Origin of the sequence: Mycobacterium sp. M23085 (genome assembly GCF_045343915.1) — a bacterium.
Lineage (GTDB): Bacteria > Actinomycetota > Actinomycetes > Mycobacteriales > Mycobacteriaceae > Mycobacterium.
In genome coordinates this window covers 634,386-690,337 of the sequence record NZ_CP174280.1, presented here as the reverse complement: position 1 = coordinate 690,337, position 55,952 = coordinate 634,386, and the positions used below count along the sequence as shown (strand labels likewise).

Annotated in this window: 57 protein-coding genes, 1 tRNA gene and 1 pseudogene (2 of these 59 cut by a window edge); 38 read left to right on the top strand and 21 right to left on the bottom strand. The window is 66.4% G+C overall.

Features of this window, described 5'->3' with window-relative positions:
- Positions 1-56, top strand: partial view of a Trm112 family protein gene (locus tag ACIUM1_RS02910; RefSeq protein WP_406815799.1) — the final stretch only. It extends 160 nt beyond the left edge of the window; only the last 56 of its 216 coding nucleotides appear in the window; its start codon lies beyond the left edge, outside the window; it ends in the stop codon at positions 54-56.
- Here ACIUM1_RS02910 and ACIUM1_RS02905 read toward each other — a convergent pair.
- The 4 genes from ACIUM1_RS02905 to ACIUM1_RS02890 all read right to left on the bottom strand — a co-directional run bounded on the left by ACIUM1_RS02905 (position 22) and on the right by ACIUM1_RS02890 (position 3,745).
- On the bottom strand, positions 22-642 hold the full coding sequence (locus ACIUM1_RS02905) for a TetR family transcriptional regulator (RefSeq protein WP_406815798.1): 621 nt from the start codon (positions 640-642) through the stop codon (positions 22-24). The genes ACIUM1_RS02910 and ACIUM1_RS02905 overlap by 35 nt on opposite strands.
- Positions 643-808: 166 nt before the next feature.
- The gene (locus ACIUM1_RS02900; protein ID WP_406815797.1) at positions 809-1,627 is read right to left on the bottom strand and encodes an ABC transporter permease; all 819 of its coding nucleotides are present in this window, start codon (positions 1,625-1,627) and stop codon (positions 809-811) included.
- Positions 1,561-2,325 carry an ABC transporter ATP-binding protein gene (locus ACIUM1_RS02895; protein WP_406815796.1) on the bottom strand — a complete coding sequence of 255 codons (765 nt, stop codon included), beginning with the start codon at positions 2,323-2,325 and terminating at the stop codon, positions 1,561-1,563. The genes ACIUM1_RS02900 and ACIUM1_RS02895 overlap by 67 nt, the downstream gene beginning before the upstream one ends.
- 139 nt (positions 2,326-2,464) lie before the next feature.
- The gene (locus ACIUM1_RS02890; RefSeq protein WP_406815795.1) at positions 2,465-3,745 is read right to left on the bottom strand and encodes an ammonium transporter; all 1,281 of its coding nucleotides are present in this window, start codon (positions 3,743-3,745) and stop codon (positions 2,465-2,467) included.
- Positions 3,746-3,853: 108 nt separating this feature from the next.
- Between ACIUM1_RS02890 and ACIUM1_RS02885 the strand changes: the two genes are divergently transcribed.
- From ACIUM1_RS02885 to xerD, 14 genes are all read left to right on the top strand, one after another.
- Complete coding sequence (locus ACIUM1_RS02885; RefSeq protein WP_406815794.1) at positions 3,854-4,498, top strand: DNA-3-methyladenine glycosylase; 645 nt, start codon at positions 3,854-3,856, stop codon at positions 4,496-4,498.
- Between the two features lie 32 nt (positions 4,499-4,530).
- The gene (gene tyrS / locus ACIUM1_RS02880) at positions 4,531-5,802 is read left to right on the top strand and encodes a tyrosine--tRNA ligase (RefSeq protein ID WP_406815793.1); all 1,272 of its coding nucleotides are present in this window, start codon (positions 4,531-4,533) and stop codon (positions 5,800-5,802) included.
- A 99-nt stretch (positions 5,803-5,901) separates the two neighbouring features.
- A complete protein-coding gene (locus ACIUM1_RS02875; protein WP_406815792.1) occupies positions 5,902-6,264 on the top strand; it encodes a DUF732 domain-containing protein in 363 nt (120 codons plus the stop codon).
- 28 nt (positions 6,265-6,292) lie between these two features.
- Complete coding sequence (locus ACIUM1_RS02870; protein WP_406815791.1) at positions 6,293-7,093, top strand: tetratricopeptide repeat protein; 801 nt, start codon at positions 6,293-6,295, stop codon at positions 7,091-7,093.
- Positions 7,093-8,118 carry an HAD-IIA family hydrolase gene (locus ACIUM1_RS02865; protein ID WP_406815790.1) on the top strand — a complete coding sequence of 342 codons (1,026 nt, stop codon included), beginning with the start codon at positions 7,093-7,095 and terminating at the stop codon, positions 8,116-8,118. Before ACIUM1_RS02870 ends, ACIUM1_RS02865 begins: the two co-directional genes overlap by 1 nt.
- A gap of 23 nt (positions 8,119-8,141) precedes the next feature.
- Positions 8,142-8,327 (top strand): hypothetical protein, encoded by a 186-nt coding sequence (locus tag ACIUM1_RS02860; RefSeq protein ID WP_406815789.1) that lies wholly within the window; start codon positions 8,142-8,144, stop codon positions 8,325-8,327.
- 8 nt (positions 8,328-8,335) lie between these two features.
- Entirely contained in the window at positions 8,336-9,145 is an 810-nt protein-coding gene (locus ACIUM1_RS02855) for a TlyA family RNA methyltransferase (protein WP_406815788.1), read from the top strand.
- Between the two features lie 26 nt (positions 9,146-9,171).
- Complete coding sequence (locus ACIUM1_RS02850; RefSeq protein ID WP_406817502.1) at positions 9,172-10,071, top strand: NAD kinase; 900 nt, start codon at positions 9,172-9,174, stop codon at positions 10,069-10,071.
- 24 nt (positions 10,072-10,095) lie between these two features.
- On the top strand, positions 10,096-11,847 hold the full coding sequence (gene recN, locus ACIUM1_RS02845) for a DNA repair protein RecN (protein WP_406815787.1): 1,752 nt from the start codon (positions 10,096-10,098) through the stop codon (positions 11,845-11,847).
- A gap of 113 nt (positions 11,848-11,960) precedes the next feature.
- Positions 11,961-13,142 (top strand): putative cytokinetic ring protein SteA, encoded by a 1,182-nt coding sequence (gene steA, locus ACIUM1_RS02840; protein ID WP_406815786.1) that lies wholly within the window; start codon positions 11,961-11,963, stop codon positions 13,140-13,142.
- A gap of 23 nt (positions 13,143-13,165) precedes the next feature.
- Entirely contained in the window at positions 13,166-14,110 is a 945-nt protein-coding gene (locus tag ACIUM1_RS02835) for a copper transporter (RefSeq protein WP_406815785.1), read from the top strand.
- 142 nt (positions 14,111-14,252) lie between these two features.
- Complete coding sequence (locus ACIUM1_RS02830; RefSeq protein WP_406815784.1) at positions 14,253-15,995, top strand: CTP synthase; 1,743 nt, start codon at positions 14,253-14,255, stop codon at positions 15,993-15,995.
- Positions 15,988-16,611: an NUDIX domain-containing protein gene (locus ACIUM1_RS02825; protein WP_406815783.1), complete on the top strand. Its 624-nt coding sequence runs from the start codon at positions 15,988-15,990 to the stop codon at positions 16,609-16,611. The genes ACIUM1_RS02830 and ACIUM1_RS02825 overlap by 8 nt, the downstream gene beginning before the upstream one ends.
- Positions 16,608-17,546 (top strand): site-specific tyrosine recombinase XerD, encoded by a 939-nt coding sequence (gene xerD, locus ACIUM1_RS02820; RefSeq protein ID WP_406815781.1) that lies wholly within the window; start codon positions 16,608-16,610, stop codon positions 17,544-17,546. Before ACIUM1_RS02825 ends, xerD begins: the two co-directional genes overlap by 4 nt.
- 5 nt (positions 17,547-17,551) lie before the next feature.
- Here xerD and ACIUM1_RS02815 read toward each other — a convergent pair whose 3' ends face one another.
- Entirely contained in the window at positions 17,552-18,304 is a 753-nt protein-coding gene (locus ACIUM1_RS02815; protein ID WP_406815780.1) for an O-methyltransferase, read from the bottom strand.
- A gap of 278 nt (positions 18,305-18,582) precedes the next feature.
- Between ACIUM1_RS02815 and ACIUM1_RS02810 the strand changes: the two genes are divergently transcribed.
- From ACIUM1_RS02810 to ACIUM1_RS02780, 7 genes are all read left to right on the top strand, one after another.
- The gene (locus ACIUM1_RS02810; RefSeq protein ID WP_406815779.1) at positions 18,583-19,446 is read left to right on the top strand and encodes a ParA family protein; all 864 of its coding nucleotides are present in this window, start codon (positions 18,583-18,585) and stop codon (positions 19,444-19,446) included.
- Positions 19,443-20,258 carry a segregation/condensation protein A gene (locus ACIUM1_RS02805; RefSeq protein WP_406815778.1) on the top strand — a complete coding sequence of 272 codons (816 nt, stop codon included), beginning with the start codon at positions 19,443-19,445 and terminating at the stop codon, positions 20,256-20,258. Before ACIUM1_RS02810 ends, ACIUM1_RS02805 begins: the two co-directional genes overlap by 4 nt.
- Position 20,259: 1 nt before the next feature.
- On the top strand, positions 20,260-20,955 hold the full coding sequence (scpB, locus tag ACIUM1_RS02800) for an SMC-Scp complex subunit ScpB (RefSeq protein WP_406815777.1): 696 nt from the start codon (positions 20,260-20,262) through the stop codon (positions 20,953-20,955).
- Complete coding sequence (locus tag ACIUM1_RS02795; protein WP_406815776.1) at positions 20,955-21,698, top strand: pseudouridine synthase; 744 nt, start codon at positions 20,955-20,957, stop codon at positions 21,696-21,698. Before scpB ends, ACIUM1_RS02795 begins: the two co-directional genes overlap by 1 nt.
- Positions 21,695-22,381, top strand: a complete 687-nt coding sequence (gene cmk / locus ACIUM1_RS02790; protein ID WP_406815775.1) for a (d)CMP kinase — start codon at positions 21,695-21,697, stop codon at positions 22,379-22,381. Before ACIUM1_RS02795 ends, cmk begins: the two co-directional genes overlap by 4 nt.
- Complete coding sequence (gene der / locus ACIUM1_RS02785) at positions 22,378-23,778, top strand: ribosome biogenesis GTPase Der (RefSeq protein WP_406815774.1); 1,401 nt, start codon at positions 22,378-22,380, stop codon at positions 23,776-23,778. The genes cmk and der overlap by 4 nt, the downstream gene beginning before the upstream one ends.
- A gap of 183 nt (positions 23,779-23,961) precedes the next feature.
- Positions 23,962-24,035: transfer RNA gene (locus ACIUM1_RS02780), tRNA-Pro, on the top strand.
- A gap of 123 nt (positions 24,036-24,158) precedes the next feature.
- Here ACIUM1_RS02780 and ACIUM1_RS02775 read toward each other — a convergent pair.
- Entirely contained in the window at positions 24,159-24,710 is a 552-nt protein-coding gene (locus ACIUM1_RS02775; RefSeq protein WP_406815773.1) for a TetR/AcrR family transcriptional regulator, read from the bottom strand.
- A 99-nt stretch (positions 24,711-24,809) separates the two neighbouring features.
- Between ACIUM1_RS02775 and ACIUM1_RS02770 the strand changes: the two genes are divergently transcribed.
- Positions 24,810-25,730 carry an oxidoreductase gene (locus ACIUM1_RS02770; RefSeq protein ID WP_406815772.1) on the top strand — a complete coding sequence of 307 codons (921 nt, stop codon included), beginning with the start codon at positions 24,810-24,812 and terminating at the stop codon, positions 25,728-25,730.
- A gap of 185 nt (positions 25,731-25,915) precedes the next feature.
- Here ACIUM1_RS02770 and ACIUM1_RS02765 read toward each other — a convergent pair.
- Positions 25,916-26,110 (bottom strand): annotated as a pseudogene (locus ACIUM1_RS02765) (cytochrome P450); the annotation flags it as partial.
- 244 nt (positions 26,111-26,354) lie between these two features.
- Between ACIUM1_RS02765 and ACIUM1_RS02760 the strand changes: the two are divergent.
- A complete protein-coding gene (locus tag ACIUM1_RS02760) occupies positions 26,355-27,569 on the top strand; it encodes a cytochrome P450 (RefSeq protein ID WP_406815771.1) in 1,215 nt (404 codons plus the stop codon).
- Between the two features lie 488 nt (positions 27,570-28,057).
- Here ACIUM1_RS02760 and ACIUM1_RS02755 read toward each other — a convergent pair whose 3' ends face one another.
- From ACIUM1_RS02755 to ACIUM1_RS02740, 4 genes are all read right to left on the bottom strand, one after another.
- Positions 28,058-29,395, bottom strand: a complete 1,338-nt coding sequence (locus ACIUM1_RS02755; RefSeq protein ID WP_406815770.1) for a low temperature requirement protein A — start codon at positions 29,393-29,395, stop codon at positions 28,058-28,060.
- A gap of 46 nt (positions 29,396-29,441) precedes the next feature.
- The gene (locus ACIUM1_RS02750) at positions 29,442-30,335 is read right to left on the bottom strand and encodes a S1C family serine protease (RefSeq protein ID WP_406815768.1); all 894 of its coding nucleotides are present in this window, start codon (positions 30,333-30,335) and stop codon (positions 29,442-29,444) included.
- Positions 30,336-30,819: 484 nt separating this feature from the next.
- Positions 30,820-31,377, bottom strand: coding sequence for a type 1 glutamine amidotransferase domain-containing protein (locus tag ACIUM1_RS02745; RefSeq protein WP_406815767.1), 558 nt, complete (start codon positions 31,375-31,377; stop codon positions 30,820-30,822).
- 150 nt (positions 31,378-31,527) lie between these two features.
- On the bottom strand, positions 31,528-31,920 hold the full coding sequence (locus ACIUM1_RS02740; protein WP_406815766.1) for a DUF2267 domain-containing protein: 393 nt from the start codon (positions 31,918-31,920) through the stop codon (positions 31,528-31,530).
- A gap of 251 nt (positions 31,921-32,171) precedes the next feature.
- Here ACIUM1_RS02740 and ACIUM1_RS02735 point away from each other — a divergent pair, with 251 nt between their 5' ends.
- The 5 genes from ACIUM1_RS02735 to ACIUM1_RS02715 all read left to right on the top strand — a co-directional run bounded on the left by ACIUM1_RS02735 (position 32,172) and on the right by ACIUM1_RS02715 (position 35,215).
- A complete protein-coding gene (locus ACIUM1_RS02735; protein ID WP_406815765.1) occupies positions 32,172-32,897 on the top strand; it encodes a type 1 glutamine amidotransferase domain-containing protein in 726 nt (241 codons plus the stop codon).
- Positions 32,898-32,914: 17 nt separating this feature from the next.
- Entirely contained in the window at positions 32,915-33,526 is a 612-nt protein-coding gene (locus tag ACIUM1_RS02730; protein WP_406815764.1) for a hypothetical protein, read from the top strand.
- Positions 33,527-33,797: 271 nt separating this feature from the next.
- Entirely contained in the window at positions 33,798-34,055 is a 258-nt protein-coding gene (locus tag ACIUM1_RS02725; RefSeq protein ID WP_406815763.1) for a hypothetical protein, read from the top strand.
- A gap of 245 nt (positions 34,056-34,300) precedes the next feature.
- Entirely contained in the window at positions 34,301-34,597 is a 297-nt protein-coding gene (locus ACIUM1_RS02720; protein WP_406815762.1) for a putative quinol monooxygenase, read from the top strand.
- Positions 34,598-34,693: 96 nt separating this feature from the next.
- Positions 34,694-35,215 carry a hypothetical protein gene (locus ACIUM1_RS02715; protein ID WP_406815761.1) on the top strand — a complete coding sequence of 174 codons (522 nt, stop codon included), beginning with the start codon at positions 34,694-34,696 and terminating at the stop codon, positions 35,213-35,215.
- Between the two features lie 55 nt (positions 35,216-35,270).
- Here the strand turns inward: ACIUM1_RS02715 and ACIUM1_RS02710 are convergent, their stop codons facing one another.
- Complete coding sequence (locus tag ACIUM1_RS02710; RefSeq protein WP_406815760.1) at positions 35,271-35,612, bottom strand: putative quinol monooxygenase; 342 nt, start codon at positions 35,610-35,612, stop codon at positions 35,271-35,273.
- Between the two features lie 101 nt (positions 35,613-35,713).
- Positions 35,714-36,280, bottom strand: a complete 567-nt coding sequence (locus ACIUM1_RS02705) for a DJ-1/PfpI family protein (protein ID WP_406815759.1) — start codon at positions 36,278-36,280, stop codon at positions 35,714-35,716.
- A 354-nt stretch (positions 36,281-36,634) separates the two neighbouring features.
- Between ACIUM1_RS02705 and ACIUM1_RS02700 the strand changes: the two genes are divergently transcribed.
- The 4 genes from ACIUM1_RS02700 to ACIUM1_RS02685 all read left to right on the top strand — a co-directional run bounded on the left by ACIUM1_RS02700 (position 36,635) and on the right by ACIUM1_RS02685 (position 40,705).
- A complete protein-coding gene (locus ACIUM1_RS02700) occupies positions 36,635-37,207 on the top strand; it encodes an HdeD family acid-resistance protein (RefSeq protein WP_406817501.1) in 573 nt (190 codons plus the stop codon).
- Positions 37,208-37,307: 100 nt separating this feature from the next.
- Complete coding sequence (locus ACIUM1_RS02695; RefSeq protein ID WP_406815758.1) at positions 37,308-38,354, top strand: YncE family protein; 1,047 nt, start codon at positions 37,308-37,310, stop codon at positions 38,352-38,354.
- A 378-nt stretch (positions 38,355-38,732) separates the two neighbouring features.
- The gene (locus ACIUM1_RS02690; protein ID WP_406815757.1) at positions 38,733-38,999 is read left to right on the top strand and encodes a UBP-type zinc finger domain-containing protein; all 267 of its coding nucleotides are present in this window, start codon (positions 38,733-38,735) and stop codon (positions 38,997-38,999) included.
- Between the two features lie 95 nt (positions 39,000-39,094).
- Complete coding sequence (locus ACIUM1_RS02685; protein ID WP_406815756.1) at positions 39,095-40,705, top strand: FAD-dependent oxidoreductase; 1,611 nt, start codon at positions 39,095-39,097, stop codon at positions 40,703-40,705.
- A 197-nt stretch (positions 40,706-40,902) separates the two neighbouring features.
- On the opposite strand, the gene ACIUM1_RS02680 is transcribed toward ACIUM1_RS02685, so the two are convergent.
- Positions 40,903-42,336, bottom strand: a complete 1,434-nt coding sequence (locus ACIUM1_RS02680; protein ID WP_406815755.1) for an NAD-dependent succinate-semialdehyde dehydrogenase — start codon at positions 42,334-42,336, stop codon at positions 40,903-40,905.
- Positions 42,337-42,716: 380 nt separating this feature from the next.
- Between ACIUM1_RS02680 and ACIUM1_RS02675 the strand changes: the two genes are divergently transcribed.
- The gene (locus tag ACIUM1_RS02675; RefSeq protein WP_406817500.1) at positions 42,717-43,061 is read left to right on the top strand and encodes a hypothetical protein; all 345 of its coding nucleotides are present in this window, start codon (positions 42,717-42,719) and stop codon (positions 43,059-43,061) included.
- Between the two features lie 5 nt (positions 43,062-43,066).
- Here ACIUM1_RS02675 and ACIUM1_RS02670 read toward each other — a convergent pair whose 3' ends face one another.
- Positions 43,067-43,738: a DUF2510 domain-containing protein gene (locus ACIUM1_RS02670; RefSeq protein ID WP_406815754.1), complete on the bottom strand. Its 672-nt coding sequence runs from the start codon at positions 43,736-43,738 to the stop codon at positions 43,067-43,069.
- Between the two features lie 67 nt (positions 43,739-43,805).
- Positions 43,806-43,940, bottom strand: coding sequence for a hypothetical protein (locus ACIUM1_RS02665; protein ID WP_406815753.1), 135 nt, complete (start codon positions 43,938-43,940; stop codon positions 43,806-43,808).
- Between the two features lie 233 nt (positions 43,941-44,173).
- Between ACIUM1_RS02665 and ACIUM1_RS02660 the strand changes: the two genes are divergently transcribed.
- Positions 44,174-44,473: a hypothetical protein gene (locus ACIUM1_RS02660; protein ID WP_406815752.1), complete on the top strand. Its 300-nt coding sequence runs from the start codon at positions 44,174-44,176 to the stop codon at positions 44,471-44,473.
- Positions 44,474-44,567: 94 nt separating this feature from the next.
- Here the strand turns inward: ACIUM1_RS02660 and ACIUM1_RS02655 are convergent, their stop codons facing one another.
- From ACIUM1_RS02655 to ACIUM1_RS02645, 3 genes are all read right to left on the bottom strand, one after another.
- Positions 44,568-45,002, bottom strand: a complete 435-nt coding sequence (locus tag ACIUM1_RS02655) for a DUF4383 domain-containing protein (protein ID WP_406815751.1) — start codon at positions 45,000-45,002, stop codon at positions 44,568-44,570.
- A 77-nt stretch (positions 45,003-45,079) separates the two neighbouring features.
- Positions 45,080-45,658, bottom strand: coding sequence for a cyclic nucleotide-binding domain-containing protein (locus ACIUM1_RS02650; protein WP_406815750.1), 579 nt, complete (start codon positions 45,656-45,658; stop codon positions 45,080-45,082).
- Positions 45,659-45,734: 76 nt separating this feature from the next.
- Positions 45,735-47,291 (bottom strand): succinic semialdehyde dehydrogenase, encoded by a 1,557-nt coding sequence (locus ACIUM1_RS02645; protein WP_406815749.1) that lies wholly within the window; start codon positions 47,289-47,291, stop codon positions 45,735-45,737.
- Positions 47,292-47,467: 176 nt separating this feature from the next.
- Between ACIUM1_RS02645 and ACIUM1_RS02640 the strand changes: the two genes are divergently transcribed.
- Entirely contained in the window at positions 47,468-47,815 is a 348-nt protein-coding gene (locus ACIUM1_RS02640) for a hypothetical protein (RefSeq protein WP_406815748.1), read from the top strand.
- A gap of 74 nt (positions 47,816-47,889) precedes the next feature.
- Here the strand turns inward: ACIUM1_RS02640 and ACIUM1_RS02635 are convergent, their stop codons facing one another.
- Positions 47,890-48,693, bottom strand: coding sequence for a transglutaminase family protein (locus ACIUM1_RS02635; RefSeq protein ID WP_406815747.1), 804 nt, complete (start codon positions 48,691-48,693; stop codon positions 47,890-47,892).
- A gap of 112 nt (positions 48,694-48,805) precedes the next feature.
- The gene (locus ACIUM1_RS02630; protein ID WP_406815746.1) at positions 48,806-49,600 is read right to left on the bottom strand and encodes a GAP family protein; all 795 of its coding nucleotides are present in this window, start codon (positions 49,598-49,600) and stop codon (positions 48,806-48,808) included.
- Positions 49,601-50,788: 1,188 nt separating this feature from the next.
- On the opposite strand from ACIUM1_RS02630, the gene ACIUM1_RS02625 reads away from it, so the two are divergent.
- Positions 50,789-51,013: an MbtH family protein gene (locus tag ACIUM1_RS02625; protein WP_406815745.1), complete on the top strand. Its 225-nt coding sequence runs from the start codon at positions 50,789-50,791 to the stop codon at positions 51,011-51,013.
- A gap of 39 nt (positions 51,014-51,052) precedes the next feature.
- Positions 51,053-55,952, top strand: partial view of a non-ribosomal peptide synthase/polyketide synthase gene (locus ACIUM1_RS02620; RefSeq protein ID WP_406815744.1) — the start only. 26,348 nt of this gene lie beyond the right edge of the window; only the first 4,900 of its 31,248 coding nucleotides appear in the window; it begins with the start codon at positions 51,053-51,055; its stop codon lies off the right edge, out of view.

The following is a 55,952-nucleotide window of genomic DNA, read 5'->3' as shown; positions in this document are numbered from 1 at the left end:
GCGACGACGAGCATGCCCGGCTCATGGCGCAAGGCCGTCCGGCAGATCCCCGGTGAGGTAGCGCTGCAGGTTCGGCGCGATGGCAGCGACGATCTGTTCGGGCGGTAGCGACGCGAACGGCTCCAGCTGCAGGATGTAGCGCGCCATCACCACGCCGACCAGTTGCGACGCCACGAGCTGGATGCGGATGGTTCCACTTCCCGGTGGATTGTCCACGCGCGGGCCGACTTCCACCGTGATCACGTCTTCGATGAAGGTCCGGAACAGGTTGATCTCTTCGCCGGCCAGGACGGACCGCAGCGCGGCGATGAACGCCGCTCCGATCTCGGAATCCCATAGCGGCAACAACATTGACGGGATCCGATGGCCGAGTTCGGCAACCGGTATCTCGCGCAACGGCCCGATGATGTCCATCGGGTCGATCGGTATGTGCACGGCCGCGGCGAACAGCTTCTCCTTGGTGCCGAAATAATGATGCACCAATGCCGAATCCACCCCCGCCGCCGCGGCCACCGCGCGGATCGAGGTGTTGCGAATCCCTCTGCTGGCGAACATTTCTCGCGCACAGGCCAGGATGCGGTCGCGGGTGTCGGAGACTCCGGCCGGCCTTCCCCGCCGACGGCCGGCGCTGGTGGCCGTCACCAGAACCCTCCGTCGCGACTCGCCACTGGGGCGTCTCCGTGGCTGCCCGCCACTAGGAACTTTCCGTGGCGACCCGCTGCGCCCGGCAGCGCCGCGCTTGCGATCGCCACTAGGGCGTCTCGGTGGCGACCCGCTGCGCCCGGCTGCGCCGCGCTTGCGATCGCCACTAGGGCGTCCGGCGCCGCAGCGTGGCCGCGGCCAGGCACAGCGCGGCCAGGGCGAAGCCCAGCACCACGATGATGTCGCGCACCGCGATGAACGTCAGTTCCCGGTGCGCACCCACCTGTTGCAAGGCCTCCAGCGCGTAGCTGGCCGGCAACACGTTGCTGATCCATTGCAGCCAGTGTGGCATCAGCGCCCGCGGCACGATGATGCCGGCCAGCAGCAGCTGCGGCACCATCACCAGTGGGATGAACTGCACGGCCTGAAACTCGGTGCGGGCGAACGCACTACACAACAGGCCCAAGCCCACGCCGAGCACGGCATTGACGATCGCGATGACGAACACCCATGCCGGGCTACCGGCGGTGTCGAAGCCCAGCAGCCAGAACGAGACGAGGCAGGCCAGAATCGCCTGCGCCGCAGCGGCGATGGAGAAGGCGGTGCCGTAGGCGATCAGCAGATCCAGGCGGCGCAGCGGCGTGGTCAGAATGCGCTCCAGCGTCCCGGAGGCCCGTTCGCGCTGCATGGTGATCGCCGTGATGATGAACATCACGAACAGCGGGAACAGGCCCAGCAGGATGAGGCAGGCGTTGTTGAACGGGGTCGGCCCGCCGGGACGGTGCGGCGCGTTCTGAAACATGAAGTACATCAGGCTGATCACCAGGACCGGCACCAACAGGATCATGGCGACGCTGCGGCGGTCGGCGACCAGCTGGCGCAGGATTCGTGCCGTGGTCGCGGTGTAGCCGCGCAGGCTCAGCCCGCCTCGGGCATGGTGCTGCGCTTGATGATGGACAGAAACGCGTCCTCCAGTGACGTGCATCCGGTGTCCTCTCTCAGTTGGGACGGGGTGGTGTGGGCGACCAGCCGGCCGTCGCGCATCAGCAGCAGGTCGCCGCAGTGGTCGGCTTCGTCCATCACATGGCTGGAAACCAGCAGCGTGGTACCGGTGCGGGCCAGCTCGGTGAACTGCTCCCAGAGGTCCGCGCGCAGCACCGGGTCCAGGCCCACGGTCGGTTCGTCGAGCACCAGCAGGTCGGGTTCGCAGACCAGCGCGCAGGCCAGCGACACGCGAGTGCGCTGCCCGCCGGAGAGGTTGCCGCACAAGGCGGTTCGGTGATCGGTCAGCCCGACCCGGTCGATGGCGGCGTCGGCGGCCTGGGCGTCGAACCCGTACAGCGCCGCGAAATAGCGGACGTTGTCCACCACCCGCAGATCGTGGTAGATGGTCGGGTCCTGCGGCAGGTAGCCGACGCGGTGGCGCAGGTCGGCGCTGCCGGCCTCTTTGCCGAGCACGGTGACGGTGCCCTTGGCGATGAGCTGGGTACCGACGATGCAGCGGATCAGCGTGGTCTTGCCGCAGCCGGACGGCCCGAGCAGACCGGTGATGCTGCCCTGCGCGATGCGCATCGAGAAGTCGTGCAGGGCTGGGCGTTTGCCGCGGATGACGCGCAGGTGATCGATGCGCACCGCCGGCTCCGCCGACCCGGAAATTAATTCATCACGGGATGAACTCATCATGCGATGAATAATCGTCGCGTCGCGTGGGGTTGTCAAGACCTCTCGAGCATCTGACGCGGCTCGACGACCAGAGTTGCTGGCGCGCCGACACCGGCGCACCGTGGAGTCGCCGCCAGATCAGGGCACGGCGCCGGGGGGTCTACGGCTTGAAGCGTTCGCCGACAGGCGGCCGGCGCTGCGGCAGGTGTCCGTGCACGCCTTCGGCGTAAGCGGTTTCGGCGTGCTGCGTGAGGTCGACACCGGTGGTCTCGTCTTCGGTGCTGACCCGGAAGCCCATCAGCCGGTCGATGACCTTGCCCAGCACGAACGTCATGGCGAACGCGTAGAGCGCCACGACGACGATCGCCAGCGCCTGCTTGCCCAGCTGGCCGAAGCCGCCCCCGTAGAACAGGCCCCGCGGGCCGGCGGTCATGACCGCCGTGGCGAACAAACCGATCAACGACACCCCGACCACGCCGCCGACGAAGTGCACGCCGACCACGTCGAGCGAATCGTCATAGTCGAAGCGCAATTTGGCGCCCACGGCGAACGCGCACACGATGCCCGCCGCCAGGCCGACGACCGTCGCGCCCAGCGTGTTGACCGTCCCGCAGGACGGGGTGATGGCCACCAGGCCGGCGACCACGCCCGATGCCGCACCGAACGTGGTGGGCCGGCCGTCGCGGATCTGTTCGACCGAGAGCCAACCGAGCATGCCCAGGCACCCGGCGACCAGGGTGTTGAGGAAAATGGCGGCGGCGGTGCCGTTGGCGGCCAAGGCGGAACCGGCGTTGAACCCGAACCAGCCGAACCACAGCAGCCCGAGACCGACGAACAGCAATGGCAGATTGTGCGGCCGCATCGCGTCCTTCTTGAAGCCGATGCGCGGCCCGAGCACCAGCACCAGCGCCAGCGCTGACGACCCCGAGACGATCTCGACGACCAGCCCGCCCGCGTAGTCGAGCACACCCAGCTTGGCCAGCCAGCCGCCGGGCCCCCAAACCCAATGCGCAACAACCGAATACACGGCGACGGTCCACACCGGGACGAAGACCACCCAGGCGGCGAACTTGGCCCGGTCGGCGATTCCGCCGCTGACCAGGGCGGCCGTGATGATCGCGAAGGTCAACTGGAACGTGGCGAACAGCAGTTCGGGCACCGTGCCGTGGGTGGTGTCGGGGGTGATGCCGAGCATCCCGAAATGCCGGAGATTGCCGGCGAGGCCGCTCACTCCATCCTCCGAGAACGCGATGGTGTAGCCGACCAGCAGCCAGGCCACCGTCACCAGCGGTATGGAGATGAAGCTCATCATGATCATGTTGAGCACACCGGTGGTGCGGACCATGCCGCCGTAGAAGATCGCCAGCCCGGGGGTCATCAGCAAGACCAGTGCGGTGCTGGCCAGCAGCCACGCGGTGGCGGCGGGATCGATCGCATGCATGAGGTGGGCTCCTTCTCGCGGCCCGGGGGTCACGGGACACCGGGATACTGCCACGTTCGGCCTGCCGGTAGGTTCGTTGGGTTCAGAAAAGAGGATTCAGGATCTGATGTGGCCGAGGCCCGACGACGATTTCGCGAAGACACGGCTGCGGCCCGGCTGTTGATCGACCCCGTCGAGGCCGCGCGCCGGTTGTTGGGCGCCACCCTCACCGCGCGGGGTGTGAGCGGGATAGTCGTCGAGGTCGAGGCCTACGGGGGCGTCCCCGACGGTCCATGGCCCGACGCCGCAGCGCACTCGTACAAGGGTCTGCGTGCCCGCAACTTCGTGATGTTCGGGCCCCCCGGGCGGCTGTACACCTACCGCAGCCACGGCATCCACGTGTGCGCCAACGTCTCCTGCGGACCCGACGGCACCGCGGCCGCGGTGCTGCTGCGCGCCGCGGCCATCGAGGACGGCGTCGACGTCGCCCGCGCCCGCCGCGGCGAGTTGGTACACACCGCCGCTCTGGCGCGCGGTCCGGGCAACCTGTGCGCCGCCATGGGAATCACCATGGAAGACAACGGGATTGACCTCTTCGCGGGTGACGGTCCGGTGACCCTCGAACTGCACGAGCCGCTCACCGCGACGGCCGGCCCGCGGGTCGGCGTCAGCCAGGCCGCCGATCGGCCGTGGCGGTTGTGGCTGCCCGGTCGCCCGGAGGTCTCGGCATATCGCCGCAGCCCCCGCGCGGCGGCGCCGGGCGCCAGCGACTAGCCGAACCGTCTCGGGTGAAAGGATCCTGGATCATGGGCGACATGATCATCGACGAGCTGGGCTGGCGCGGACTGATCGCGCAGTCCACCGACCTCGATGCGCTGACCGCCGAAGCGCAGCGTGGGCCGATGACGGTGTACGCCGGCTTCGACCCCACCGCGCCCAGCCTGCACGCGGGACACCTGGTGCCGCTGTTGGCGTTGCGCCGGTTCCAGCGCGCCGGCCATCGCCCGATCGTGCTCGCCGGCGGGGCCACCGGCATGATCGGCGATCCGCGTGACATCGGCGAGCGCACCCTCAACGAGGCGGACACCGTCGCCGAGTGGACCGAGCGGATCGGCGGTCAGCTGGAACGCTTCGTCGACTTCGACGATTCACCCACCGGGGCCGTCGTCGTCAACAACCTGGACTGGACCAGCCCCATGTCGGCGATCGAGTTCCTGCGCGACGTCGGCAAGCACTTCTCGGTCAACGTCATGCTGGACCGCGACACCGTCCGGCGGCGTCTCGAGGGCGACGGCATCTCCTACACCGAGTTCAGCTACATGCTGCTGCAGGCCAACGACTACGTCGAGTTGCACCGGCGCTACGGGTGCAGCCTGCAGATCGGCGGCTCGGACCAGTGGGGCAACATCATCGCCGGAGTCCGGTTGGTGCGCCAGCAGCTCGGCGCCTCGGTGCACGCGCTGACGGTGCCGCTGGTAACAGCCGCCGACGGCACCAAGTTCGGCAAGTCCACCGGGGGTGGCAGCCTGTGGCTGGATCCGGCGTTGACCACGCCGTACGCCTGGTACCAGTACTTCTTCAACACCGCCGACGCCGACGTGATCCGGTACCTGCGCTGGTTCACCTTCTTGCCCGCCGACGAGCTCGCCGAGCTGGAACAGGCGACGGTCGAGCGGCCCCAGCAGCGCGCCGCCCAGCGGCGGCTGGCGCGCGAACTGACCGTGCTGGTGCATGGCGAGGCGGCCACCGAAGCCGTCGAGCACGCCAGCCGGGCGCTGTTCGGGCAGGGCGAACTGGACCGCCTGGACGAGGCCACGCTGGCGGCGGCGCTGCGCGAGACCTCGGTCGCCGAGCTCAAACCCGGTGGCCCCGACGGGATCGTCGACCTGCTGGTGGCCAGCGGCCTGTCCGAGAGCAAGAAGGCCGCGCGGCGCACCATCGGCGAAGGCGGCGTCTCGGTCAACAACGTCCGCATCGACAGCGAGGAATGGGCGCCGCAGCCGACCGACTTCCTGCACGGCAAGTGGCTGGTGCTGCGCCGCGGCAAACGCACCGTCGCCGGGGTCGAGAAGGTCTAGCCGGATCCGGTCCGCAACCGCGGGTGTGAAACGCGCGTGTGCGCAGATCTTTATCTCACCGTGTCATTGACGTGACCCTCGGCGACCAAGGTTGTCACGGTGATTTTCGCGACGTGTGTGCGGTTGACCGTCCTGCGGATCCTGGGGGTGATCATCGGCCTGGTGGCGCTGGCGGCGGCCCTGTCGGCGCCCATCCGCGCCGACATGCTGGGCAACGCCTTCCTGTCGGCGCTGACGAATGCCGGGATCAGCTACAGCCAACCGACCAGCACCATGGCGATGGGACAGTCGGTGTGCCCGATGCTGTTCGAGCCCGGCGGGTCCTTCGACGAGGTGACGTCCAAGATGGCCGAGGGCAACGGGCTGTCCTATGAGATGGCGGGCAGGTTCACCATCGTCGCGATCGCGACCTACTGTCCGGCGGTGATCGCGCCGCTGCTGGGCAACCGGCTGCAAAGCTAGCCCCCGGCCTGCCCGTATCCTCGGCTGCGTGGTCGACGACAGGCAAGGGCACCGTGGCGAACGGCGAGGGCGGCCGGCAGCCAATGGCTGGTCGGGTCCGGGCCGTGCGCGGCCGGCCCAGCCCCAGGGCGGCGGGCGCCGCGAGGCCCAGGCCGATCGCGCGCCGCAGGACGGACCGCCGATACCGGCCGGCGTGGAAGCCAGGCAACTGGCGCCCGAGATCCGCCGCGAACTGAGCACCCTGGACCGCGCCACCGCCGACGCGGTGGCGCGCCACCTGGTGGCCGCCGGCGAACTGCTCGACGAGGACCCCGAGGCCGCCCTGCGGCACGCCCGGGCGGCGCGCGCCCGGTCCAGCCGGATCGCCATCATCCGGGAAGCGGTCGGCATCGCCGCATACCACTGCGGTGACTGGTCGCAGGCGCTCGCGGAGTTACGCGCGGCCCGCAGGATGGGCAGCAAGTCCTCGCTGCTCGCCCTGATCGCCGATTGCGAACGCGGACTTGGCCGCCCGGAGCGGGCGATCGATCTCGCGCGCAGCCCGGAGGCGGCAGAGCTCAGCGGTGACGACGCCGACGAGTTGCGCATCGTCGCGGCCGGGGCACGCGCGGACCTGGGCCAGCTGGAACAGGCGCTGACCGTGTTGTCCACCCCGCAACTGGATCCCGCCCGCACCGGCTCGACGGCGGCGCGGTTGTTCTACGCCTACGCGGACACACTGTTGGCGCTGGGCCGCGGGGACGAGGCGCTGCAGTGGTTCCTGCACTCCGCGGCCGCCGACGTCGACGGCGTCACCGACGCCGAAGACCGGGTCAGTGAACTCGGCTGATGTCGGAGCCGAATCACGCCAAAACCCTTGCGCGGCAATATGATTGCCTGCTCATCGATCTGGACGGCACGATGTTTCGCGGCCGCCGGCCCACCGAGGGTGCGGTAGAGGCGCTGGCGCAGGTGCGCAGCCGCGCGTACTTCGTCACCAATAACGCCTCGCGCAGCGCCGACGAGGTCGCCGCGCACCTGACCGATTTGGGCTTCACCGCCGTCGCCGACGACGTCGCCACCAGCGCGCAAAGCGCGGCGCGGCTGCTGGCCGACCAGCTGCCGCCGGACTCACCGGTGCTGATCGTGGGGACCGAGGCGCTGGCCAACGAGATCACCGCCGTCGGACTGCGGGCGGTGCGCAGCTACGACGACGACCCGGCCGCCGTCGTGCAGGGTCTGTCCCAGACCATCGGGTGGCCGGAGCTGGCCGAGGCGGCGCTGGCCATCCGGGCCGGAGCGCTGTGGGTGGCCTCCAACGTCGACGTGACTCTGCCCACGGAGCGCGGCCTGCTGCCCGGCAACGGATCCTTCGTGGCCGCGCTGCGGGCGGCCACCGACGGCGAACCCCAGGTCGCGGGCAAGCCGGCGCCCGCACTGCTGCGAGATGCCGTGGCCCGCGGCGACTTTCACGCCCCCCTGGTGATCGGGGACCGGCTCGACACCGACATCGAGGGCGCCAACGCCGCCGAGCTGCCCAGCCTGATGGTGCTCACCGGGGTCAACTCCGCACGGGACGCGGTGTACGCCAAGCCCGCCCAGCGCCCCACCTACATCGGCCACGACCTGCGCTCGCTGCACGTCGACGGCGAGCGGCTCGCGGTCAGGCCGCAGCCGGGCTGGCGGGTCGACGTCGCGGACTCGACGGTCACCGTCAGCGCCGACGGATCGGACGACGGGGACGGCCTGTCGATCGTTCGCGCGGTCGCCGCCGCGGTCTACGCGCGTTCCGACTCCGGCGACGTGCGCATCGAAGCCGCCGACGACCGGGCGCGCGCCGCGCTGCGACGCTGGTCTTTGGTGCACACCGACTGACGGGTGACTAGCGTAGTAACGCGATGACTATCGATCCCGATCAGATTCGCGCGGAAATCGACGCCCTGCTGGCCCGGCTGCCCCAGCCCGGGAATGACGAAGACCCCGAGAAGGTGCCGTCGCTCGACGAACTCGAAGAGATAGCACGCCGCCTGTCCGAGGCGCACGACGTGCTGCTGGCGGCGCTGGAGTCGGCGGAGAAGGGCTGAGTGCGCGGATGTCTCGACGCGCCCGCGTTGACGCCGAGCTGGTCCGGCGCGGCCTGGCCCGATCCCGTCAGCAGGCCGCGGAGTTGATCGGCGCGGGGAAGGTGAGCATCGACGGGATGCCGGCGCGCAAGCCGGGCACCGCCGTCGCCGTCACCGCGGCCCTGACCGTCGCCGAGGACGGCGAGCGCGGCTGGGTGTCGCGCGGCGCGCACAAGCTGATCGGGGCGCTGGACGCCTTCCAGATCTCGGTCGGGGGCCGGCGCTGCCTGGATGCCGGCGCGTCCACGGGCGGCTTCACCGAGGTGCTGTTGGATCGCGGTGCCGCCGAAGTGGTCGCCGTCGACGTGGGATACGGCCAGCTGGCGTGGTCGCTGCGCAGCGACTCGCGGGTGGTGGTCGTCGAGCGGACCAATGTCCGCGACCTGACGCCCGACGCGATCGGCGGACGCGCCGACCTGGTGGTGGCCGACCTGTCGTTCATCTCGCTGTCCACGGTGTTACCGGCGCTGGCTGGATGTGCCGCACCCGACGCGGATATCGTTCCCATGGTGAAGCCGCAGTTTGAGGTGGGCAAGGGCTTGGTCGGTGCCGGGGGAGTGGTGCAGGACCCCGGCCTGCGCGCCGGCGCCGTGCTGGCGGTAGCGGGTCGCGCGGCCGAGTTGGGCTGGCACACCGTCGACGTCACCGCCAGCCCGCTGCCGGGGCCGTCGGGCAACGTCGAGTACTTTCTGCGGCTGCGCGCCCAGACCGACCGTTCGCTGGCCGGCGACCAGCTGGTAACGGCGGTGCGCCGCGCGGTGGAAAGCGGGCCACAGTGAACGGACACGCTCCCCGCACCGTTTTGATGGTGGTTCACACCGGCCGTGAGGAGGCCACCGAGACCGCGGGACGCGTGCAAAAAGTGCTGGGCGACAACGGAATCGGGCTGCGTGTGCTGTCCGCCGAGGCGGTCGACAAGGGACCGCTGCGCCTAGGCCCCGACGACATGCGCGCGCTGGGCATCGAAATCGAGGTGGTCAACGCCGACCCGCAGGCTGCGGAGGGTTGCGAACTGGTGCTGGCGCTGGGCGGCGACGGCACCTTCCTGCGGGCCGCCGAACTGGCCCGCAACGCCAACATTCCGGTGCTGGGCGTCAACCTGGGCCGCATCGGCTTTCTGGCCGAGGCCGAGGCCGAGGCTATCGACCATGTCTTGGATCATGTTGTCGCACAAGATTATCGGGTGGAGAACCGGTTGACCCTCGACGTGATGGTGCGGCATGGCGGCGACGTCTCCGTACACGGCTGGGCACTGAACGAGGTGAGCCTGGAAAAGGGTCCCCGGCTGGGCGTGCTGGGGGTGGTGCTCGAAATCGACGGGCGCCCGGTGTCGGCATTCGGCTGCGACGGGGTGCTGGTGTCGACGCCAACTGGATCCACCGCCTACGCGTTCTCTGCCGGCGGACCGGTGTTGTGGCCGGACCTGGAGGCAATCCTGGTGGTGCCCAACAACGCTCACGCGCTGTTCAGCCGCCCGATGGTCACCAGCCCGGACGCCACCATCGCGATCGAGATCGAGGCCGACGGCCATGACGCCCTGGTGTTCTGCGACGGTCGCCGCGAGATGTTGGTCCCGGCGGGCAGCCGGCTGGAGGTAAAGCGTTGCGACACACCGGTGAAATGGGCTCGGCTGGACAGCGCCCCGTTCACCGACCGGCTGGTGCGCAAATTCCGGTTGCCGGTAACCGGGTGGCGCGGGAACTGAGGGCCCGGCACAGGTGCTGACTGAATGCTGACCGAAATCCGCATCGAGTCACTCGGTGCCATCAGCGCCGCGGTCGGGGAGTTCGGCCGCGGCCTGACCGTGCTGACCGGCGAGACCGGTACCGGCAAGACCATGGTGGTGACCGGGTTGCACCTGCTTGGCGGTGCCCGCGCGGATGCAACCCGGGTGCGGTCCGGCGCCGACCGCGCGATCGTCGAGGGCCGTTTCACCACAACCGATCTCGACGAGGCCGTGATCGCGAAGCTGGACCAGATGCTGGACGCCTCGGGCGCCGAACGCGACGAGGACGGCAGCGTGATCGCGCTGCGCTCGGTCAGCCGTGACGGGCCGTCGCGCGCCTATCTCGGCGGCCGCAGCGTGCCGGCCAAGTCACTGGGCGACTTCACCGCCGGTCTGCTGACCCTGCACGGGCAGAACGACCAGCTGCGTCTCATGCGCCCCGAGGAGCAATGCGGCGCGCTGGACCGTTTCGCAAAGGCCGGCCCCGCCCTGGAGCGCTACTGCAAACTGCGCGACGCCTGGCTGTCGGCGCGTCGCGACCTGCTGGACCGCCGCAACCGGATGCGCGAACTCGCGCTGGAGGCCGACCGGCTCAACTTCGCCCTCAACGAGATCGACGCCGTAGACCCGCAACCCGGCGAGGACGACGCCCTGGTCGCCGAGATCCTGCGCCTCTCCGAACTGGACACGCTGCGCGAAGCCGCGGCCGCGGCGCGCGCGGCCCTGTCCTCGGATGAGGCGGACGGGACCGGATTCAGCGCCACCGAAAGCCTGGGAAAGGCAAGGGCCGCACTGGAATCAACCGACGACGCCACATTGCAGGCATTGGCAGGGCAGCTAGGCGAGGTGCTGACCGTGGTCGTCGACGCGGCCGGTGAGTTGGGCGGCTTCCTCGAGGAGCTGCCGGTCGACGCCAGCGCGCTGGAAGCCAAACTGGCCCGGCAGGCCGAGCTGCGCACGCTGACCCGCAAGTACGCCGCGGACATCGACGGTGTGCTCGCGTGGGCCCGGGAGTCGCGCGAGCGGCTGGCCCAACTCGACGTGTCCGAGGAAGGGCTGGCCGCGCTGGCGGCCAGGGTCGACGAGCTGGCGCGTGAACTGGCCCAGGCCGCAGTCGATCTCAGCACCATCCGGCGCAAGGCCGCCAAGCGGCTGGCCAAGGAGGTCACCGCCGAGCTGTCCGGGCTGGCGATGGCCGACGCCCAATTCAGCATCGACGTCACCCTCGACGCCGCGCCGAGCGCCGACGACGCCGCCGCGCTGATGATGCCCTCGGGCGAGTTGGCCCGGGCCGGCGCCGACGGCGTCGATCAGGTGGAGTTCGGCTTCGCCGCGCATCGCGGCATGGACCAGCTGCCGCTGGCCAAGAGCGCCTCCGGTGGCGAGCTGTCCCGGGTGATGCTGGCGCTGGAAGTGGTGCTGGCGGCATCCGCGACGGGCACCACCATGGTGTTCGACGAGGTCGACGCGGGGGTGGGTGGCCGGGCGGCGGTGCAGATCGGGCGGCGGCTGGCGCGGTTGGCGCGCACACACCAGGTCATCGTGGTCACCCACCTGCCGCAGGTCGCGGCCTACGCCGACGTGCACCTGGTGGTGCATGGCGCCGGGCCCAAGGGGACCAGCGTGGTGCGGAGGGTCGCCGACGACGAGCGGGTGGCCGAGCTGGCGCGGATGCTGGCCGGGCTGGGTGAATCCGACAGTGGCCGCGCGCACGCGCGTGAGCTGCTGGATGCGGCGCAGAAGGATGAGATCTGACCGTCGGCAACACTTAATACAGCTGTGACTGATGAGACTCTAGATAACTTCTGAGGCTGATGTTACGGCGCGCCTCCCGTCCTCGCCGTGGCTTCGCGGACAGAATCGCCCCCATGAAGATGTCAGGCCTGCTCTCCCGTAACCCCGCCCGGCCGGGCCTCGTCGGCACCGCCCGCGTTGACCGGAACATCGACCGCCTGCTGCGCCGGGTCTGCCCCGGCGACATCGTGGTGCTCGACGTCCTGGATCTGGACCGCATCACGGCGGACGCGCTGGTGGAGGCCGACATCGCCGCGGTGGTCAACGCCTCCCCGTCGGTGTCGGGCCGCTACCCGAACATGGGCCCGGAGGTGCTGGTCAACAACGGGGTGACCCTGATCGACGAGGCCGGACCCGACATCTTCAAAAAGGTCAAGGACGGCGCCAAGATCCGCCTGCACGAGGGTGGGGTGTACGCCGGTGACCGCAGGCTGGTCCGCGGGACCGAGCGCACCGACCACGACATCGCCGACCTGATGCGCGAGGCCAAGAGCGGGCTGTCGGCGCATCTGGAGGCGTTCGCGGGCAACACGATCGAGTTCATTAAGAGCGAGAGCCCGCTGCTGATCGACGGCATCGGCATCCCCGACGTCGACGTCGACCTGCGCCGCCGGCACGTGGTGATCGTGGCCGACGAGCCCGACGCCGCCGAGGATCTACGCTCGCTCAAGCCGTTCATCAAGGAGTACCAGCCGGCGCTGATCGGTGTCGGCAGCGGCGCGGACGTGTTGCGCAAAGCGGGCTACCGCCCCCAAATCATCGTCGGTGACCCCGACCAGATCAGTACCGACGCGCTCAAGTGCGGTGCTCAGGTGGTGTTGCCCGCCGACGCCGACGGGCACGCGCCCGGGCTGGAACGGATCCAGGACCTCGGCGTCGGGGCGATGACGTTCCCGGCCGCGGGCTCCGCGATCGATCTGGCCCTGCTGCTCGCCGATCACCACGGCGCCGCGCTGCTGGTGACGGCCGGCCACACCGCCAACATCGAGACGTTCTTCGACCGCACCCGCGCGCACAGCAACCCGTCCACCTTTCTGACCCGGCTGCGGGTGGGGGAAAAGGTGGTGGACGCCAAGGCCGTGGCCACCCTGTACCGCAACCACATCTCCGCGGGAGCCATCGCACTGCTGGCGATGACCATGCTGATCGCCGTCATCGTCGCGCTGTGGGTGTCGCGCACCGACGCCGCGGTGCTGCATTGGGTCACCGACTACTGGAACCACTTCTGCCTGACGGTGCAGAAGTGGGTCACCTAGTTATCGCCGGGACGGTGCGTTAAATGATCTCGTTGCGTCAACATGCCTTGTCGCTGGCCGCTGTCTTCTTGGCGCTGGCCGTGGGAGTCGTGCTGGGCTCCGGCTTCTTGTCGGACACCTTGTTGTCCAGCCTGCGTGACGAGAAGCGCGACCTGAACACCCAGATCAGTGGGCTCAACGACCAGAAGAATGTGCTGAACGAAAAGCTCAGCGCGGCAAACAATTTCGACACCCAACTGGTCGGACGGATAGTGCACGACGCGCTGAGCGGTAAGTCGGTGGTGGTGTTCCGCACCCCGGACGCCAAGGACGATGACGTGGCCGCGGTGTCGAAGTTCATCGGCCAGGCCGGTGGGGCGGTCACCGGGACGGTGTCGCTGACGCAGGAGTTCGTCGAGGCCAACTCGGCGGAGAAGCTGCAGACGGTGGTCAACTCGTCGGTGCTGCCCGCGGGCCAGCAGCTGAGCACCAAGCTCGTCGACCAGGGTTCGCAGGCGGGCGACCTGATGGGCATCGCCCTGCTCGTTAACCCCAGCCCGGCGGTGCCGGCGGTGGATGACGTCCAGCGCAACACCGTGCTGGCCGCGCTGCGCGACACCGGCTTCATCACCTATCAGGCAATCGATCACATGGGCGCGGCCAACGCCGCCCTGGTCGTCACGGGCGGCTCGCTGCCCCAGGACGCCGGCAACAAGGGCGTCAGCGTCGCCCGGTTCGCGGCCGCGCTGGCTCCGCACGGTTCGGGCACCCTGCTCGCCGGGCGGGACGGTTCGGCGACCGGTGCTGCCGCGGTGGCCGTGACCCGCGCCGACGCCGCGATGAACTCGGCGATCAGCACGGTCGATGACGTCGATGTCGCACCGGGCCGCATCACCGCGGTGCTGGGCCTGCACGACCTGCTGGGCGGTGGTCACGCCGGGCAGTACGGCACCGGGCACGGGGCGACGTCCATCACGGTGCCTCAATAGCCTCAACAAAGGTGGCGTAGCGGGCGTGTTAGCCGCGGCACAGCGCGGTGGATGTTAGGGTGGGTTTCCGTGGGTCGGCAGGCCCATCTAGTTATTCGCTAGAACAATTTTGACGCCCTGCCCGTCTTCACGGAGGTCGCCTGTGCGAAAGCACCCGCAATCCGCCACCAAGCACCTCTTCGTCAGCGGGGGCGTCGCTTCCTCGTTGGGCAAGGGGTTGACCGCCAGCAGCCTTGGTCAGCTACTGACGGCCCGCGGGTTGTACGTGACGATGCAAAAGCTCGATCCGTACCTCAACGTCGATCCGGGCACCATGAACCCGTTCCAGCACGGCGAGGTCTTCGTCACCGAGGACGGCGCCGAAACCGACCTCGACGTCGGCCATTACGAACGGTTCCTGGACCGCGATCTGTCCGGTTCGGCCAATGTCACTACGGGGCAGGTGTATTCGACCGTCATCGCCAAGGAGCGGCGGGGCGAATACCTCGGCGACACCGTCCAGGTGATTCCGCACATCACCGACGAGATCAAAGGGCGCATCATGTCGATGGCCCAGCCCGACGCCCAGGGCAACCGGCCCGACGTGGTCATCACCGAGATCGGCGGCACCGTCGGCGACATCGAGTCGCAGCCCTTCCTGGAGGCGGCGCGTCAGGTGCGCCACGATCTGGGCCGCGAAAACGTCTTCTTCCTGCACGTCTCGCTGGTGCCCTACCTGGCCCCCTCGGGCGAACTCAAGACCAAACCCACCCAGCACTCGGTGGCGGCGCTGCGCAGCATCGGTATCACCCCCGACGCGCTGATCCTGCGCTGCGACCGCGACGTCCCCGAAGCGCTGAAGAACAAGATCGCGCTGATGTGTGACGTCGACATCGACGGCGTCATCTCCACCCCGGACGCGCCGTCGATCTATGACATCCCGAAGGTGTTGCACCGCGAGGAACTCGACGCCTACGTGGTGCGCCGGCTCAACCTGCCGTTCCGCGACGTCGACTGGACCGAATGGGACGACCTGCTGCGCCGGGTGCACGAGCCGCACGAGATCGTGCGAATCGCGTTGGTGGGCAAGTACGTTGAGCTTTCCGACGCCTATCTGTCGGTCACCGAGGCGCTGCGGGCCGGCGGGTTCAAGCACCACGCCAAGGTGGAGCTGGTCTGGGTGCCCTCCGACGACTGCGAGAGCGGAGCCGGTGCCGCGGCGGCGCTGGGCGACGTGCACGGCGTGCTGATCCCCGGCGGGTTCGGCATCCGCGGCATCGAGGGCAAGATCGGCGCCATTCGCCACGCCCGCACCCGGGGGTTGCCGGTGCTCGGTCTGTGCCTGGGCCTGCAATGCATCGTGATCGAGGCGGCCCGCGCCGCCGGCCTGGCCGAGGCCAATTCGGCGGAGTTCGACCCGGACACACTCGACCCCGTCATCTCCACGATGGCCGACCAGGTGGATATCGTCGCCGGCGCGGCCGACCTGGGCGGCACCATGCGGCTGGGCGCCTACCCCGCCGTGCTTGAACCGGAATCGATTGTGGCCCAAGCCTATGGCGCCACCGAGGTGTCCGAGCGTCACCGGCATCGCTACGAGGTCAACAACGCCTACCGCGACAAGATCGCAGAGAGCGGCTTGCGGTTCTCCGGGACGTCCCCGGACGGCCACCTGGTGGAGTTTGTCGAGTATCCACCGGACGTGCACCCGTTCATCGTCGGAACTCAGGCTCACCCGGAGCTGAAGAGCCGGCCCACCCGGCCGCACCCGCTGTTCGTCGCATTCGTCGGCGCGGCCATCGACTACAAGGCGGGCGAGCTGCTGCCCGTCGAGATACCCGAGCACTCGTCGAACGGCAATCAGGTCAAAGAGCGGTCGCTACCTGAACCCGCAGCCCGTGGCTGAGCACGTCTTCGAGACTACGTCGTCCGAGACCTTATACACCGGAAAGATTTTCGCGCTGCGGCGCGACCAGGTTCAGATGCCGGGCGGCAACGAAGTCACCAGGGAGGTCGTCGAGCACTTCGGCGCCGTCGCCGTGGTGGCGATGGACGACGACGACAACATCCTCATGGTCTATCAGTATCGGCACCCGCTCGGTCGCCGGCTGTGGGAGCTGCCCGCCGGGCTGCTCGACGTCCACGGCGAGGCGCCGCATCTGACCGCGGCCAGGGAGCTGCGGGAAGAGGCCGGCCTGCAAGCCGATGACTGGCGGGTGCTGGTAGACCTGGATTCCACGCCCGGCTTCAGCGACGAATCGGTGCGCGTCTATCTGGCAACCGAATTGAGCCAAGTGGATCGGCCCGAGGCGCATGACGAAGAAGCCGACATGAAGCTGCAGTGGTTTTCCCTGGAGGATGCCGCGCAGCGGGCACTCGGCGGTGAGATCGTCAATGCCATTGCCGTCGCTGGGATTATGGCCGCACACGTGGTCACCAGAGAGTTCATGCACACGCGCCCGGTGGGCAGTCCGTGGAAAGACAAGCCGACCGCATTCGCGGCCCGGAAGGCCTCGCGGTGAAAGCTGCCCTGGAGTCACAGCTACAGGGCTACCTCGACCACCTGACAATCGAGCGCGGCGTGGCCGCCAACACGCTGAGCTCGTACCGCCGGGACCTGCGCCGGTACACGAAACACTTGTCGGACCGCGGAATTCACGATTTGGCCAAGGTGGCCGAGAACGACGTCAGCGAGTTTCTGGTGGCGCTGCGCCGCGGGGACCCCGACACCGGGGCCGCCGCGCTGTCGGCGGTGTCGGCGGCGCGGGCGCTGATCGCGGTGCGTGGCCTGCATCGGTTCGCCGCCGCCGAAGGCCTGGCCGAACTCGACGTGGCGCGCGCTGTCCGGCCGCCGACGCCGGGCCGCCGGCTGCCCAAAAGCCTGACCATCGACCAGGTCCTGGCGCTGCTGGAGGGCGCGGGCGGCGAGAGCCCGGCCGACGGCCCGTTGACCCTGCGCAACCGGGCGCTGCTGGAACTGCTGTACTCCACCGGCGCGCGGATCTCCGAGGCCGTCGGCCTGGACGTCGACGACGTCGACACGCACGCCCGGTCGGTGTTGTTGCGTGGCAAGGGCGGCAAGCAGCGGCTGGTGCCGATCGGCCGTCCGGCCGTCGCCGCGCTGGATTCCTATCTGGTGCGAGGCCGCTCGGAGCTGGCCCGGCGCGGGCGCGGAACGCCGGGCATCTTCCTCAATGTGCGCGGCGGCCGGTTGTCGCGGCAGAGCGCGTGGCAGGTCCTGCAGGACGCGGCCGAGCGCGCCGGGATCACCTCGGGAGTGTCGCCGCACATGCTGCGGCATTCCTTCGCCACCCACCTGCTGGAGGGCGGCGCCGACGTGCGCGTCGTGCAGGAGCTGCTGGGTCACGCCTCGGTGACGACGACGCAGATCTACACCATGGTCACCGTGCACGCGCTGCGCGAGGTGTGGGCCGAAGCCCACCCCCGGGCGCAGTAGCTTTATCAGCCCCGGTATTCCGACTCCAGCACCAGATCCGGTACCAGTGTTTGGTATTCCAGGTGCGTCTTGTGCTCGACGGTGTTCCACAGCTCGCCCTGGTGCCGGCGCATGTACTCGCGGTACTTCGGTGCGCCCGGCACCCGGACGTTGTCGGCGACCACGATCGAGCCCGTATGCAGCCAGCCGCGCTCCAGGATGCTCGCCAGGTCGTTCAGGTAGGCGTCCTTATCGTGGTCGAGAAACACGAAATCGAGTGTGCCGTCGCGAAATCCATGCTCGTTGGCCAGCGCGTCGAGGGTGCGGCCGCCATCGCCGATGGTGCCGACCACGCAGGTGACCCGGTCGGCGACACCGGCGTGCGCCCAGATCCGCCGGGCGTTGGCGGCGTTGGCCTCGGCGAGTTCGACGGAGTACACCCTCGCGTTCGGGGCGGCCCTGGCGATCCGCAGCGCGCCGTATCCGACGTAGGTGCCCAGCTCGAGGGCCAGCGCCGGCTCGGCGCGGCGCACCGCGGCGTCGAGCAGCAGTCCCTTCTCGTCGCCGACGTTGATCAGCATCGACTTGTCGTAGGCGAATTTGTCGATGGCGGCCAGCACGTCGTCGATGTCGCCGGCCTGCGCGTTGTGCAGGACGTATTCGACAGCGGCGGCTTCGCGTCCATCACCCATCTGGCCCGTGATGGTGATGTTGCGATTCCCGGTAGCCATCCGCCAGACCGACCAACGCAGCAGAGGTATCCGTCGCTTGAGATTCATAGCCGCCACGATAGGCGGGTGGCGATTTCGGTCGGACCCGCCGCGGGGCGGCGGCGGGTGATTGCCGGAGGCGATTGCGTCGGTGCAAGCGCGTTTTCGGAGCCGGATCCGCCCCGGAAATTGGTGCTGCTGTGACTGAAGTGAATAGGCTGTCGGAATGTGCGTTTCACCACCGAGGTTTGTCCATATTGGCTGGTTAATTGCCTGCGGGTCGCCCGGTTTCGTGCGCCGAACCCGTTAGACTTTCCGTCGATGTTCACCTCCCGAACACCCCCGCCATGACCGAGCAGCCGGACAACGGCGTCGAGCTCGGTCTGACCGGGCGGCCGCCGCGGGCGATCCCGGAGCCACAGCCGCGCACCTCGCACGGCCCGGCCAAAGTCGTCGCCATGTGCAACCAGAAGGGCGGCGTCGGCAAGACCACGTCCACGATCAACCTGGGTGCGGCGCTCGCTGAATACGGCCGCCGGGTGCTGCTGGTGGACATGGACCCGCAGGGCGCGCTGTCCGCGGGCCTGGGCGTCCCGCACTACGAGCTGGACAAGACCATCCACAACGTGCTGGTCGAGCCGCGGGTGTCGATCGACGACGTGCTGCTGCAGACCCGGGTCAAGCACATGGATCTGGTGCCCAGCAACATCGACCTGTCGGCCGCCGAGATTCAGCTGGTCAACGAGGTGGGCCGGGAACAGACGCTGGGCCGCGCCCTGCACCCGGTGCTGGACCGCTACGACTACGTGCTGATCGACTGCCAGCCTTCGCTGGGGCTGCTCACCGTCAACGGCCTGGCTTGCGCCGACGGCGTGGTGATCCCCACCGAGTGCGAGTACTTCTCGCTGCGCGGGCTGGCGTTGCTGACCGACACCGTCGACAAGGTGCGCGACCGGCTCAACCCGAAGCTCGAGATCAGCGGGATCCTGCTCACCCGGTACGACCCCCGCACGGTCAACTCGCGCGAGGTGATGGCCCGTGTGGTGGGGCGCTTCGGTGACCTGGTGTTCGACACCGTGATCACCCGGACCGTCCGGTTTCCGGAGACCAGCGTCGCCGGCGAACCCATCACCACCTGGGCCCCGAGATCGACCGGGGCCATCGCCTATCGCGCGCTGGCCCGCGAGTTCATCGACCGATTCGGCGCGTGAACCCGACCGAAACCGGTGAGGCGACACAGCAGAACGGCTTCCAGGTTCGCCTGACCAATTTCGAGGGTCCGTTCGACCTGCTGCTGCAGCTGATCTTCGCCCATCGCCTCGACGTGACCGAGGTGGCGCTGCACCAGGTCACCGACGACTTCATCGCCTATACCCGCGAAATCGGTCCGCAGCTGGAGCTGGAGGAGACCACGGCGTTCCTGGTGGTCGCCGCGACCCTGCTGGATTTGAAGGCGGCGCGGCTGCTGCCCGCCGGACGGGTCGACGACGACGAAGATCTGGCGCTGCTGGAGGTGCGCGACCTGCTGTTCGCCCGGCTGCTGCAGTACCGCGCGTTCAAGCACGTCGCCGAGATGTTCGCCGAACTCGAGGCCACGGCGTTGCGCAGTTATCCGCGCTCGGTGTCGCTGGAGGAGCGGTTCACCGAACTGCTGCCCGAGGTGATGATCGGCGTGGACGCCGAACGCTTCGCCCAGATCGCCGCGATCGCGTTCAGCCCGCGACCCGTCCCGACGGTGTCCGTCGGGCACCTGCACCAGGTCCAGGTCTCGGTTCCCGAGCAGGCCAAGAAGCTGCTGGCCATTCTGGAAGCGCGGGGCAGCGGCGCGTGGGCCACCTTCTCCGAGCTGGTCGCCGATTGCGAGGCATCGATGGAGGTGGTCGGGCGGTTCCTGGCGCTGCTCGAACTGTATCGGTCCCGGGCGGTAGCATTCGACCAGTCAGAGCCGCTTGGCGTGCTCCAAATCTCATGGACCGGGGAACGTCCGGCCAGTGAAGCCTTGGTAGAAGTGCGGGACGAATAGGTTGAGTGAAGAACTGCCCGAGATCGACCTGGATTCAGGCATTCCGGACATCGCCGAGGTCGCGCCCATGGAGTCCGAGGAACTCGGCTCGGTGCTGGAGGCGCTGCTGCTGGTGGTGGACACCCCGGTCACCGCGGAGGCGCTGGCGTCGGCCACCCAGCAGCCGGTGTACCGGATCGCCACCAAATTGCAGGAGATATCCGAGCAACTGACCGAACGCGACAGCGGCATCGACCTCCGGCAAAACAGCGAGGGCTGGCGGATGTACACCCGCGCCCGGTTCGCGCCCTATGTCGAGAAGCTGCTGCTGGACGGCGCGCGGTCCAAGCTCACCCGGGCCGCGTTGGAGACACTGGCCGTGGTCGCCTACCGCCAGCCCGTGACCCGCGCGCGGGTGAGCGCGGTGCGCGGTGTCAACGTCGACGCCGTGATGCGCACGCTGCTGGCGCGCGGCCTGATCACCGAGGCCGGAGTCGACGAGGACACCGGCGCGACGACGTTCGCCACCACCGACCTGTTCCTGGAGCGCCTGGGGCTGACCTCGCTGGCCGACCTGCCGGATATCGCGCCGCTGCTTCCCGACGTCGACACGATCGAGGATCTCAGCGAATCCCTGGACAGCGAGCCGCGGTTCATCAAACTCTCCGGCGGTCAGCCGTCCGACCAGGCGCTGACGTTCGACGTGGACCAGGATTGATGGACGACGCTCAGGGGATCCGGCTGCAAAAAGTGTTGTCCCAGGCCGGAATTGCGTCGCGGCGGGCCGCCGAGAAGTTGATCATCGACGGCCGCGTCGAGGTGGACGGGCAGGTGGTGACCGAGCTGGGCACCCGCGTGGACCCGGACTCCTCGGTGATCCGCGTGGACGGCGCCCGGGTGGTGCTCGACGACTCGCAGGTCTACCTGGCGCTGAACAAGCCGCGCGGTGTGCACTCGACCATGTCCGACGACCACGGCCGCCCGTGCATCGGAGATCTGGTGGAGCGCAAGGTGCGCGGCAACAAGAACCTGTTTCACGTCGGGCGGTTGGACGCCGACACCGAAGGGCTGATCCTGCTGACCAACGACGGCGAGCTCGCCCACCGCCTGATGCATCCCTCCCACGAGGTGCCCAAGACCTACCTGGCGACGGTCACCGGTTCGGTGCCCCGGGGGCTCGGCAAGAAGCTGCGCGCCGGCATCGAATTGGACGACGGGGTGGCCAAACTCGACGAGTTCGCGGTGGTGGACGCCATTCCCGGCAAGACGCTGGTGCGGGTGACGTTGCACGAGGGGCGCAATCGCATCGTGCGCCGGCTGCTGGCGACCGCGGGATTCCCGGTGGAGTCGCTGGTGCGCACCGACATCGGGCCCGTGTCGCTGGGCAAGCAGCGCCCGGGTACCTTCCGGGCGCTGGCGCAGCACGAGATCGGCCAGCTGTACAAAGCGGTGGGCCTGTGAGCTCTGGCATCGTCATTGCCATCGACGGCCCGGCCGGCACCGGAAAATCGTCGGTGTCAAAGGGATTGGCGAAAGCACTGGGCGCCCGCTACCTGGACACCGGCGGGATGTACCGGATGGTGACGCTGGCGGTATTGCGAGCCGACATCGACCCCGCGGATGGCGAAGCCGTCGCGCACACGGCGGAAGCGGTGCGGATGTCGGTGGACTACCACCCCGATGGCGACCGTTATTTCCTTGACGGAGAGGATGTTTCGGCCGAGATCCGCGGCGACCGGGTCACCGCCGCGGTGTCGGCAGTGTCCGCGATTCCCGCCGTGCGCACCCGGCTGGTGGACCTGCAGCGCGAAATGGCCGAGGGCCCGGGCAGTATCGTCGTCGAGGGCCGCGACATCGGCACCGTCGTGCTGCCCGACGCGCCGGTGAAGATCTTCCTGACGGCCTCCGCCGAGACCCGGGCGCGGCGGCGCAACGATCAGAACGTGGCGGCCGGGCTGGCCGACGATTACGAGGCGGTGCTGGCGGACGTCCGCCGCCGCGACCATCTGGATTCCACCCGGGCGGTGTCTCCGCTGCGGGCGGCCCCGGACGCAGTGGTGGTCGACACCAGCGAGATGACCGAGGCCCAGGTGATTTCGCACCTGCGGGACCTGGTCGACCAGCGAAGCGGAGCGGTGCGGTGAGTCAAGACGGCACATGGAGCGACGAAAGCGACTGGGATTCAGTCGAATTCGGTCTGGACGAAGCGGAGGAGGCAGGCCCGGCGCCGGTGGTGGCGGTGGTCGGCCGGCCCAACGTCGGCAAGTCGACGCTGGTGAACCGGATCCTGGGCCGGCGGGAAGCGGTAGTGCAGGACGTCCCGGGCGTCACCCGGGACCGGGTGTCGTACGACGCGCTGTGGACCGGCCGCCGGTTCGTCGTGCAGGACACCGGGGGGTGGGAGCCCGACGCCAAGGGGCTGCAGCAGCTGGTGGCCGAGCAGGCCTCGGTCGCCATGCGCACCGCCGATGCGGTGATCCTGGTGGTCGACGCCGTCGTCGGCGCCACCTCGGCCGACGAGGCCGCCGCCCGGATCCTGCTGCGGTCCGGCAAGCCGGTGTTCTTGGCGGCCAACAAGGTTGACAGCGACAAGGTCGAGGCGGACGCCGCGATGCTGTGGTCGCTGGGGCTCGGGGAGCCGTACGCGATCAGCGCGATACACGGTCGGGGAGTGGCGGATCTGCTCGACGCGGTGCTGGCCGCGCTGCCCGAGGTGTCCGAGGTGGCGCCCACGTCCGGTGGCCCGCGGCGCGTCGCGCTGGTCGGCAAGCCCAACGTCGGAAAGAGCTCGCTGCTGAACAAGCTCGCCGGCGATCAGCGGTCGGTGGTGCACGACGTCGCCGGGACGACGGTGGACCCGGTGGATTCGCTGATCGAGCTGGGCGACAGGGTGTGGCGGTTCGTCGACACCGCGGGTCTGCGGCGCAAGGTCGGCCAGGCCAGCGGGCACGAGTTCTACGCCTCGGTGCGCACGCATTCGGCCATCGACGCGGCCGAGGTGGTGATCGTGCTGATCGATGGGTCGGAGCCGCTCACCGAACAGGACCAGCGGGTGCTGTCGATGGTCATCGAGTCCGGCCGCGCCCTGGTGCTGGCCTTCAACAAGTGGGACTTGGTGGACGAAGACCGCCGCGAACTGCTGGAGCGCGAAATCGACCGGGAACTGGTGCAGCTGCGGTGGGCGCCGCGCGTCAACATCTCCGCGAAAACCGGGCGGGCGCTGCAGAAGCTGGTGCCCGCCCTGGACACCGCGCTGGCGTCGTGGGATGCGCGGATCCCGACCGGCCCGCTGAATTCGTGGCTCAAGGAGGTGGTGGCGGCCACGCCGCCCCCGGTGCGTGGGGGCAAGCAGCCGCGCATCCTGTTCGCCACCCAGGCCACCGCGCGGCCCCCGACGTTCGTGCTGTTCACCACCGGTTTTCTGGAGGCCGGGTATCGGCGCTTCCTGGAGCGCCGGCTGCGCGAGGCCTTCGGGTTCGAGGGGTCGCCGATCCGGATCAACGTGCGGGTGCGCGAAAAGCGGGGAGCCCGGCGGCGCTGAGCTGAGCGCGGCCTCTCCTGGCACGTTGACTCTGCATCCACGGCGGGAATCGGCGACTTTTGCCACCCTCAGCACACACTCAACGCCGTCAGTGCACACTCGACGCGCTCCGCGAGGCCGTGCCAAGGCGGTGGCGCGTTTACGGTAGGCTTTCGACCTGCTGCCGGTGCATGCACCGGCGCGCGGGCTGTGGCGCAGTTTGGTAGCGCACTTGACTGGGGGTCAAGTGGTCGCAGGTTCAAATCCTGTCAGCCCGACAGCAGTCAGAGGCGGTTTGCCGCTAGAGGACCAATACCTAGCACCTCGCCACGAAGGGCGGTCGACGGCGCCGCCCGCGCAACCTCTATGTCGCGTGGGAGGTGAGGTGAAGCTCGCCAGCTTCAATCGCCATTGAACGATGCGCCCAGAAAGCGCTCTACCAGTGCGTGCTGGGCAGCGCTGTCTCTGACAGGCCAGCACAATAGAGCTAGGAAGACCCGGATGAGCCATTGCGCCGCGAGAGGGTCTTGATTGTCCTCTCCGAGCATCTCGGCGGCAAAGCTGGCGATCACGGGCGAGGTGGTCACCCAATCAACGTCAGGCGCTATCTGGAAGGATGACATCGACTCGACCACGGGATCTGACTGGATGCGTTGTAGCGCCGAAAGCGTTGCTTTGACAACGCGATCCGAACCGCTAAGTCCGTCGATGGCGTCACGTACAGAATGCAGGATCCGGGTGGCCTGGATCGCTACGACGGCGTCGCGAATGGCTGCCTTGCCGCCAGCGCGCCGATAAATAGTCGCGGGCGAGCAATGGATCCTCGCGGCCAGCGCTTCGATAGTGAAAGCGTCATAACCGACCTCGGCGATGAGGTCGGCGGCCGCGGCGTAGATCTTGTCCGCGGCGGCGCTATTCCGGTCTGCCCCGACCAGCCAATCAATCTTCGGCATGGGTCAATGCTGCCTGCAAATGCGACCAGATGGAACGCTTCCCTCACGGTGAGATGGCGCCGGAGGCAATTATCACCGAAAGTGCCTGTTGAAAGATCGATGCTGAGGAGAGCGACTCGCTCCGGCTCGCGACTCGATTATCAACTTCGCCGCACGTCATTGACCTCACTGAATACTGGGCTCGGCTACGACACTGCACGCGCGCTCGCCCAGCATGGCGCCTCGGTAGTTCTTGCAGTACGCGATGTCGACAAGGGAGAGGTCGCCCGCAAGCGCATTCTCGAAGTGGCGCCGGATGCCGACGTGAGCGTCCAAGCCCTCGATCTGAGCTCGTTGCAAGCGGTGCGCTCCGCTGCCCAGGCCCTAAAGAACGAGCACGCCCGCACCGACTTGCTCATCAATAATGCCGCGGTGGCGTTCCCGCCCAAGACGACGACACCTGACGGGTTCGAGTTGCAGTTCGCCACCGACCACCTCGGCCACTTTGCGCTGACGGGACTGCTGCTCGAGAACATGCTCGGCGTCGACGGGGCTCGCGTGGTGGTGGTGGCAAGTTTGGACCACAAGCTCGGCGGTGCCATCCATTTCGACGATCTCCAGTGGGAGCGCCGGTACAGCAGTGCGCTGGCCTACGCTCAGTCGAAGCTGGCGAACCTGATGTTCTGCTACGCATTTCATCGTCGGCTGGTCAAGTCGGGCGCGCCGCTGATGACGGTGACTGCGCATCCCGGCTATACAAAGTCCGACCTCTTCCGCAACATGGCCAAACCGGTCCAGGCGATGATGAAGTTCTCGGACCGTTTCATCGGCCAGGATCCCGCGAAGGGCGCACTGCCACAGCTGTACGCCGCGACGATGCCTGATGTGCAGGGCGGCCAGTACTGGGGACCGGACGGATTCCTGGAGATGGCGGGCTACCCCACGCTCGTCCATTCCAGTAAGAAGTCCTACGACCAACGGGTGCAGGAACGTTTGTGGACTGTCTCCGAGGAGTTGACTGGTGTCACGTATCCGGTCTGACCGCTACCACCCCGACCTGAGGAAAATCGCGCGGGTGCTTCCCCGGTCGCCGTTCAACACAGTGACGCTGCCGGCGATACGCCGCCTGACCCGATTCGCCCCGTCCGCGCGCGAGGGTGTCGAGGTCCTCACCATCACACCAACTTGTTGAATTCCTGCAGGAGATCGTGGTCTGCAGCCATCGGAGTGATCTGCGAGACTCGGTTGGTGAGTTCCCTCAGCACCGCGTGTGCCTCGAGCCGGGCCAACGGCGCGCCGAGACACATGTGGGCGCCGTACCCGAATGCGACATGCATTCTCGGATTGCGGTCGACTCGGAAGGTGTCCGGGTCGTCGAAAACAAGGGGATCGATTGACAGTGCACCTTTTCTCATCGCGACAATTCCGTGCGAGTGCTTCCGGCCGCATACCCGCGCCGGCGGCTGATCGCCGCGGCTCACGCCACCGCATCAGACAATTTTCGGGGCTATCTCTCTCACTATGAGAAACCAGGGCCCAATTTCCTCAAGGCAATGGCTGGTCGTGGGCATTTGGTGAGAGTTGATGGGATTGGCTGGTGGTGCGGGCTTTTTCAACATGGGCGCGGATATTGATTCTGTCTGGCCAGACCCGCAACCTGGATCGGTGACAGTTCTCGCTGAACCGAGCAGCTTCTTCGGCGCCGAGGCGTTGCAGGATCCCTATCCGCTCTACGACCGGATGCGATCAGAGAGCCCGGTGCACCGCATCGGTGACTCGGAGTTCTATGCCGTGTGCGGGTGGGACGCGCTCATCGATGCCGTCGAGCGGGTCGCAGATTTCTCCTCGAACCTGACCGCGACGATGGTGTACCGGCAGGACGGATCAGTAGAGCCGTTTCCCATGATGGAGCCGGGCAGCCCGGGCCACGCCTTGGCCACCGCCGACGATCCGGTGCACGCGGTACACCGAAAGATTCTATTGCCGCATCTGTCGGCAAAGCGCGTTCGCGTCATCGAGGATTTTGCCTGTGACGTCGCCCAAGAATTGTGGGATCAGAATGTGCGTGACGGGCAGATCGAGTGGATGAGCGCGATCGCCAACCGGCTGCCGATGATGGTCGTCGCCAAGCTGCTGGGTCTGCCTGCCACCGACGTCGACGATCTCATCCGGCTGGGATTTGCGACTACCACCCTGCTCGACGGCGTCGTCACCCAGGCTCAGCTGGAGGAAGCCGGGGTCGCGGCCTTCGAGTTGGCGAACTACGTCATGGAGCATTTCGAGAAGGCGGCCGGCAGTGACGAGCCCGGACTGATACCGGATATGGCGGCGCGTTACGCATCCGGCGAGGTTGACCAAGCTGTGGCCATGGGCATCATGCTGACCCTGTTCAGCGCGGCCGGTGAATCGACGGCGTCGCTGCTGGGTAGTGCGGCCTGGATCCTCGCCGAACGCCCGCATATCCAGCAGGAGCTGCGCGACCGCCCAGAGTTGTTGAATGCCTTCATCGAAGAGGCGTTGCGCTACGAACCTCCGTTTCGGGGTCACTACCGACACGTCTGGCGGGACACAGTACTTGGTGGTGTTGAGGTGCCGGCGAATTCGCACCTGCTGTTGATGTGGGGTGCGGCCAATCGCGACCCGACGCACTTCGAGGCGCCGAACGAATTTCGACTCGACCGGACCGGCGCGAAGGGGCACGTGACCTTCGGCAAAGGCGCGCACTTCTGCATAGGCGCGGCGCTGGCGCGATTGGAAGCCCAGATCGTGTTCCGGACGGTGCTGGAGCGCACCACCTGGATTGAAGCGGTCGAGGTGGGGGAGTGGCTGCCGAGTATTTTGGTGCGGCGCCGTAAGCGCCTGCAACTAGCGGTGCGCTAGCTGTCACCGGAGATGGTTATGTGCCAACGTCTTTGACGGACGTCTCTGACCGATTACAGCAATTACATTATGGCACAGTGCTTTCGCAACCCTCGGTGGTATCGTTACCCGTTTCGATGGACGGTGTTACACCGACCACCGCGTCGGGCTTCCTTCAAGACAGGAAGTGCACTCCAACCTTCGACGCCAGTCGAGCGGGCGCCGAAGATTAAGCCTCAGCTCGGATCCCGCCCTGTCATGTCTCGGGACATCGTTGACAGGTGTCCCGAGACATCGTTTACACCTAGCCGGTTTTCGAACGTTCCCGCATTTGACACCCCGGCGGTTTGGTAGTCGCGGGAGGGATCGTGTGTGACTTGGATGAGCAGTCGGTGCCGCAGTGCAGGACGCGGATCCGAGGTTGTTGGTCAGATCAGGTGGGCTCCGCTGCGACGTAGCGTCGACCCGCCGGGTGGTTAATCGCCCCCTTGGGGGACTTAGACAGTGCGTCACGGGTTCCCTTGACCGGCAACGTGATCCGGATCAGAGCGTCCTCGGCGACGTCGTCGTCGGCCACCTGGGCCCGCGTGGCGCCACCTGGAAGCCAGACCAGGCGAGTCGTGACGAACAGCCCACGTGGCGGCGCGGCTGCCCCCTCCCGTCCGGATCCCAGCGGGACCGGGCCGAAGGCGCCAGCCGAGGGGCACCCGCGGCGGATCGTTCCCGCCCCGGATCTCCCAGATGACGCGCAGGGCGGAGACCAACAGCAGGACGGTCAGCGTGGTGAGTGCGGGTAGTCGCACGGTGAGTGGGACGGTCGCAGCCATGACGCCCCCGGCCACGAGCCGGTCGACCATGATCCTGCGGTGGTCGCGCCACCGGTAGGCGACGTCGCCGAGATAGAACAATGCGACGCCGCCGCTGAGGGCGACACCTGGCAGCGGCGCCATCCGCTCGTCCGGGTGTCCCACGGCCTCGTACACGCCGAGGGCGAAGAAGACGATGCCAGTGACCAGCACCAGGTGGAGATAGCTGTAGGCGTCGCGGGCGTGCCGGGCCCGGCGAGCCGGGCTCAGCCGCCGCAGCCGCGCGGCGGCGAGGGGGCTCGGCTCGAAGTACGTCCACCACATCCCGGCGGCGATGAGCACCGCCGTCAACACCGCGACGGCGGTCAGCGGCCGGCCGATGCTGTCCTTCGCGCCGCCACCCGCACGGACGATCGACTCGCCGAGGGCGATGATCACGATGAGACCGTGCCGCTCGACGAAGTATCGCGGGGACACCCGCCACCCGGCGCGCCCGGCTATGAGCGGCCCGCTGAGGTCGACCGTCGCGGACACTAGCCACAGCAGCTCCCGGGATGGCGACGTCATGAAGGCTCCCACGACAATGAGCCCGGAACCGAACAGCAGGTAGGGCACCAGCTGGAGGGTGGGTGTGCGGAGCTCCTCATCTCCCCGCGTCGCGCGTACGAGCAGCACCACGTGAAGCAGCCGGACGAACACGTAGGCGGTCGCGAAGACCAGCGCCATCTTTCCGAAGGCGTTCGGCAGCGCCGTCGCTGCGATGAGCATCGCAGCCATCGCGAAGTAGATCAGGATGCGCGCGGTCGGGTCCGCGTGCTCGAAGGTGTTGGTCAGCCAGGCATAGTTCTCCCACGCCCACCAGATCGCCGCCAGTGCCAGCGCCCCTTGGCCGAATCCGGTCCACGAGACATTCGCCAGCATCAGGGTCGTTACCTCCGACATCGCATAGACGTAGACGAGGTCGAAGAACAGCTCAAGCGTGCCGACCGTACGGTCCTCGTGGTAGGCCGTCCGCTGGTCCGGTGATGCCCTGTCGATCACCGACACCTCCCATCCACCCGGAACGTCGGTCGCCGGGGGCCGCCGATTACGTGGTGGGGCGGTCTGCGACAGTGACCGAAATCTGTTGGGTCGCGCCGCCGCGTTGCACCGTCAGCTGGATCTTGTCGCCTGGTTTACTCCCCAGAAGTGCCGATATGAAGCTCTCGGCCGTCGGAGTGTCCCGACCATTTACCGCGGTGATAACGTCGCCCGGCTTGATGCCCGCGTCCGCCGCCGGACCGGGCGTGCCCACCGCCAGCACGACGACGCCGTCGGGGCGGTTGACCCCCAGCTGCTGGGCGATCTGGGGGGTCAGGGTGCGGGGCTGAATGCCGATGTAGGCATGGTGGGCAGTGCCGGTCGCTAACAACTGGTCAGCGACGTCGACGACCGTCGCGGCCGCTGTGGCAAAACCCAGGGCGACCGCGCCAGCCGACGGGGGTATATAGGCCTCACACACGCCGACCACGTGTCCTCGTCCGTCGATCAAAGCCCCGCCGGAGTTGCCGGGCGAGATCGGCGCGTCGGTCTGGACCAGGTCAACCAGTGGAGCGTCGGCGGATGCGGACCCGGGGATCTGGCGGTGCAGGCCGGAGATGATGCCCGACGTGACGGTGGCCTCGAACCCCAGCGGACTGCCGATGACCACGGCCAGCGCACCGACCTCCGGCAGCGACTTCTCAAATCTCGCGGGAGTCAGCCCACCCCGGTCCGCCTGCAAGACCGCGACGTCGGCCACTTTGTCCGCCGCACGAACCTTCGCGGTTACCTGCTGCCCGTCGGCGAAGGCCACCGTGATCTGGTGGGCCCCGGCGACCACGTGCGCATCGGTGATGATTGTGCCGTCGGCTTTGTACACGATGCCGCTGCCCAGGCCATTTTCCGTGAGCACCGTGACCACCGAGGGCTCCGTCTGCCGAACCAGTGTGGGTATGTCCACCGCGGCTGCCGGAACGGTGGCCGATTGGCCAGTGGGTGAGGTGGGTGTGGTCGGCGGGCTAGCGTTACGATCTGCGCGGCATCCAGCACAGAAAGCTACGGCGACCGCGACCGCCAGCAGCATCCAGACGGTCTTGCGTGCGATCGATGGTGTATGCATCGGCGACCTCGCCTCGGTAGGGAATCCGTCCACGCCGGACGAGGCGCCGCCTGCCGCGCCTTCTCACCAGACTGTGCCAGCCCAAGTCACGATCGGCCTCGTCCCGCCACTCCCAAACCCGGTGACCTCAGCTGACCTGACAGGCCGGGAAATCCAACGGCATTGCACACTCGGTAGTACTAGCGGCGATGTGTCGTTGTCTCGGTTTGTTGCCTAACGCAGACCATGCGTGCTGCCCGTTTGGGCGAAGGTCGGGGCTGCAGCGGTGGATCAGCAAGGTAATCAAAGGGTTTTCGCGACCTCCACCAGCCGCGGGTGAGTGTCATCATGTCGCTGCCGGGGTTTTGGCGAACGCTTTCACGATGGCGGCGCAGAACGCCGGCAGATCGTCCGGTGAGCGACTCGAGATGATGTTCCGGTCAATGGCGACTTCCTCGTCGACCACGTTAGCGCCCGCGTTGCGCAGGTCGGTCCGGACGCTGGGATGCGACGTGAGGGTTCGTCCCGCGACGACGCCTGCCTCGATGAGCGTCCATGGGCCGTGACAGATCACCCCGACCGGTTTGCCCGACTCCACAAAGTCCCGCACGAATGCGACTGCACGTTCGTCGGTGCGCAGCTTGTTGGGATTTACCGTCCCGCCCGGCAGCAGCAGGCCGCCGTAGTCGTCGATCGACGCGTCGGCGACAGCCCGATCGACAGTGAACGTGCCTGCTGGATCGATGTCGTTGTCGCGCAACCGAATCCACCCATTACGCAAAGACAACAGTTCGGTCTGCCCACCGGCCTGGTGCACCGCCGCGGACGGATGCACAAGCTCGACCCGTTCCACGCAATCGGCTGCCAGAATTGCGACCTTTCTGCCCTGCAACATGTTTGACATGACTTCCACTTCTCACACCGCCGCCAGTTGTGGTCTGGGTACTACGATGTTGCGACGGAATCGAATTCGTCGCGGGCCTCGACTGGGCGCCAGGGCGTTCGAACTTACTCAGCGTGCTGACAGGTGGTTGCGCCACGGCAACTGGAGGCTCTATACCACCCGTGGTGGGTTAGGCGACGGGAGGAGCCTGGTGAAGTCCACAGGGAGCTGCGACATGAAGTCGTTGAACTCCTTCCGGTCAACCGCCTCCCGCAAGGTCAGCAGCACCGCTTCCACACCGGTCATAGTCTCGGTCTTGGTCAGCCCAGTGCGGTTGCTGACACGCACAATCAGGTCATCCAGGTCGAATTTCTCCGGACCTTTGCTGTTCCATCGCACTGAGTCGCCAAGATCCTCGGGGAGTTGTCGGATCAGGTGCCGTACCTCTCCGGCGCTGACTCGCATCGCCAAGACCTCGAGTACCGCACGCGTCAGATCGGCTGCCTCCCCCTTCGACAGCATGGCGCGCTCGGCGACGTCGCGATAAAACTCGTGAGCATTCATCGGCTCATCTCCAACTGTCTGTTCCGCAGAGCGGCGGTCTTCTCGGACAATGCCCGCCTCTGCGTTGCGGCGCACCAGCCTGTGGTTAGTAAGAGTCGACCGACCGCCTGTTCTGGCAGATCGAGACCGCTGCAAAGGACGCGCCCTCAGGCCTAGCGAAGGCCACAGTTTTGGCACCCGTGTGTCCAAGACCGCAGGCAAACGCAGCGGCATTATGTCGGCGAACGGTCGGATCATCAAGGTGGTACTCAATGGCTCGAATACTGATCGTGCTCTCCGGCAGCGACCACTGGACGCTGTCCGACGGCACCCGTCATCCCACTGGGTTCTGGGCCGAGGAATTCGTCGAACCCCACCGCACCTTCCGCCACGCCGAGATCGACGTCGATATCGCCACTCCTGGCGGTGTCCGACCGAGCATCGATCAGGTCAGCCTGGCGCCCGATCGCGCCGGTGGCGAAGAACGCGCCGCCGAGCTTCGTCGCTATTTGGAATCGCTGGAGCACGAGCTCGCCGCCCCAATGTCGGTGGAGCAGGCCGCCGACGATCTGGGCAACTACGACGCCGTCTTCATTCCCGGCGGCCACGGGCCGATGGAAGATCTGCCGGACTGTCGACCACTCGGCCGAATTGTGGCCGGTCTGTTCGACACGGGACGAGTCGTCGCTGCGGTATGCCACGGGCCGGCCGGACTGCTGGCGGCCCGCCGCGAGGACGGCACCTGGCTGTTCGCCGGCCGACGGCTGACCGGCTTCACGAATGAGGAAGAGCGCCAGGCGGGTCTGGCCGAGCGCGCCAAGTGGCTATTGGAGACCCGGCTGCGCGAGGAGGGAGCGGACTTCGACCAGGGCAAGCCATGGAGTTCCCACGTGGTGGTGGACGGGCGCCTTGTCACCGGCCAGAATCCGGCCTCCTCAAAGCAGGCGGCCGAACGCACGCTTGCGGTCCTCATGGCGGCACAGTCCCCGCAGTCGTGACGATGAAGGAGCCACGGATGCATGTTCGGTGCACGCTGATAACCGCCGACCCTGAACGGATCGACGACGCCATCGCATACCTCGCTTCGGACGGCAGATCGCGCCTTGCGTCGGAGCCGGGTGAGCGGGGTGTGTCGTTGCAAGTATCTTTCCACCTGACTGTCGCGGTCCTCGAGTCGTTCTGGGTGTCGCACGATGCCATGCGAGAAAGCGAACGCGTAGAGGGCGGTATCCGCGACGAAGCTCTCCGTCTCGGGCTCGGCACCGCCTCGGTCGAACGCTTCAGCAGGGCGAGCGTGACTCGGGTGGGGCCGGAAAAGGGCGGAGCCGGAGTGCGCCACACCGTCTATCAGACGAATCCGGCCGCACTCGACGAGGCGATCGCCGGATATGAAGACACCGCGGTGCCTTGGCTGACGGAAACCGACGGCTTCGTGAGTGCGGCCCTGCTGGTCGATCACCGCTCTGGACGGCAACTCAGCCAAACCATTTGGCGCGATGTCGACGCGTTGGTAAAGAGCCGCAGTCCTGCCGCAGGTATCCGGGTGGACGCCGTCGCGGCGACCGACAGCGCCGTAGTCGCACTCGACGAGTACGGACTGGTGTATCGGTCGACCGCGGCGGAGTAGTCGACATCGCCAGCGCGACAGCGCATTACGTCTCAGGAACGCATTGATGGTCACGATAGGGTGACTGCCGTGCGCGGACGAAGGGGAACACCGCCCACGGTGCACCCTTTAGCGCGGAGCCGGTGCCTCGTCGTCGCCCGACCAACACCAGTGGAACACGCCGGCCCGGAGGCAGCGTACGGAAGAAGTGATCCCTCATGACAAGGACGGCGGTTCAGAATCGACCTGCCGGGTCGTCTACTGCCGACGAACGAGCGAATACCGTTGAGTCATGGCTAAAGACACAGAAAACCACAGCACCACCGACACCCAATCCACCGCCGGAAACCAAGGCACCACCGGAAACGGCTCCACAGACCCACAGGCGCCCGGAGGCAACCCGGACAACCGCGAAACCGTTCAGAACATGGACGCACCCGAACTCCGCAATGCCGTCATAGAGCTGCTGACGATCATTGACGATTCCGATGACATGGACGTGGTCGTCACCATCTCAGACGACGGCACTGTCGTCGTCGAGGCTGCCTAGTCCGATTGGCCGCCGACGGCGTCGAGCGAATCGAACTGGAGCAGGTCGCCGTGCTATCGGCGGCGCGAACTGGATCGTGTGTAGTTTCGCACGTTCAGTTCGCGCGCAGGTGTGGCTTTCGTTCAAGCAGTGAAACGGCTGGGTCTGCGGCCGATGGGCAAGTGGTAACCGAGAAGTGATGGGACACTCCGCCACACCGGCGACGTCCTTCGCTTTTCTTAAACGACAGCGGAAAAGGGGTAAGCATGGCGACAAAGGCATTGCTGGTGCGGATCGAGGCCAAGCCCGGCAAGGAGGACGCAGTCGAGAAGTTTCTTCTGTCGGCGCTGCCGCTCGTCGAGCAAGAACCAGGCACGAAACCATGGTTTGCGGTTCGGTTCAGTCCGTCGACATTCGGCATCATCGACGCTTTCCCCGACGAGGCGGCACTAGAGGCGCATCTTCGCGGCGCAGTTGGAAAGGCCCTCGCGGAGAAGGCCGACGAGCTGTTCGCCTTTAGGCCCGACATCAGCAAGTTGGACATTCTCGCCAACAAACTCTGAGGCCACGCCCTGATCGCCTTGGGGCAATGGAGAATTGACGTATGACACCGGTAGACGACGGTCTGGCCGCCCATCTCTAGCCGATCGGACCACATCGTGGACTCGTCGACACCACGCACGCGGGTTACGGCGGCGGCGTGCGTGCTGATTGCCGTCGCCGCGGTCAGCGGCTGCGGCGCCGGACAACTCTCGCAAACCGCCGCGATGGAACCGGCCGTCAACGGGTCCATGGCCACCCTCAACAACATTGCGCTGCGCAACATCCGGATCCGTGCCAAGCAGACCAGTTATGCGGTGCGTCCAGGCATGGCCGTTGACCTGGCGCTGGTGGCCGCCAATCAATCACCGGACACCGCGGACGCCCTCGTCGCGGTCACCTCCGAAGTCGGTGCGGTCACTGTAGTCGGAAACACCGCGATACCGGCCGGTGGCATATTGATCGTCGATAACCCCGACCGGGTGGACGCCGGCGCGCTGGCAGCGGTTAAACCCGCCAACATCGCCACCGCAACCGTGATACTGACCAAGGCGATCAGCAGTGGGCTGACTTACGAGTTCACGTTCCAGTTCAGACGTGTCGGCGAGGTATCCGTCCGAGTGCCGGTCTCAGCTGGCTAGCGCAATATCGGTGTCACGGCCACGGAGACGCCCAGATGTCTTCGCGGGACACGGGTTAGCGCGAAGCGGTCGGGTTGGCCTCGCGCCCGAGGGCACCGGCCGGAAGCTTTGCGGCGAGAACATCAGCTGTTTCGAGTACCGGAGTCTCCTCAAAGAGATGAGTATTGGCTTTGAGCGCCGCGGCTACCTTGCCGGCAAGATGAGCCTGCCTGCCGACCTCATCGGGAAACACCATATACAAACCAAATTCGAGCAATCCGAAGCGGACGGCGCACCACGCGATAGTGCCCGGTTCTTCCTCGACATCAGCGAGGCTACTGGACAGCAAATCCGCAACCTCTTGTGCCTTAGTAGGCTTAGCCTTGAGCCGCGCGGCCAACGCATATGTGGCGTTCATGATGTGCTCCATTCCTGCTTATCGGTAGCATCGACCTCCCACCGCGCCGGATGTCGCTTGGGGCAACGGGTTTGATGGTGCTATGTGCCTTGGCCAGCCAGCTAAGCGCCGGGATCTGCGCCCTCGCCGCACGACGCGGGAGCTAACTGCTTGGAAAGGCGGGCAAACTCTTCGACAATGGTGCTGTAGAACGCGCGCAGCGCGTGCTGCGAGGTCGGCTCGCCACCCAATATGGACGCGCCGGTCTGTCGCATGGACCGGATCGTCAGACAGGGCGGGAGATTTCGGCCCGGGGCCACATCCGCCTCAAGCAAGGTCCAGCTGCCATGGCAGACGACCCCGACCGGCTTCCCCAAGCTAATGAAGTCACCGACGAATGAGACCACGCTGTCGTGGCTGGAAAGCTGGTGCGATCTCAACATGCCGGGCAGCAAAAGCAACGCCTCGTACTCGTCGGCCGACGCGTCGGCCACCGCCCGATCAACGCTGTACACGCGGCTTGGGTCGAGGTCTTCATCGAGCGATTCGATCTGCCCTGTTCGCAGCGACAACAGCTGCGTCTGCGCGCCCGCTCGCCGCACCGCATCGCCAGACCAGTCCAGTTCGGTCTGGCCCACGCCGTCCGCCGCAAGCAGTGCGATCCTCAAACCTTGGAGGCATTCGGTCATCTCGGACTCCACTCGGCAATGAAATGTATATGGGGATTTCCCGTTGACTAGCATCGCCTTTGCGGACGTCGGTATCCTGCTCCCGCCGGAGCGAATATGTCAGTCGCTATTCGCCCCGCCGTGACAGCCTGGCTACCTCGTTGCCGGGGCCTACCCGGATGGACCAGGCCGGAGGCGACATTCGTTGAACTCCCAGCACGAATCACGTGTGAAATGTTCGGCCTCGTGGGTGGACGCGGCAACGCAGCGGATTGTCAGACTCTGTAGTGACAACGCAACGATTCGCACGATCAACGAGGTGCAGAAGTGGTTAACGTAGGACACGCGGAAACGCCTGAAATCGACACGACGAAATTGTTGCCGCACGCATGGAAAGCAGCGCTGGCGTCGGGGCTGATCGCAGTCACACTTGGTGTGCTGATTCTGGTGTGGCCCGGCATCTCCATACTGGTCGCGTCCGTGTTATTCGGGGTGTATCTGCTCGCAATCGGCTGCGCCCAGGTGTTCGCCGCCTTCACGTTGCCCGTATCTGCGGGAGGCCGGATCCTACTTTTCATCGGCGCCGGCGCGGCGTTGATCGTCGCAGTACTTACCTTCCGACACTTCGGCCAGGCGTATGCGGTGCTGTTGTTGGCGATTTGGATCGCCATCGGCTTCATCTTCCATGGCGTCGCGACAACAGTCGCCGCTATCAGCCATCCTGGGCTGCCGGCACGCGGGTGGCGGGCCTTCTTCGGCATTCTCAGTTTGCTCGCCGGGATAATCGTGCTCGCGGCACCGTTCACGTCAATTGTCACGTTGACCATCGCGGTGGGGGTCTGCCTGATTGTCATCGGGACGTTCGAGATCATATCGGCGGTGCGCATGCGCGGGGACGTGAAAAGGGTCCGCGTCCGCGTGCGGCCGGCGACCGGCAGTGCGGCGTAGGCTTTGACGCGGCGACTCCGCAAAGAGTTTCGCGTCTGCCGCGGCACTCACTGGATGGATTGCGTGGTCGAATCCAATTAATACCAACGACGGCGAATTCATGGAAACCGTCATTTCGACGATCCCAGTCAAAGGCCACGTCCACGACATCACCGTGAGCCGTGATGGCGAGTATGCCTATGTTGCCCTGTCCACGTCGCTGATGGTGCTCAACAGCGAGAACCGAGTGGTGGCTGGCATTCCGCTGCCCGATCGTCCGACAAACCTGTTGGTGAACGCCAATAGCAAGCGGTTGATTGCCAGCCGGCGCGGGGGATCGGTGTCGGTCGTCGACACCGACACCTACGCCGTCAAAGTTTTGCGAGCATCCGTCGTTTCGGATGTGATGGTCAGCCCGGACGGGCACTACTTGTACGCGGTCCGTCGCCAGACCCCCGATAGAGGGGCCGCTGATCTCGTGACCGCAACCGACATTGCCAGCGAGTCAACGGGTTTCAACATACCCATCGACGACGTCGCCGGGCTTGCGCTCAACCCCGCGGGGACACGACTTTATGTGATTTCCTACGACCGCCGCACCTACTACCAATATCCGCCGGGCCGGCTATTTATGGTCGATGCTGCCAGCGGTACCGTGGCCGACGCCATCGCCGTCGGCGCATGTCCGGGGTCAGTAGCCGTGGGTCCGGACGGCACCTGCCTGTGCGTAACCCACTACGACACACGTTCGGTCTCGATGGTCAACCTAGCGGCCGGCACCGTTAAGGCGGTCGGCCTGCGGGACGTTCCGCTCGGCACGGTGTTCACCCCGGACGGCACCCATGTCTATGTGACCAATGAGCATTCACTGACCGTGATCGACACGACGACCACCAGCGCATTCGACCTGGGCGCCGGCGACCTACCCAGGGGTCTGCAGCTCAGCCCTGACGGAAAGCATGCCTACAGCACGAATTTCGGCGACGGCACAGTCTCGGTGATCGATACAATCACCAACTCGATCACAGCGACTCTCGAGGTGCTAAGCCATCCCGAGGCGGTGGCGGTCAGCGCAGGTGGTGAGCGTGTCTATGTGGGCGACTACTGGTCGTGCGCCGTCGCGGTGATCTCGGTGCCAATGCTGGGCGACCTGCGCGGCGACACCTGAAAAGACGTCATCGACGTCGCTGTCACCGGTAAGCACCGGCTGCGCGACCGGACTCGTTCGGCTGCCGAAGGTCACTCGTGCCGTTAGGACGAATTCGTATCTCGGTTTTCACCCCGGCGGGCGCTCGCGCAGCGCCAATCCGATTGCAAAGCTAGCCACCTAGCTGCGTACCGATGTGGCCATAACTCACTCGGCTTGCGCGCCCCGAACATCCTCAACTTGAGGAGATGCGATGACTCTCATGCGGTTCGACCCGTACCGCGAATTGCACCTTGGCCACAGGCAAATACTGACGCGTCAGTCGGGCGCCGAGTCCGTTGCTGCACTGCGCGATTGGCTTGACCGGGCGGTCTCAACGACAACCAAGGAGGCGCGATTATGACCTCGATATTCGTCGACCCCGACTTGGCGGCCATCCGCCGTGTCACTCCCAGAACTCCCGATGGCTGTGAGGAATGTTTGCGTCTGCATACCCCGTGGGTGCATCTTCGGCTGTGTCTGAGCTGCGGGCACGTCGGGTGTTGTGACTCGTCTCCGATGCGCCACGCGCGCAAACACGCGCACACAGTGGGCCATCCCATCGTCCAATCGTTCGAGCCCGGTGAATCGTGGCGTTGGTGCTATGTCCACGAAATCTATGTTTGAGGTGGCTGATGTCTGACGTAACGTCCGTTGAGTCATTGGTGGGTGGCACCCACGAGTGGGAGGAAACCCCCGATCTGTACGGTGCGTACCCACGGTTGACCGAGGATCAGATCACGACATTGCTCCCGGGCGGTACCACGCGGCAGGTCGGCATTGACGAAATCTTGATTCGCGAGGGGATGCGATCCGATGAGTTGCTTTTGAATTTGTCGGGCAAAGTCGCAATCGTCGCGGATGACGAGTCCGGCGAGAGGCGGGTGCTGCGCGTGCACGGACCCGGGAGGTTCCTGGGAGAGCTGGGCGATCTGGAAGGCCATCCGGCGTTCTACACCGCGATCGTCGTGGTCAAGGGTGATGCGTTGGCGGTTCCCACCAGCAGCGTGCGTGCCCTGGTCGCCCACGACCAAGTTCTGAGCGATCTGGTTTTGCGTGCATATCTGGTGCGCCGTTCTCTGTTGATCGGGCAGGGCATCGGGTTCCGGATTATCGGGTCGTGCTTCTCACCCGACTGCGCCCGTCTGCGAGAGTTTGCCGCCCGCAACCGATTACCACACCGATGGCTGGATCTAGAAGCTGATCGCAGCGCGGAGCGGCTGCTGCGCCGTTTCGGCATTCGGTCTGAGGACACGCCGGTGGTGATCTGGGGCACCAGGGTGCTTCGCAATCCGAGCAATGTCGAGCTTGCCCGGGTGGTCGGCCTTGCCATGCCGGACGTAATCAGCGACGAATGTGACCTGATCGTGGTGGGCGCCGGTCCGGCCGGGCTGGGTGCAGCAGTGTATGGAGCTTCGGACGGCTTGCGGACTTCGGCGATCGAGCGAATCGCCGTCGGCGGCCAGGCTGGGACTTCGTCGCGCATTGAGAACTACCTGGGCTTCCCCGCCGGAATCTCTGGGTCTGACCTAGCCGAACGGGCCTTCCTGCAAGCCGATAAGTTCGGCGCGCGAGTCTCGGTGTCCGCGGAGGTCACCCGGCTGGAATCCGACGGTGGACAGCTCCAAATTGTATTCGGCGACGACGCTGTCGCCGTCGGCCGTGCCGCGGTGCTTGCCACCGGAGCACGTTATCGCCGCCTGGCCGTCCCGGGGATCGAGGTGTTTCACGGTAACGGGGTGTATTACGCCGCGACCTACCAGGAAGCGCTGCTGTGTGGTGACGGGCCGGTCGTTATCGTCGGGGCCGGTAACTCCGCCGGGCAGGCGACGGTCTTCCTGGCTACTCAGGTGTCACAAGTTTATCTGCTGGTGCGGGGAGATGACCTGGGCAAGAGCATGTCACGTTACCTCGTCGACCAGATAGTTCAGCAGCCGCGGGCGACGGTCCGCCTCAACACCGAAATCCGCGAGGTCCACGGCGAAGAAACGTTGAAATCCGTTGTCGCCGAGAACAACCAGACCGGCGAGCGGCAGTCTATCCAGGCGCGCGCACTATTCGTGTTCATCGGGGCGGACCCGAACACCGAATGGTTGGCCGGCACGGTCGCTCTCGACGACCACGGTTTCATCGAAACTGGGCAGGCTGCAGCGAATCACATTGCGAGCGGCGACGGGCCGACTACGGTCCGCCGGCCGCTCTCCTTGGAAACCAGTGTGCCCGGAGTCTTCGCCGCCGGAGACGTGCGCAGCGGGTCGGTGAAGCGAGTGGCGTCCGCGGTCGGCGATGGGGCCATGGCGGTCCGGCAAATCAACAGCTACCTCATGAGCTGAGCTCCGCCGCCGTAGCGCTGCCTACGGCGAAAGGGACAACGCTGTCAGAGAACCTCGAGCGGACCAGCCCGGGTAGGCGGCGGCAACGCCCGGCCGAGGACAGGTACATCTCACGGGTCAGTTCAATGACGGCGCGGCGGCGCTCTGCCGAACGTGGGAAGGCGAACGGTGCTGTCATGACGCGTTGGTTGATGACCCTAGCCGAAAAATCCAACTGTCGGCTGAGCACCACGCTCGACCACCCGCACCAGCTTCGCGTTGACGAATTCCTTGATCCCCAGCGGACCGAGCTCGCGCCCGTAACCGGAGCGCTTGACACCTCCGAAGGGCAACTGCGGTTCCGAGCTGGTGGGGTAGTTGATCCAAACCATGCCGGTCGTCAACCGCGCTGCCAGGTTCCGAGCCCGCTGCTCGTCGCCGCTCCACACCGAACCACCGAGTGCGAAGGGCGTCGCGTTGGCGAGTTCGATGGCCTCAGCTTCGGTTTCGACCCGGTACACCTGCGCCGCCGGACCGAACAACTCCGTACGGAAGACCGGATTGTCCGGTGCGATGTCGGTCAGGATGGTCGGCTGGACGTAGGCGCCGGGACGGTCGATGCGGCCACCGCCGAGCACCAGGGTGGCGCCGCTGTCGACTGCCTGTTGAATCTGATCGATCAGCTGTTGTGCGGCCTGCTCGGAGCTGAGCGGGCCGAGGGTGGTGGCCTCGTCGTTCGGGTCTCCCGGCCTCAGCGCGGCCATTCGTTCCCGCATAGCCTGCAGGAAGCGGTCGTAGAGATCGCCGAGAATGATGAATCGCTTCGCGGCGACGCAACTCTGGCCGCAGTTCGCGACGCGGGCGGTCACCGCGAAGTCCACCGTGCGGTCGAAGTCCACATCGTCGAGCACGATGAACGGATCGCTGCCGCCGAGTTCGAGCACGGACTTCTTCACCTCGTGTCCGGCACTCTCGGCGACCGACTGGCCGGCGGCGTCGCTTCCCGTCAGCGAGACCCCGCGCACCAGGGCATTCGAGATGACCCTTTCCACGGTGCGACCGGGCACGAGCAGGTTCACGTAAACGCCGCGCGGCAGGCCTGCATCGGTCAGCAGTTTCTCGATGGCGATCGAGCTTTGCGGACACTGGCTCGCGTGTTTGAGCACGACGGTGTTGCCGGCGGCGATGTTGGGCGCAGCGAAGCGGGCAACCTGGTAAATCGGGAAGTTCCACGGCATGACGCCGAGCAGTACGCCCAGTGGCTCGTAGCGTATCTCCGCGCTGCCGGCGTCCACGTTGAGCGGCTGGGGCGCAAGTTGCTCCGCCGCGTTTTCTGCGTAGTAGCGAAGGATCTCGGCGCTCAGCTTCACCTCGCCGTGCGCTTCGTGACGAAGCTTGCCCATTTCCATTGTCATTAGGCCACCGAGCTCGTCGATACGTTCCAGCATCAGGTCGGCGGCGCGGGCGAGCACGGCCACCCGTTCGCTGACCGGACGTTCGCGCCAGGACAGGAAGGCCTGGTGAGCGTCGTGGACCGCGTGATCGACCTGTTCGTTGCTCATCGGGTTGAACTCGCGCAGCAACTCTCCGGTGGCCGGATTCACTGTGGCAATGGATGAACGGTGTTCGACTTTGACCGAATGTGAGTCCATGGTTTCCTCCAACGCTTGGCTCGCCGCGGTGGTCTGATGGCTGTCGCGATGCCGATGCTCATTCCGTGCAGCGGATTTCTGCGCGCGGCGTTATCTTCGACCCTCCCTGCATGGCAGCCGACATATTCGAAGTGTGGCCATCCGGTGTGCCCGAATCTTGAACCCTGACATACCTATTTCGCGGGGCGCATTCGTCCCGTCAGGACCACGGGCCGATGGCGGTTCGACAACATGGGCATGCTCGGGGAGCATTCCGACGGCGGGCTTCCAGCGGGAACAGCATCCTGACGAAATTGTGGATCTGCCCTTCCCCCCAAACGGGAGCGCAGCGGATTCCGGGCAACACCTCGCCCGCACTGGCCGCCCGGCGCGATGAGAGCATGGGCCGGATGACCACGCACACCTGCATGGGCTGCGGCCGCAAAACCCGCTACTCGTATGGGCGCAACTGCACCGGTTGCGGCTCAAGGACACGCTCCTCGTACTACGGAGATTGGCCGGATCGATATCAGCAGGCCGCGGCGGCGTTCGCGGCGCCGGCGAAGATCGTCAGCCTGAGCGAGAAGCATCCGACGGCCGCGTTGGCGTTGCTGGTGCCGGGCTCGCTCATCGCCATGGCCGCGGTCGCCGCGTACCCACTGGTGTTCGTGCCATTGCTGCTTCTGCTCGCCGTGGCCATGGCGGCGTCGGTCCGCTACGAGGAAACCCGCACCTCCGATACATGACCGGCTTACGGCTGAAAGGCCGGAAGAACCGTGCCGGAATCGCGAATCTCCCAGATGCTGGCTTTGTTGATGCCGTCGAAATTGATCTTGTTCAGCGTCGCCCGCGAATAGGTGAGGTCGATGGCCACCTGGGTCGAGGTGTTGCCGTACGGGTCGGTCATCGGGAAGGTGCCCTGCACGTTCACCGCGGACGCGTCGGGATAGGTGGCGTGGGCGTACTTGAGGATGTCGATGGTGTCCAACCGGGCGCCGTCTTTGATCATCTGCTCGGTGTAGTTGTCGCGAATGGCGAATCGGGCGTCGACCACCTGGCCGTTCGGACCCGGTGACGTGGTGAAGGTGACTCCGTCCGGCTTCTTGGGGCCGGCCGGCGTCGTCGGCGCCGCCTCGGTCGGTGCCGCCGCGGCCGAACCGTTCGAGGGCGGCGAGTGGCCGTCCTTCCTCGGATCGAAAAGCCAGCTCTTGCCGACGATGATCAGCAGAACGAGGACGCACAGCGCCGCCAGCGCCAGCACCGCCTTTCCGGAAAGGCCTTTCTTCTGCGGCTCGGCGGAGAACGCCCACTCGCTGGTCCAGCTGGTGCCGTCGAAGTACCGCTGCAGCCCGTGGCCTACTGCTGGGTCGGGGTACCAACCCGGCAACGATTTCGGCGGCGGCGGCGCCTGTTCAGACGGCATCTATCCATTTTCGTCGTGCCAAGGCCATCACGGCTACCCGTCCCGGCGCCCACTCGAGACAGAGCATTCAGTCCTCGTGGTCCCGCTCGGTGAGTTCCGGCGCGTTCTCGCGGGTTGCCATTCCACCCTCGCGCCCGTGGTCCGCGGGACCGGGGCGGCCACCTTTGGGCTCGTCGTCGTCCTTCTTGGAATGCTTGCCCATCGCACCCTCCCTTCATCGACCGGACGATTACCCGCGGCCACCGATCTCCAAGACAGCGGGACTGCGGAAACCGCTTCGCCAAGCCTAGGCTCTGAGCGAGTATGGCGGCGGCGGGCTCGCCGCCCGCGGGTCCGCGCTCCGCGGTGCGCCGACCGTGTGAACGCGAGATGGACCCGGCGTAACGGTTCGGCGATCGACGCGTCGGCGCGTCCGGTGCGGGTTATGAATCGAGGGTGAGCAACCACCATGTGAACCTGACACCGCAGGAAAGCTCGTTGATCGGCGAGAGTCATCCCGAGGCTCTCGCGCGCATGGACGAGAAGTCGCTGAAGGACTTGCAGGGCCGGCTGCGCCAAGCACGCGACAAGAATTTCAGCTTGTTGCGGCGTCAGGGCGCGGCCCGGGTAGCGGCCGAAGGAGGCCGCGGTTCCGCCCAACCGGCCAACGAAAAGCGCGGTGAAAAGGTGGAGATCTTCGACGAGGCACTCGCCCGGGTCGGCGAGCGGCTTGGCGCCGTCGGTGACGACGGGTAGCGGCAAGCACTGACGCACCCCAAGGTTGCCCGCTTTCGTCGCGGACCTCGCCGGCGACGATCAGTCGCGCCCGGATCGCCCTAAATCCCTTGCGCTACGGCACTTTCCGGAGATCGGCCAGCGAGTTCTTCAGCCCACCGTCCAGCCGGACCTGGACACCCGCCACCGCGATCATCACCGCCGCGGTCACCATGTGCACCACCGCGTCGGTGACGTTGTTGGGGAAGTTGAAGACGAAAGCGACCTGATGCGAGAAGAAGGCCCAAATCCCCGGCAGCGCACCCGCTATCGCGGCGAGCAGTAGGTACAGCACGGCCCACGACTTGCGAACAGCGAAGACCAGCCCGGGCGCGAACAGCGCCAGCCCGGCGATGGCGTGCCAGCCGTTGTAGTCCATTCCGAGCAGCTGGACCGTCGGCGCGGTGGGCCCGGTGGCGAAGCTGGGATTGATGATGAGGCCGATCACCGCCTGAACGACATGAAAAACGCAGATGATCAGCAACCCGATCTGGGCGAAACTCCACCTCACGTCGCCTCCTGTGCGCGGCGGGATAGCCCGAATACTACGCGCGGTAGTAGATCGCGGTCAACGAACGCACGTGGTGGCTACGCCGTGCCGTTCCGTTCGATCCAACAGGTGAGCGCATCTTCGAGCGCGGTGGCGACGTCCACACCGGCGGTGTCGGCGGCCCGCTCGAACCGCTCGACCAAGTCGGTGTGAACCGAGGCGCCCAACCTGGAGAACGGTGGTTTCGGCTTCGGCGGTAGGTCTACCGGCACGTGTCGCGCGACAGACGCGTCGATGATTGCGCGAAGTGCCGGTATCTCGTCGAGCAACGCGGCGAGGTCGTCGCGTTCGATCCGCAACAACTCGGCCGGGCCCATCGTCGTCACGGTCGCAGAACGCAGTCTCCCGCGTTGCAGAGCCGACTCGCCGATCACCTCGCCCGGCCCCAGCGCGGCGACGCGGTCCCGGCCGATGTACACCCCCACCTCCCCGCTGAGCAGGATGTAGCAAGAGTCCGACGGAGTCTGCTCATGAATCAGCGGCAACGGGGCCGATGTCGACGTGCGATGAGACGCCCGGGCCAGACGCTGTAGTTGAGCATCCGAGAAGTTAGCGAATGTGTCATACCGGCGTAGCCGAAGAGCGTCTTCCTGATATCGCTTAGCGTCTGCCTTCATAGCGGACTCCTGACCTGCGATGTGCCGCTGACATCGAAGAGCGTAACGCCGATTTATCCGGGGCCGCCGGCAAAGCTCAATTCCGGCCGGGAATCTTCATCACCGTCCGCACGATGGGCAGCAGCGACTTCTGCCAGAGCGGGCCCGGAATGCCAAGGGGTGGATCGAGATTGAACACACGCGCGGTCGCGATGGTCTGCGACTCGGTGTACTTCAACAAGCCCTCGGGACCGTGCCGCCGGCCGACGCCGGACTGGCCCATCCCGCCCATCGGGGCGCTGAGGCTGCCCCACGCGAACGCGTAACCCTCATTGACGTTGACCGTCCCCGAACGCAACCGGGCGGCGATCTGCTGGCCTTCGGCGGAGGAGCCGGCCCACACGCTCGCGTTCAGCCCGTACTCGGTGTCATTGGCCTTCTCCACGGCTTCATCCACGTCGGCGACGGGATAGATCGAGACGAGCGGCCCGAACGTCTCGTTGGCCGCGCACTCCATCTGCGGCTCGACGTCGGTCAGCACCGTGGGCTCGTAGAACAGTGGCCCGATGTCAGGCCGGGCTTTGCCTCCCGCGATCACCTTGGCGCCCTTGGCCTTTGCGTCATCCACGTGATCCGTCACCGTTTCCAGCTGCCCCGCGGAGATCAGGCTGCCCATGTCCACCGAGAAGTCGTAAGCGGTGCCCAGCTTCATGTTTCGCACCGCGGCACCGAACTTGGTGATGAAATCGTCGGCGACGTCCTTCTCGACATAAATCCGCTCGATGGAGATGCACAGCTGACCCGCGTTCGAGAAGCACGCGCGGGTGGCTGCCTTGGCGGCCTTGTCCAGGTTGGCCCCTCGCGTGACGACCATCGCGTTTTTGCCCCCGAGTTCGGCCGAAAACCCGATCAGCCGACGGCCCGCGTGTTCCGCGAGCTGCCGGCCGGTGGCGGTCGAACCGGTGAACATCAGGTAGTCGCAGTTGTCGATGATCGCGGTGCCGACCACCGAGCCCGGCCCGGGCACGATCGCGTACAGGGCTCGGGGCAGGCCGGCCCGGTACAAGAGCTCCGCACAGGCGAGGGCGCAATACGGGGTCTGGCTGTCCGGCTTGAGCACCACGGCGTTACCCGCCAGCAGCGCCGGCACCGAATCGGACGCGGTCAGCGTCATGGGGTAGTTCCACGGGGAGATCACCCCGACCACGCCCTTGGGCTGGTAGCAGACCGTGGTTTTGCCGATCCCGGGAAGCAGGGCGGGCACCGTGCGAGGCTTCAGCAGGTCCGCGGCCACGCTTGCGTAGTAGTTCGCGTTTGCGACCAGATCGATGATTTCCTCCTGCGCGGCCCAGCGGGCCTTGCCGCCCTCGGCTTGCAGCAGGTCCATCAGGAAGTCGCGGTTCTCGACGACCAGGTCCCGATAGCGCGCGATGATGTCGGCGCGCTCGGTGACCGGGCGGTTCGCCCAGGCGGCCTGGGCCGCCCGCGCCTCGGCGAATGCGGCTTCGACGTCGTCGGCCGTGCCGATCGGGATGGTGGTCAGCGGCTTGCCGGTGAAGACCTCGTCGATCGTCCTGGTCTCGCGTGCGGCGGCGTCTTTGATCGCGGCCAGCTGGCGCAAGCGGTCGAAGACCTCGGCTGACGGTGCGGGCATGTCATTACCTCTCGAACGGCGTGCAAAACACCAGACTATTGGCTTTGCAGTGCCCGGCCCGCCGGTGACGACAAAAAATCGAGGTCGTCTGCCATGGCGAAAGTGGGTAAGCAAGGTACAAGCGCGAGGCGCGTCAGGTTTTCAAACACAGGTCACTAGTGGGAAGGCGGCATCGGATGGTTCGTCACGAAGGGGGCCGCTGGGATGTCGGGGCCGAGAACAATGCGGTGTACCTCGCGCGCATCTCTGAGAGCGATGAGCGGGTGTTCGACGACTTGCTGTCCCCTCAAGAGGCCCGGGACCTGGCCGGGCTCTTGACGAAGTATGCAGACAAAGCCGATGAGGCGGACGAATCCGACGACAAGTCGGAGCGCTCCGATGAGTCGAAGGCGTCCGACGGCACCGACGAGAAATCCGAGGACTCCGACGAGTCCGACGATTCGCACGACGAGTCCGAGGATTCCGATGACGAGTCCGACGAATCGGACAACAAGTCCGACGACGCAGAAAAAGGTGGCGACTGAGGATGGACCCCGAACGGACTGCGGGACAGCCTATTCCAACGCCGCTGAACATCCGTTGCGGTACCCGGCGGACCTCAACGGATCGACACCAGTTGGTCGATGGAATCCCGGGGCAACTCGCCGTCGACAACGGCGGCCACCGCCATCCGCTGCAGCGTGATCGCGCCTTTGTGATTGTCCAGAAATGCCGTATCCGACGCATCGCGACCGGTGGCGATACGCACCAGCGTCTGCCGCGGCGCTAACAGCGTCGCGTCGACCACCCGCCAGCCCCCGTCGACGAAAGCCTCGGCGACGGCGTGAAAGTCCATCGGGTACACGCCCGGCGCGTACACGGACACCACGCGGGCCGGGACGCTGACCGCTCGCAGGAGCGCCACCACAAGGTGCGCGTAGTCCCGGCAGACACCTTCACCGGCGAGCATGGTGTCCACCGCCCCGTCAATCGGATCGCTGGAGCCGGGTACATAATCGAGTCTGGTACCCACCCACGAACTCACGTGCTCCAGCAGTTCCGCCGAATCGCGGTCATTGCCGAACTCGGTTGCGGCAAAACCAAAGAACTTGTCGGACTCGGCGTATCGGCTGGGGCGCAGGTACATCGATTGGTCGTAGTCGGTCACCGGAGCCGGATCGGTCTGACCCACGATCGTTGCCTCATAGTTGACCTGCAGTGTGCCCACCCCCGCGTCGAACTTATGGATACGGCTGCCGTGCAGTCCGCTGATTTCCAGAGGTGTGATGGGCCGTCCGTTCAAGACGAAGCGCAGCGATTCGGATACCTCCGTTCGCGGATGCGGTGCGATGGCAATCTGGAATTCAAGTGTCGTGGGCGCGGTGATTTCGACTTCGAGCTCGGTGCCCACTTCTCGTCTCATAGCGAGATACTGCGTGAGTTGTCCCGGATCCGCCACCGCGCGACTGTCAACGGGGTAGACATCTCGACAAACAGGTAAGGGATCGGCCAGGCCAAGTTCGGGCTGAGTGATGTCAAAGGACGTGCAGGCCCTGAGCCAACTGTGACACGCCGACCACCGTGAACAGGGCAACCAGAATTTGCCGGTGGTAGGTGCGCACCCAGTTGTGCAACACGAGAAGCAAAGATTGAGTTCTCGCCGGCGTGACCACATAGCCGACGAGGATGCCCTCGACGATGGCGTACATCAGGACGATGAACGCTACGGAGGCGCCGGCCTGCGCGGTGACCGATGCCCCCGAGGCCGCGATGATGGCGACGATGAAAAGGACACCGTCGACCGGCACCGAGATGATGCCGATCACCCATGCGACCCACGAGGAACCGCCCTCCCAGGCATCGTGGACGCGGCCGAGAAGCCGGCGGAATGGAGACGGATTTTCCGGCGCCTCCTCCCGGACCCGGGTCAGCAGCCGCGGCATCGCGATCGGGGCGCCGGCGACCACTGACAGTTCGGGGGAGCGGTCGTCGTCGCGCGCGGGTTGCGGCGTCCGTGGGCGGGTGAGGAAACGCACCGTCATCAGGGCGGCGATCGATAGTCCGAGCACGCCGAGGCCGATCTGGATCTTGCCGAGCGTCGAGCTCGTCGACGGTGATGCCGAGCCGTGCGCAGCATGTCCGAACATCGGGGTGAAGTTCAGCAGCATGAGCGGGATGAGCAGCTCAGGGATGCACACCGTCAACCCGCCGAGCCAGTAAGCCAGCAGGCTCGGTCCGGGTCGCGGACGAGAAATCATCAGCAGGGCGAGCCCGAGACGGACCGGATTGAGCGCAGCCAGGATCCCCAAGCCCAGCACTGACCCCCACATGGTTCGAGGCTCTACCCGCGGCCCGCGGGCACTAAACGCCGCTGCAGTACAAGTCGGGGAGCGAAAACATTCGTTTGGCAAAGGTGGCTATGAACCAGCTGTGTGCGCCCAAAGTCAATCTTGTTCAAGGGATTCGGGCCGAGTCGGGCGCGCAACCGGCCAGGTGGGAAAAGGATCTCGGATCGGAAAGCCCACCCGGTTATCTGGCCGGTTTCGCCGTAGCCGGGTTAGCGGACCGGCTCGATGCGTGTCCGCTGGCGAACGCGGTCCGCACCGTCTGCGCGTGAGATCTATCACAACAGGCCTGCGTGACGGCCTGCGCGGGGCGTAGCGGAAAGGCGACCGGCAAACCCTTCAAGACGATGCCGGCGCCGCTGATTCCGGCCGGTGCCGGCCGATCTGACGAGACCGTTTTTGGCGCGCGGCGGGGCACGCGGGTTCCCTGCAGCTATGACATCGCAGCGATCCGCCTTGCGAATCGCCATGGCGGCGAGCGCGTTCTAGCAAGCGCCCGTATGTTTTTGCATGGTTGAAGCCACCGAAATGTATTCAAATGCGAATTTCGTGAATACGCTGATAAGGGCACATTGGCGCAGGTAATTGCGTCATATCCGAGTTGGTTTTGCCGGCGGTCGGGATTGCCGGTTCCGGTTGAAGGAGAGGCCACCGGCAAATATTTGCGATCGCGTAAGCGTCACCTCGCTCGTCCGTCAGGCAAACACCAGCCAACAGTGCCGCGAGGCGAAGGGCAGGCCGGTGCGGCGTCCGCCAGGCGAAAAGAAATCCGCCACCCGCGCGACACGTTAGCTTTGCTAAGCAGCAAAATGTCAGTGCGATAGTAGGATGGTGGCGGATCTGTTCTGTGCGAACGGAATCCATAGATTGCGCACAGTATTGGGTGGGTACGCTGCGACGGTGGTTCGCGACGTCGACGGCCTTGGTGGTCACGCCCCTTGGGCTGCATTCGCTTGGTGAACTGCAAATGTCGACGGAGGGTCCAGATGGGTGCTGTGACGATCGTGTGTGCCGCCGCTCCTGCGGACAGCGTCCACCTGCGCGGGCATCCGGTGCGTGGGCCGATCGACATGCCGGCCGCGCTTGACGGCTCAATCCTCAAGTGCTGCAAAGGCGCTCGGTTCCGCCCAGCGCGATCGGTAATCAACGTCTCGGTGTTAGGGGGTCCATCCGTTGCCGCTCAATCCGTTCGATGACGACGATGGTCGTTTTTTCGTCTTGGTCAATAATGAAGAACAACACAGTCTTTGGCCATCATTCACTGTCATTCCCGATGGTTGGAGAGTAGTTTTTGGGGAAGCCGACCGCGCCACCTGCCTGCACTACATCGAAGGAACCTGGCCCGATATACGGGCGAAAAGTCTGCGCGACACGCTGACCGCGCCGGTTTTTGATTAATAGACCGATGTCGGTAAGAAGGTTCGGGGTCAAATCTTAATGGGGGGGCGTGCAGTGGAGCGTGCTGCTGACCGGGCACTTCCGGTGACGCGGGGCCAGTTAGATATCTGGCTGGCGCAACAGACGGGCAACTTCGATGTGGCTTGGCAGCTGGGTGTGCTGGTCCATATCCAGGGCGCCATAGACACCGGATTGTTGCATCAAGCTATGCGACACGTGGTGAATGAGGCTGAGAGCCTTCGGGCTTCGTTCTTCGAGGCCGACGGCCAGGTATTCCAGAAGGCCGTCGAATACGACGATGTCGAACTGGTCTTCTGTGACCTGACCGACGCGCGCGACGCCGAGCGTGAAGTCCGGGAAGCGACTTCATCGATTCAGAAAACGCCGATGCCCCTCACCGGCCCGATGATCAAGTTCGCGCTATTCCGCACGGCTCCCGACGAGTATTACTGGTTCACCACCTGTCATCACATCGCCATCGACGGGATGGGCATTGCGCTCCTTGGTCGCCGGATCGCCGCTGTCTACTCGGCGCTCGTTTCCGGCAAACCGGTTCCACCCGCTTTCTTCGGCTCGCTGCACGATCTGGTCGGCGGTGAGTTGGAATACGAGGCGTCACCCAAATTCGTTGAAGATCAAGAATATTGGACCGCGCACTGCCCCGAGGGCGCCGGTGCGGATTACCCGTCGGCCGCGCCCGGCGATGGGCGCGACCCCTATTCGCCTTCTCCGCCAGTGCAACTGGATCAGTCGGTGGTCGGCAAGGTCAAAGAGCTGTCCAAGGCGCTGGGCATCCGGCGGTCATCGGTACTCACGGCGGCCTGCGCACTTCTGGTGCGCGGCTGGTCCGCCGACGGCTCGGACGAGGTGGTGCTCGACTTCCCGGTCAGCCGCCGCGTCGATCCAGCCTCGAAGACGCATCCCGGCATGCTTGCCGGGGTGGTGCCACTGGTATTGAAGGCCGCGCCGGACACGACGTTCGCCGACTTCTGCCAGCACGTCGACGTGCGATCGCGAGAAGCGTTGCGGCATCAGCAGTTCCCAACCCGCACCCTTGCCGGCGAGGGCGACTTCAGCGGCCCGCGGCAGGCGCCCAACCGCGTGGTCGTCAACTTCGTCCCGGCCCGCATGACGCTCAGTCTCGGCGACGTGCCGGCAACGGCGAAATACACCAGCTTCGGCCCGGTGGGCCACTTCGGGCTGTTCTTCCTGGGATTCGGCGACCAGCAGTTCTTGAGCACCGTCGGCACCGGGCAACCCTTCTCGAACTTCGACGTTTCGGATCTGGGGGAGCGGCTGCAGCAGATCCTGGCGACCATGGCGGCCGATCCGGGCGCGCAGTTGTCGTCGTTGGACGTGCTGCATGCAGACGAGCATGCCCGCTTGGAAGAAGTTGGAAACACTGCGATTTTGACCGCGCGGGCGAACTCGCCGATGTCGGTGCCGGAGTTGTTCGCCACGCAGGTTGCCCGCACGCCCGAGGCCGTGGCGCTGGTGTTCGAGGGCGTCTCGGCGACCTACCGGGAGTTGGACGAGGCGTCGAATCGGTTGGCGCATCACCTGGCGGACCACGGCGCAGCACCGGGACAGACTGTGGCGCTGATGTTTTCGCGTTCGGCCCAGGCGGTCGCGTCGATTCTGGCGGTGCTCAAAACCGGGGCCGCATATCTGCCCATCGATCCCTCGTCGCCGAACGCGCGGATCGAGTTCATGCTTGCCGATGCCAAGCCCGTCGCCGCAGTGACGAGCGCAGACCTGACTGAACGGTTCGACGGCCACGGCGTGACCGTCATCGATGCCACCGATCCGCGCATCGACGCTGAACCCGCCACGGCGCTTCCGATGCCGGATCCTTCCGCTATCGCTTACCTGATCTACACCTCGGGAACCACTGGCGTGCCCAAAGGTGTTGCGGTCACCCATCACAACGTGACGCAGCTGATGAGCACGCTGGACGCCGGCCTGCCCGCCGACGGTGTCTGGTCGCAGTGCCATTCCTATGCGTTCGACGTTTCGGTGTGGGAGATGTTCGGCGCGCTGCTGCGCGGCGGACGCGTGGTGGTGGTGTCTGAAGACGTGACCCGTTCGCCCGAGGAGCTGCACGACGTCCTGGTGGCCCAGGATGTCAGCGTCTTGACCCAGACGCCGTCGGCGGTCGCGATGCTGTCGCCCGAGGGCCTGCAGGGGGTGTCACTGGCGGTGGTCGGCGAGGCCTGCCCGCCCGAAGTGGTCGACAAGTGGGCGCCCGGACGGGTGATGGTCAATGCCTACGGCCCGACCGAGACGACCATGTGTGTGGCGATCAGTGCGCCGCTGACGGCGGGATCCGGCGTACCGCCCATCGGTTCCCCGGTGCCCGCTGCGGCCCTGTTCGTGCTCGACGGCTGGCTGCGTCCCCTGCCCCCTGGAGTCGTCGGCGAGTTATACGTCGCAGGTGACGGCGTGGCCGCGGGCTACATCGGGCGGGCCGGGCTGACGGCGTCACGGTTCGTGGCGTGCCCGTTCGGCGACCGGGGCGCACGCATGTACCGCACCGGCGACCTGGCGTCCTGGGGTCCCGACGGCCAACTGCGGTATCTGGGCCGCGCCGACGATCAGGTCAAGATCCGCGGCTACCGCATCGAACTCGGCGAAGTGCAGGCCGCACTGGCCGCCCTCGACGGTGTCGAGCAAGCCGTGGCGATCGTGCGCGAAGACCGTCCGGGCGACAAACGCCTGGTCGGTTACGTCACCGGGACCGCCGAGCCCGCCGCGGCGCGCACCGCGCTCGCCGACCGGCTCCCGGCCCACATGGTGCCGACGGCGGTGGTTGCGCTCGAGGCCCTGCCGCTGACGGTCAACGGCAAGCTGGACACCCGCGCGCTGCCGGCACCCGAATACACCGCGCGTGAGTATCGCGCCCCGGGCAATGCCGTCGAGGAGATCCTGGCCGGCATCTACGCCGAGGTGCTCGGCGTCGAGCGGGTCGGCGTCGACGAGTCGTTCTTCGAGCTCGGCGGCGACAGCATCCTGTCGCTGCAAGTGGTGGCGCGGGCCCGCGCCGCCGGCCTGAGATGCCGGCCCCGAGACGTGTTCGTCGAACAGACCGTGGCCAGGCTGGCCCGGGTGGCGGGCGTCAGCGACGGGGCAGCCGACGTGATCGACGAGGGTGTCGGCCCGGTGCCGGCCACGCCGATCATGCGGTGGCTGCAGGGCATCGAGAGCGCCGGCGGCCCGATCGAAGAGTTCAACCAGACCGTGATGGTCCAGGCGCCCGCCGGGGTGACCGAGGCCGACGTCGCAATTGTGTTGCAGGCCTTGATAGATCGTCACGCGATGCTGCGGCTGCGCGTCGATCGCGACGAAGCCGACGGCTGGTCGCTGCACGTACCCGAGCCGGGGTCGGTGCGGGCCGGGGACTGCCTGCAATCAGTGGACGAGTTGAACGACAAGGTGCTGCTGGAAGCGCGCTCACGGTTGAACCCGGCGACCGGCGCAATGCTGAGCGCGCTGTGGGTCGAGCCTGCCGGTCAGTTGACCGTGATCATTCACCACCTCGCCGTCGACGCGGTGTCGTGGTGGATCTTGTTGGAAGACCTCAACGTTGCCTGGGCGCTGCACAGCGCCGGGCAGTCGGTGGAGTTGCCGCCGGCGGGGACGTCGTTCGCCCGCTGGGCCACAATGCTGACCGAACACGCCCACCGCCCCGACGTCGTCAACCAGCTGGGCGCCTGGAAGAAGGTGACGGCGACTCCGCCCGCGCTGCCGGCGGCCAGCCCCGAGGCGGATACCTATGCTTCCGCCGGGCGGTTGTCGGTGGAGCTGGATGCCGACGCGACCGGTGCACTGATCGGTGATGTGCCGACCGCATTCCACGCCGGAATCCAGGACATCCTGCTGATTGCCTTCGCGCTGGCGTGGGCGGAATTCCTGGATGACGCGGCCGACGGGATCGGCATCGACGTCGAGGGCCACGGGCGCCACGAGGAACTCGCCGCCGATATCGACCTGTCCCGCACCGTCGGCTGGTTCACCAGCAAGTACCCGGTCTCCCTGAACGTCGCCGGAGCGGTTGCCGAGCTGGGCTGGGCGCGGGTGGCTTCCGGTGACGCTGCGCTGGGCCCGGTGATCAAATACGCCAAGGAGCAGCTGCGGGCCCTGCCGGACCCGCTGACCTACGGGCTGCTGCGTTACCTCAACACCGAAGTCGAGTTGTCCGGGCCCGACCCGTCGATCGCGTTCAACTACCTGGGCCGGCAGGGCGCGGGGGGCGACTCGTCGGGTGAGGGCTGGCGCATCAACCAGGCCGGCCTGTCGCTGATCGGTGCGGCCGCGGCGGTGCCCATGCCGCTCACGCACACCGTCGAGCTCAACGCCGGCACCATCGACACCGGCACCGGTCCCCGACTGCACGCCGAATGGACTTGGGCGCCATCGGTTCTGAACGCGACGCAGATCACCCGGTTGAGCCGGCTGTGGTTCGAGGCGCTGACCGGCCTGTGCGCGCATGTGCGCGCCGGTGGGGGCGGCCTCACCCCGTCGGACATCGCGCCGGCCCGCCTGACCCAGCAGGAGATCGACGAGCTGCAACGTCAGCACCACATCGCCGACATCCTGCCGTTGACCCCGCTGCAGCAGGGTCTGCTCTTCCATTCCAGCACCGCGCAGGACAGCGACGACATGTATGCGGTGCAGCTGGACTTCACCCTCACCGGGCCCCTCGACCCGGACCGGCTGCGCGACGCAGTGCACACCGTCGTCAACCGGCATCCCCACCTCGCGGCGCTGTTCTGCGAACGGTACGACGAGCCCGTCCAGATCATCCCCGCCGATCCGGTGGTGCAGTGGCGCTACCTCGACCTGGACGGCACCGAGCACGCCGAAGCCGACCGGCTGATCGAGGAGCTCAGCGGTTCCGAACGTGCCGCGGTGCGCGACCTCGCCGGCCAGCCGGCGTTTC

Bases quoted from the DNA above. Each gene is read 5' to 3' on its own strand.
- ACIUM1_RS02900 (WP_406815797.1), bottom strand. From the start codon at position 1,627: ATGCACGTCACTGGAGGACGCGTTTCTGTCCATCATCAAGCGCAGCAC.
- ACIUM1_RS02895 (WP_406815796.1), bottom strand. From the start codon at position 2,325: ATGATGAGTTCATCCCGTGATGAATTAATTTCCGGGTCGGCGGAGCCG.
- ACIUM1_RS02890 (WP_406815795.1), bottom strand. From the start codon at position 3,745: ATGCATGCGATCGATCCCGCCGCCACCGCGTGGCTGCTGGCCAGCACC.
- tyrS (WP_406815793.1), top strand. From the start codon at position 4,531: ATGGGCGACATGATCATCGACGAGCTGGGCTGGCGCGGACTGATCGCG.
- ACIUM1_RS02865 (WP_406815790.1), top strand. From the start codon at position 7,093: ATGTCGGAGCCGAATCACGCCAAAACCCTTGCGCGGCAATATGATTGC.
- ACIUM1_RS02860 (WP_406815789.1), top strand. From the start codon at position 8,142: ATGACTATCGATCCCGATCAGATTCGCGCGGAAATCGACGCCCTGCTG.
- ACIUM1_RS02855 (WP_406815788.1), top strand. From the start codon at position 8,336: ATGTCTCGACGCGCCCGCGTTGACGCCGAGCTGGTCCGGCGCGGCCTG.
- ACIUM1_RS02850 (WP_406817502.1), top strand. From the start codon at position 9,172: ATGGTGGTTCACACCGGCCGTGAGGAGGCCACCGAGACCGCGGGACGC.
- recN (WP_406815787.1), top strand. From the start codon at position 10,096: ATGCTGACCGAAATCCGCATCGAGTCACTCGGTGCCATCAGCGCCGCG.
- steA (WP_406815786.1), top strand. From the start codon at position 11,961: ATGAAGATGTCAGGCCTGCTCTCCCGTAACCCCGCCCGGCCGGGCCTC.
- ACIUM1_RS02835 (WP_406815785.1), top strand. From the start codon at position 13,166: ATGATCTCGTTGCGTCAACATGCCTTGTCGCTGGCCGCTGTCTTCTTG.
- ACIUM1_RS02815 (WP_406815780.1), bottom strand. From the start codon at position 18,304: ATGAATCTCAAGCGACGGATACCTCTGCTGCGTTGGTCGGTCTGGCGG.
- ACIUM1_RS02810 (WP_406815779.1), top strand. From the start codon at position 18,583: ATGACCGAGCAGCCGGACAACGGCGTCGAGCTCGGTCTGACCGGGCGG.
- ACIUM1_RS02795 (WP_406815776.1), top strand. From the start codon at position 20,955: ATGGACGACGCTCAGGGGATCCGGCTGCAAAAAGTGTTGTCCCAGGCC.
- ACIUM1_RS02775 (WP_406815773.1), bottom strand. From the start codon at position 24,710: ATGCCGAAGATTGATTGGCTGGTCGGGGCAGACCGGAATAGCGCCGCC.
- ACIUM1_RS02770 (WP_406815772.1), top strand. From the start codon at position 24,810: ATGCTGAGGAGAGCGACTCGCTCCGGCTCGCGACTCGATTATCAACTT.
- ACIUM1_RS02745 (WP_406815767.1), bottom strand. From the start codon at position 31,377: ATGTCAAACATGTTGCAGGGCAGAAAGGTCGCAATTCTGGCAGCCGAT.
- ACIUM1_RS02740 (WP_406815766.1), bottom strand. From the start codon at position 31,920: ATGAATGCTCACGAGTTTTATCGCGACGTCGCCGAGCGCGCCATGCTG.
- ACIUM1_RS02735 (WP_406815765.1), top strand. From the start codon at position 32,172: ATGGCTCGAATACTGATCGTGCTCTCCGGCAGCGACCACTGGACGCTG.
- ACIUM1_RS02730 (WP_406815764.1), top strand. From the start codon at position 32,915: ATGCATGTTCGGTGCACGCTGATAACCGCCGACCCTGAACGGATCGAC.
- ACIUM1_RS02725 (WP_406815763.1), top strand. From the start codon at position 33,798: ATGGCTAAAGACACAGAAAACCACAGCACCACCGACACCCAATCCACC.
- ACIUM1_RS02720 (WP_406815762.1), top strand. From the start codon at position 34,301: ATGGCGACAAAGGCATTGCTGGTGCGGATCGAGGCCAAGCCCGGCAAG.
- ACIUM1_RS02710 (WP_406815760.1), bottom strand. From the start codon at position 35,612: ATGAACGCCACATATGCGTTGGCCGCGCGGCTCAAGGCTAAGCCTACT.
- ACIUM1_RS02705 (WP_406815759.1), bottom strand. From the start codon at position 36,280: ATGACCGAATGCCTCCAAGGTTTGAGGATCGCACTGCTTGCGGCGGAC.
- ACIUM1_RS02695 (WP_406815758.1), top strand. From the start codon at position 37,308: ATGGAAACCGTCATTTCGACGATCCCAGTCAAAGGCCACGTCCACGAC.
- ACIUM1_RS02690 (WP_406815757.1), top strand. From the start codon at position 38,733: ATGACCTCGATATTCGTCGACCCCGACTTGGCGGCCATCCGCCGTGTC.
- ACIUM1_RS02680 (WP_406815755.1), bottom strand. From the start codon at position 42,336: ATGGACTCACATTCGGTCAAAGTCGAACACCGTTCATCCATTGCCACA.
- ACIUM1_RS02675 (WP_406817500.1), top strand. From the start codon at position 42,717: ATGGGCCGGATGACCACGCACACCTGCATGGGCTGCGGCCGCAAAACC.
- ACIUM1_RS02670 (WP_406815754.1), bottom strand. From the start codon at position 43,738: ATGCCGTCTGAACAGGCGCCGCCGCCGCCGAAATCGTTGCCGGGTTGG.
- ACIUM1_RS02665 (WP_406815753.1), bottom strand. From the start codon at position 43,940: ATGGGCAAGCATTCCAAGAAGGACGACGACGAGCCCAAAGGTGGCCGC.
- ACIUM1_RS02650 (WP_406815750.1), bottom strand. From the start codon at position 45,658: ATGAAGGCAGACGCTAAGCGATATCAGGAAGACGCTCTTCGGCTACGC.
- ACIUM1_RS02645 (WP_406815749.1), bottom strand. From the start codon at position 47,291: ATGCCCGCACCGTCAGCCGAGGTCTTCGACCGCTTGCGCCAGCTGGCC.
- ACIUM1_RS02640 (WP_406815748.1), top strand. From the start codon at position 47,468: ATGGTTCGTCACGAAGGGGGCCGCTGGGATGTCGGGGCCGAGAACAAT.
- ACIUM1_RS02635 (WP_406815747.1), bottom strand. From the start codon at position 48,693: ATGAGACGAGAAGTGGGCACCGAGCTCGAAGTCGAAATCACCGCGCCC.
- ACIUM1_RS02630 (WP_406815746.1), bottom strand. From the start codon at position 49,600: ATGTGGGGGTCAGTGCTGGGCTTGGGGATCCTGGCTGCGCTCAATCCG.